Here is a 56,914-nt window from a genome sequence, read left to right as displayed (position 1 = left end):
GTCATCGGGCCCGCCGCACATACCGGTCACCCGCACCTCGTCGCGCGTGGCATCGCGCAGTTGCGTCCGCAGTGCCCCGGCGGCATGGGAAGGCAGCCGGAGCCGCAGCTCCACCCCGTCGGCGGCGAAGTCCTCGGCGAGCTTGTCGGCGCCGTGCTGGGCCAGCGCGGAGTGCACCGCCCCGGTGTGCGCGAACGGGTAGGCCAGCTGCAGCTCCAGGTACTCGACCAGCTCGCGCCGTGGCGCGGTGCGCAGGCATTCGGCTGCGCAACCGCCATAGGCCCGGACCAGCCCGCCGGCGCCGAGCTTGATCCCGCCGTACCAGCGGGTGACGACCACCACGGCCTGGTCCAGCCCCTGGCCGTCAATGGCGGCCAGGATCGGGCGGCCGGCGGTTCCGGCCGGCTCGCCGTCGTCGCTGGAGCGGTACAGCCCGCCGATCCGCCAGGCCCAGCAGTTGTGGGTGGCCTCGGGCGTGCCGGCCGCGGCGATGAACGCCATGGCTTCTTCGCTGGTCCCGGCGGGGGCGGCAAGGGCCAGGAAGCGGCTGTGCTTGACGACCAGTTCATGGCGGGCGGGGGCCTGCAGCGTCTGGTGGCTCATGTGGATGCCGGGCGGATCATCTGTGCCATCCCCGGAAGGGTAGGGCCTGGCGCCCGCGTGGCAAGCCGCGTGGCAACACGGGCGGCGGAATCGTGCCCACTCCGGTTATGCTGCGTGCCGGTGGAGGGTTCGGTCCGGATGAGGGGAATGGAGGGGAGACCCGGCAGGCGCATGCCGCTCGGCGAGGCCGTGGCCTCGCTCGTGGACGTGCTGCAACAGGCGTTGCCGCCCGGCTCGGACGTCGCGGTGGCCTGGCTGGAGGGCGGTGGCCGTGAGGCCGCGGGCACTCCGGGGGGCCGCGCGGCGGTGGCCGGACAGGCCGCGGGCCTGCTCGAAGGCGTGCTGGACGTCGACGGCGTGGAAGCCGCCGATGACCGCCGCGTGGCACTGCGATGGGACGACGGAGCCGGACAGTCCGTGGCCATCGTCGCCCAGGCGCCGGCCCCGCTGGAGCCGGTCGCCCGGACTGCCTGGCGCGTGCTGGCCGCCGGGCTGCTGTCCAGCGGCGTGGACCTGGGCCGGACGCGCCAGCGTGCCGAGGCCCTGGAAAAATCCGAACGGTTGCAACAGGCCTTGTACGAGATCGCCGACCTGGCCGGTTCCGCGCTGGAGCTGGGGGAAATGCTCGAGCGGATCCATCGGGTTGTGGCCGGGCTGATGTATGCCGAGAACTTCTACATCGTGCTGTACGACGATCTCGACGACAGCTACCGCTTCCTGTACTTCGCCGACCGCATCGACCCGTTCATCGCCGATCCGGACTACATCATCCGCGGGGCCGACAACCCCAACAGCCTGACCCTGGCCCTGCTGCGCAAGGGCGAACCGGCGCAGGGCCCTTCCGGCGCGGTGCGCGACCAGCTGGATGTGCCGCTCGACGCCGGCCATGGACCCGACAGCCAGGACTGGCTGGGCGTGCCGATGCGCCGCGAGGAGCGTGTCTGCGGCGCGGTCGTGGTCCAGAGCTACGACCGCCCGGACAGTTACGGCACCGAAGAGCGTGCGTTGCTGGCCTTCGTGGCCCAGCACATCCTCACCGCGCTGGACCGGCACCAGGCCCGCGAGGAGCTGGAGCGTCGGGTCGAGGAGCGTACCCAGGCGCTGCAGCAGAGCAACCGCGACCTGCAGGCCGAAATCGTCGAGCGCCAGCGTGGCGAGCGCCTGCAGCGTGCGCTGTTCCGCATCGCCGAGCTGTCGATCACCTCCGAGACCCTGGAGCGCTTCTATGCCCAGGTCCATGACGTGGTCGGCGAACTGCTGTACGCGCGCAACTTCTACATCGCGCTGCGTTCCAGGGACGGGCGGCACCTGGAATTCCCCTATTCGATCGACGAGCGCGACCCGCGGCGCGCCTCGCGGCGGCTGGGCGCGGGCATCACCGAATACGTGCTGGCCACCGGTGCGCCGATCCTCGCCGACCGGGCCCGGATCGGCGAGCTGGAGGCCGCCGGGCTGGTCCGCAGCCATGGCACCCTGGCCCATTGCTGGCTGGGCGTGCCGCTGTACCGCGACGATGCGGTGGTCGGGGTGATCGCGGTACAGAGCTATTCGCCGGCGATCGGGTTCACCCGGCGTGACCAGGAGCTCTTGACCTTCGTCGCCCACCACATCGGGATCGGGCTGACCCGCAAGCAGGCGCAGGACCGCCTGGTCACCGCCCATGCGGAACTGGAGCAGAGGGTGGAGGAGCGTACCGGCGAACTGGCCCGCGCCAACGCCGAGCTGCTCGAGCAGATCGGCGAGCGCCTGCGCGCCGAGCAGCGCCTGACCCACCAGGCCCGGCACGATGCGTTGACCGGGCTGCCCAACCGCCAGCAGCTGCTCGACCGCCTCACCGAGACGATCACGGTCGCGCGCGGGGCGCGGCTTGCCTCCGGAGGAACGCCGGCGCCGGGCTTCGCGGTGCTGTTCCTGGACCTGGACCGCTTCAAGCTGGTCAACGACAGCGTGGGCCATTCCGCCGGCGACGAGCTGCTGGTCGAGGCCGGCCGGCGCATCGTCGCCGCGGTCCGCGACAGCGACACCGTCGCCCGCTTGGGCGGGGACGAGTTCGCGATCCTGGTCGAGGGCGTGGACAGCCTGGCCATGGCCGAGGAACTGTCCCAGCGGATCCTGCTGGGGCTCGGCCGGCCGTGCTGGATCGGCGGGCGCGAGGTGTTTCCCTCGGCCAGCCTGGGCATCGCCATGTGGCAGCCGCGCTACCGCACCGGCGCCGAGCTGCTGCGCGATGCCGACGCGGCGATGTACCGCGCCAAGGCCGCCGGCCGCGACCGCTGCGCGGTGTTCGACGAGGACATGCGCGAGGAGGCGTTGCGCATCCTCGACCTGGAGGCCGACCTGCGCCGGGCGATCAATGGCGACAGCTTCGTCGCCCACTACCAGCCCATCGTGCGCCTGGCCGATGGCGTGGTGATCGGCCACGAGGCGCTGCTGCGCTGGCGCCATCCGACCCGCGGGCTGCTGAGTCCGGGCGAGTTCATCGGCCTGGGCGAGGACAGCGGCCTGATCGAGGAGGTCGACTGGCTGATGTACGCCCAGGTGATCGCGAAACTGGCCTCCGGAGGGGAGGGCTACCTGTCGGTCAACGTCTCGCCGCGGCACTTCCGTTCGCCGGACTTCGCCGACCGGCTGCTGCGGCTGCTGGACACCGCGGGCGCGGATCCGGCGCGGCTGCGCATCGAGATCACCGAGGTCGCGCTGCTCGACGACGTGCCGCGCGCCCTGCACACCCTGTCGGTGCTCCGCGAGCGCGGGGTGCTGGCGCAGCTGGATGATTTCGGGACCGGTTACTCGGCCCTGTCTTACCTGCACCGGTTCCCGGTGGAGTGCCTGAAGATCGACCAGAGCTTCGTCGCCGGGCTGATCGGCCCCAACCGGCACGAGAGCATTGCGGTGGTACGGGCGATCCAGGCGCTGGCCGGAACGCTCGGCATCCACACCGTCGGCGAAGGCGTGGAAACCGACGCGCAACGTGACGCACTGCTGGAGCTGGGCTGCGGCTACGGGCAGGGCTACCTGCTTGGCCGGCCGGCCGAGCAGACCGTCGACGGCCAGGTCCCGGTCAGCGCCTGATCACCAGCAGGCGCGGCTCGGTCATGTCCGCGATCGCGCTGCGCACGCCCTCACGGCCCAGGCCCGAGCACTTCACGCCCCCGTAGGGCATGTTGTCGACGCGGAAGCTGGGGACGTCGCCGACCACCACGCCACCGGCCTCCAGCGTGTCCCAGGCCCGCATGGCGTGCTCCAGGCTGCCGGTGAACACGCCGGCCTGCAGGCCGAAGCGGCTGTCGTTGGCGATCTCCAGCGCCTGGTCGAAGTCCTCGAACCGCTCCATCAGCGCGACCGGACCGAACACCTCGTCGCGATAGAGCCGGGCATCACGCGGCACGTTTTCGAGCAGGCCCGGCGTAAGCATGTTGCCGTTGCGCCGTGGCCGGACGATCGCGGTGGCGCCGCCCTGGACCGCCTCGTCCACCCAGTCCTCCACCCGGCAGGCCGCGTCCTCGTCGATCATCGGCCCGATGAAAGTGTCGTCATCGCGCGGGTCACCGGCCACCAGTGTCTCGAATGCCACCTGCAGGCGCTCGCGCAATGCGTCGTAGACCGACTCGTGGGCGATGATCCGCTGCACGCTGATGCAGCTCTGCCCCGACTGGTAGCAGGCGCCGCTGACCAGGCGCTCGACCACGGCATCGAGGTCACGGCCGGGGTCGGCATCGACGATGCAGGCCGCATTGCCACCGAGCTCCAGCACCACCTTCTTGCGCCCGGCCCGGGACTTGAGCTCCCAGCCGACCTCGCCCCCGGTGAAGCTGAACAGTGCGATCCGCTCGTCCTCGACCAGCGCCGCGGCGTCGTCATTGGAGCAGGGCAGGATCGAGAACGCGCCTTCCGGCAGATCCGTCTCGGCCAGCACCTCGCCGATGATCAGGGCGCCAATGGGCGTCTTGGCCGCCGGCTTGAGCACGAACGGGCAACCGGCGGCAATCGCCGGTGCCACCTTGTGCGCGACCAGATTGAGCGGGAAATTGAACGGGGTGATGAAGCTGCAAACCCCGACCGGCACCCGCCGGGTCATGCCCTGGTAGCCCCGGGTACGCGCGGACAGCTGCAGCTCCAGCACCTCCCCGCCGATGCGGGTCGCCTCGCCGGCGGCGATGCGGAAGGTGTCGATCAGCCGGTCGACCTCGCCACGGGCATCGCCGATCGGCTTGCCGGCCTCGATGCACAGCGCCTGCGCGAGCTCCTCGTGGCGCTCGGTGAAGCGGCGGACGCAATGCTCGAGCACGTCGCGGCGGGCGTCGGGGGGGAAAGCGGCCATGGCGGCCCGGGCGTTCCAGGCGGCGGCGATGGCGTGTTCGACGGCGGCGGCATCGGCCAACGGAGCTGTGGCAGCCACCTCGCCGCTGTACTTGTCTGCGACTTCCAGCGACTGGTTCGGTGACTGCGGGTGCCCTCCCACGTAGCAGGGCCAACGGTTCTTCAGCGAAGACATGCTGAGGCTCCTGTGGCGGGTGGCGACGTCGATGAATGCGATCCGGCGCATGATCACGTCGCCTTGTTCAGGTCAACTAAGGTTTGGATACTGTTCAACTTGCGTTGAGCTTCTGTTAACTTTCGATCGTGGCTGCGCACGACAGCTCAGTCAACGGAATCCTTTTTTAACAGAAGCTCTCCAGGAAGACTTACGGGATGAAGAAACCACTTGTCCGCCACCTGCTACAGGCGTGTGGCCTCATGGTGCTTGCGGGCGCGGCGAGTGCAGCCGAGCCGATCGCGATCGAAGCCTTCTCCAAGGTGCCGGAGATCCAGTCTCCTTCGATGAGCACCGACGGTAAGAACCTCGTTGCCATCATCGCGCTGCCGGGCAGCGACAACCAGGAGACCGCGCTGGCAACCTGGGACGTCGAGAACATTGCTGGAGGCCCAACGATCACCCCGTCGGGTGACCGCATGAAGTTCATCTACGCGAGCGCTCTCAAGGCCGACAAGCTGCTTGTGCTCGGCCGCCAAGAGTGGACCGGACAGCTGGGCGGCTGCGGCGAGGGAAGCATGTCGGGGGCGACGAAGACCTTCGTGACCAAGACGTACCTGACCGGCTCCGACCATGCAAAGTTCAGCGAGGCATTCGCGGACAACACGCGCAAGCTGGGCATCAGCAAGCAGACGCAGCGTTGCCTGGAGCTGACCGGTACTTCCCAGCTGGTGCATGGCCTGCCACTTGATCCCGAGCAGGTCATCGTCGCGCAACTCAATGAACTGAGCCTCTCGTCCAACTACTACCTGTACAACCTGCGCACGGGCGACACCAAGCTGCTGTTCCGTGGTGGTGGACGTTCCAGCCCCGGGCTTTTCGATCCGCGCACCGGCGAACTGGTCACCCGCAGCCAGATCGAGCCGGCGGGTACGAACGAATACGAACTACAGGTGCATGTCCGCAACCCGGATACCGGCGAGTTCCAGAAGCACGATGCACTTTCGACCCGGTTGAGCCAGCGCTACACGGTGGGTATCAGCGGCCTCGACGAAGACACCGGCAAGCTGTACGTCCTGACCGACCTGTTCTCGGACCGGGTCCAAGCATGGATGTACGACCCGCGCACTCGCAAGTTCGACGACGAACCCCTCGTGGCCCATCCGGAGTTCGACATCGCCGGTCTGATCCTCGGCATCCAGGCGAGCAATTTCAATCGGGTGCTCGGTTTCAGGGTTGCTGGCCCGGAAACGGAGGAGGTCTACGTAGACCCGGATATGAAGGCCGTCCACGACGGGCTGAAGTCCGCGTTTCCCGGCATGAACGTCAGCATTGCCGACTATACGGACGGTCTTGCGCGCGTGCTGTTCAGCGTGTCCGACCATCGCCACGCGCCTTCGTACCACGTGCTGTTTGACCGCAGCCAGTTAGTGCCGCTGGGTGCTTCACGGCCGTGGATCGATGCCGATGCAATCGGCGAGCAGAAGTGGGTGACCTACACCGCGCGCGACGGGCGCTCCATTCCCGCGCTGCTGGACCTGCCCGCTGGCTGGAAGGCCGGTGATGCGGCGTTGCCGACGATCATCCATCCCCACGGCGGTCCCTGGGCACGGGACGAGGGCGGCTGGGACGGGTCCGGATGGGTGCCGTTCCTTACCTCGCGCGGATACGCCGTGTTGCGCCCGCAGTACCGCGGTTCGGCAGGCGTCGGGCGCGAGCTGTGGATCGCGGGCGACGAACAGTGGGGCTTGGCCATGCAGGACGACAAGGACGACGGCGCGGCATGGCTAGTGGAGCAGGGCGTCGCCGATCCGGACCGGCTCGCCATTTTCGGCTATTCCTACGGCGGCTTCGCCGCGGCGGCTGCCGTGGTCCGGCCCGATTCGCCTTACCAGTGTGCGATCTCCGGTGCGCCGGTGACTGACCTGGGCCGCCTTGGGACCACCTGGAGCAGCAACCGTCTGCAACGGATCATGCAGGGCCGCACCGTCAAGGGGATGGACCCCATGCGCGAGACCGCCAAAGCCAACATCCCGGTCCTGCTGTACGTGGGCGATCGCGATGTGCGTACCCCGTCCTTCCACGCGAAGGGCTTCTACGACGCCGTGCGCAGCACGGTGCCGGCCAAGTTCGAACTGATCCCGGACATGCCGCACAGCATGCCGTGGTACCCGAGGCACCAGGAAACGACCCTCAAGTTGATCGAGGACTTCCTGGCCAACGACTGCGGCCCAGGTGGTCTCTAGGACTGGGTCATGGATTGCAACCGCTGAACGGGAAACCTATAGTTCCTTAACAGCACCATAACGAAAGAACAGGGGAGAGACGATGTCGAGGAATCACAACAACCAATTCAGGCGCGTGCCGCTGACCGCCGCCGTGATCGCGTGCCTGTACGCCGGTAGCGCATTCGCCCAGGACACCACCACGCCGGCTCCGGCGGAGGAGCCCCAGGCGCAGCAGCAACAAAGCGATGGCGACGCGGTCCAGCTGGACAAGATCACGGTGACCGGGTCACTGCTGCGCCGGACCGAATACGAGACGACCTCGCCGATCCAGGTCATCACGGCCGACACCAACATCTCGATGGGCCAGGTGAACGCGGCCGAGTTCCTGCAGAAGTCCAGCGTTGCTGCCGGTTCAACCCAGATCAACCATCAGTTCGGCGGCTTCGTCGTCGAGGGTGGCACGGGCGTGCAGACTCTGTCGCTGCGCGGCATGGGTGCAAACCGCACCCTGGTCTTGCTGGACGGCCAGCGGCCTGGTCCGGCCGGCACCCGGGGCCAGGTCGGCGCGTTCGACCTGAACGTCCTGCCGACGTCGATCATCCAGCGCGCCGAGATCGTCAAGGACGGCTCGTCCTCGATCTACGGTTCCGACGCGGTCGCCGGCGTGGTCAACATCATCACCCGCAAGAGCGTCGACCGTCCGGAGCTGACCTTCAACATGCGCGCCCCGCTCGACGGTGGCGGCGAGGTGTACAGCGTCTCCGGCGTCAACGGCTGGGACTTCGACAACGGCAGCGTCGTGCTCGCCGGTGAGTGGTACGTGCACGAGGCCCTGAAGTTGGGTGACCGCGACTTCCTGCGTTGCGGGCAGGACATGGCATGGGACGAGAACGGTAACCGCCTCGACCGGGAGGATCGCTCGATCATTGGCGGCACCAGCCTGGGAGGCTGCTCCACCGGCAACCTGTACGCGAACACGGTGATGGATGCGGTCACCGGTGACCGTTACGTTCCCTCGCCCGATGGCGTAACCGTGGGGATGATCCCGGGCTATCGACCGCGCTACAGCGGCCGGTACGACACCGACGGTGCTGCCTGGTACGAGGACCAGCTCAACTTCCCGTTCTCCGGCCAGGAGAACATCATCGATCGCCAGGAGATCATGAGCGTCTACGCCGCGACCGATTTTGGCTTTGATGCCTTCAACTGGAAAACCCAGTGGCTGGTCAACCGCCGGGAAACGGAGAGCCGCGGCTTCCGTCAGTTCTTCCCGCTGATCGGTGGTGCAACGGCGGTGATTCCGGCCTACCAGTACGCGAACTCTCCGGAGTTCTCGGCGCCGGTGGAGTCGGGTATCGCGCAGCCGGTGATGCCATTCCGCTCTGATACTGACGTAGCGGTTGACTACTTCTATGGCGCAACCAAGTTCGACGGGCTGTTCAGCGCCACCGACACTTGGGCGTGGGAGGTCAATGCCAACTACTCACGCTCCAAGGGTGAGTACAGCAACCTGGGCATCGTCGCCAGCCGCACCGGTGACTGGGAGTACTCCGACACTGCTCCGACCGTGGACTACTTCGATCCGGGCTTCCTGAGCGGTGAGCGCATGGACGAGCTGGTCGATGCCATCGGCGAGTGGCACACCGGTGAAACCGTGTACGACCAAGCGGTCCTCAACGCCTTCGTCACCGGTGAGCTATTCCAAGTGCCGGCCGGTGCCGTTGCTGCCGCGCTCGGAGTCGAGTACCGGCGCTACAGCATCGACGACCAGCCGTCCAGCCTTTCGACAGGGGGCGACCTGTGGGGCTCATCCTCGGCGCAGCAGACCAAGGGTGACGATAGCGTCCGCGAGATCGTCGGCGAGATCGAGATCCCGCTGCTGTCGGGCATGACCGGTTTTGAATCGCTGACCTTGAACGGCTCTGCCCGCGTGTTCGAGTACGACTCCATCGACGGCTCGGACAACGTCTGGAAGCTGGGCATGAACTGGCAGATCAACCCGACCCTGCGCCTGCGTGCCACGAAAGGCACCTCGTTCCGTGCTCCGGGCCTGTATGAGCTGTACCTGGGTGACCAGACCGGCTTCCAGTCCCAGCTGGCAGTAGACCCTTGCATCTTGTGGGGCGAGAGCAATAACGACTTCATCCGTGCGAACTGCGCCGCGACAGGTATTCCCGAGGACTACCCCGGGGCGGCCTCCTCGGCAACGGTGGTCTCCGGCGGCGGCGCGGGCGTGCTGGAGCCTGAAACCTCCACGGCTTTCACTGCGGGCATCGTGTTCACACCTTCGTTCGCTCCGGTGAGCGTCGCGGTCGACTACTTCGATTACGAGATCCGCGAGCAGATCGCCAACCTCACTGCTGGTTCAATCATCAGTGGTTGCTATGGCTCGGCCGTTTACCCGAACAACTTCTGCGACCTGTTCGATCGCAATGCGGCCGACCATCCGACCGAGCCGTTCAAGATTGAGCAGATCCGCAGTCAGTACATCAACGTCAACCGCCAGAAGGTCCGCGGCTATGACCTGACGGTCAACTACGACGAGGACTTCTCGTTCGGTCGCCTGTCGGTTGAAGGCCAGATTACCTACACTTTGGAGGACATCGAGGAGCTGTTCGACTCCGCCGAGGCCAGTGGCTACACGTCCTCCGACTTGGTCGGCCGGATCGGCCGCCCCGAACTGGTGGGTGCCCTGACCACGTCGCTGAAGCGTAACGACCTGACTTACATGTGGGGAGTGGATTACGTCGGCGGCACCGAGAACTTGGACCTGGATCCGACGTATACCTACTTCGGCTATGAGAACGCCTACCGCGACATCTGGGCCGAGAGCCGGCTTTACCACAGCGCCTCGGTGCGGTACGACCGGGGTGACTGGTCGCTGCTGGTGGGCATGCGCAACATCTTCGACAAGTCGCCGGCGGAAGTGTCCGATGGTGTTGCCAACCGCTACGGCAACATTCCGGCGTTCGCCACCCAGTACGACCTGTACGGCCGTACCGCATTCGCGCGGGTGACCTACAAGTTCTGATCAAGCGGTAACGGGAATCAGGAAAGGGCGGCGCATCAGCGCCGCCCTTTTTTGTTCTATCGACCCGAAGTGGGCGCAGCCCGCTGGAATGCGTCTGCGGCGCGGACTACAGCAGAGCGGCTGAAATGGAAGGTGCCACCCGCGGGCGCGCAGCAAGCCGGGCGGCGAGGCTGCGTGCCGCTTGGCGGTACGCCCGCGCCACGGATGATTCAGGTTGTGCCATGACTATCGGCATGCCGGCATCGCCCTGCTCCCGGATCGCGACGTCCAGCGACAGGCTACCGAGCATCGGTACGCCATAGGTCCCGGCCATCTTCTGCGCGCCACCGCTGCCGAACACGTGCTCGGCGTGACCGCAGTTGCTGCACACGTGGACCGCCATGTTCTCCACCAATCCCAGCACCGGAACCTCTACCTTCTCGAACATCTTCAGTGCCTTGCGGGCATCCAGCGTGGCGATCTCCTGTGGCGTGGTGACGATGACGGCGCCGGCCACCGGGATCTTCTGCGCCATCGTCAGCTGGATGTCGCCGGTGCCCGGCGGCAGGTCGACGATCAGGTAGTCCAGGTCGCCCCAGCGGGTGTCGTTGAGCAGTTGCGTCAGTGCGCCCGTCGCCATGGGGCCACGCCAGATCATCGGGGTGTCCTGGTCGACCAGCAAGCCGATCGACATCGCCTCCACGCCGTGCGCGCGCATCGGTTCGATCGATTTGCCGTCCGGACTCTCCGGGCGGCCCTCGATGCCGAGCATCATCGGCACGCTTGGACCGTATATGTCGGCGTCCAGCACGCCCACGGTTGCGCCCTCGGCCGCAAGGGCCAAGGCCAGGTTCACCGCGGTGGTCGACTTGCCGACGCCGCCCTTGCCCGAGCCCACGGCGATGACATTGCGCACGCTCGACAAAGGTTGCAGCTTCGGCTGGACCGCGTGCGGATGAATGCGTTGCATCAGCTCCAACCGCGACAGCGACAGGCCCGCGCTAGCGACCTCTTCGCGGACGAGTATCTCCAAGGCTTCGCGGACCCCTGCGAGGGGGATTCCGACCTGCATTGACACAGCCGCGCTGTCTTCCACGACTGCGACACGGATGCGTGCCTGGGACTGGCCGAGGGTGGTGTCGGTACCCGGGATCGTGAGGCCCCCGATGCGCTCCTGCAGGTCATTCATCGCTGTCGGACTCTTGGTGTGGGCCGGCTATTGTCGCAAGGACCCGACATGGCTGCCCTGATCCATATCAGGGGCGGCCAGGACGCTCATCCGACCTGTCCTGCCGCCGCCGGAGCGGCACGATGGCCCGCGGATCAGTTATAACTGCCCCACCCGCCACGGTCCGGGGTGACCGGTCCGGCGGCATCACCATTGGAGGCGAAGAATGCGCAAGATCCTGTTTGCCCTGGTGCTGGCACTGCCGATGGCCGCGTTCGCGCAGCAGTCGCCGGTGGGTACCTGGACCACCGTCGATGACGAGACCGGCAAGCCCAAGTCCATCGTCGAGATCAGCCAGGCCGCCGACGGCGGCCTGGTGGGTACCGTCGCCGAGGTGCTGCAGTCGGACCAGGGGCCCGATCCGGTGTGCGGCAAGTGCACCGGCGAGCGCAAGGACCAGCCGATCGAAGGCATGCAGATCATCTGGGACGTCACGCAGAAGGGGGATTCGTGGACCGGCGGCAAGATCCTCGACCCGGCCAGTGGCAAGACCTATTCGGTGAAGATGCAGACCACCGACAACGGCAACAAGCTGGAGGTCCGCGGCTTCATGGGCTTCTCGCTGCTCGGCCGCACCCAGGTGTGGGAGCGCCGCTGAGCCATCGCGCCACCGCGGTATCCGGCGGCCCGCCCTGCGCGGGCCGTCTTTTTTGGGGCGGGGGTGCATGGCCTACAATTCACGGCCCACCCGCGCGCGCATCTGGCGCCACAACGGAAAGCACGATGACCATCAAGTCCGACCGCTGGATCCGCCGCATGTCCGAACGGCCGCAGGGCATGATCGAGCCGTTCGAGTCGGGGCAGGTCAAGCAGGCCGATGGCCAGCGGATCGTCAGCTACGGCACCTCCAGCTACGGCTACGACGTGCGCTGCTCGCGCGAGTTCAAGGTCTTCACCAACATCAACTCGACCATCGTCGACCCCAAGCACTTCGACCCCAAGAGCTTCGTCGACGTGACCGCCGACGAGTGCATCATCCCGCCGAACTCGTTCGCGCTGGCGCGCACGGTGGAGTACTTCCGGATCCCGCGCGACACCCTGGTGGTGTGCCTGGGCAAGAGCACCTACGCGCGCTGCGGGATCATCGTCAACGTGACGCCGCTGGAGCCGGAGTGGGAGGGGCACGTGACCCTGGAGTTCAGCAACACCACGCCGCTGCCGGCGCGCATCTACGCCAACGAAGGCGTGGCGCAGATGCTGTTCTTCCAGGCGGCCGCCGACGACATCTGCGAGACTTCCTACCGCGACCGGGGTGGCAAGTACCAGGGCCAGACCGGCGTCACCCTGCCGCGGACCTGAGTCCCGCAAATCCGTGGGAGCGGCTGGACCCGCACCTACGACAGCGGGCGGATGGTGATGCCGTCTTCCTGCAGGGCCCGGCGGAGCGCCGCGGCGATCGCGGGCGCATCCCCGCGGTCGCCGTGCAGGCACAGGGTGTCGGCGCGGAGGTCGAGCCATCCGCCGCCCACGGTGCGGACCCCGCCATGGCGGGCGAGCCCGAGTGCCTGGGCGGTGACCGCATCCAGCGACCCGAGCACCGCGCCCGGCGCGCCGCGCGGCAGCAGGCGGCAGTCGGCACCGTAGCCGCGTTCTGCGAACACTTCGTGTGCCACGCGCAAACCCGCGGCTTCGCCGGCTGCCGGGAGCTCCGAGCCGGACAGGCCGACCAGCATCAGCCCGCGATCGAACCCGGCGACCGCGGTCGCGATCGCTTCGGCGATGGGCCTGGAGCGCGCCGCCTGGTTGTACAGCGCGCCGTGCGGCTTGAGGTGGACCAATGGGATGCCTTCCTCGTCGGCCAGCCGGGCCAGGCGCGCGAGCTGTCGGGTGACAAGGGCGGCGATCGCCGTGGGTGGCAGGTCCAGTTCGCGCCGGCCGAAGTGCGTCGGGTCCTCGTAGCCCGGGTGGGCGCCGGCCGCTACGCCGTGCTCGCGGCACAGCCGCAGGGTGGCGCGCATGGTGTTCCCGTCGCCGGCATGGCCGCCGCAGGCGATGTTGGCGGAGCTGAGCAACGGAATGATCGCCGCATCGTTGCCGCAGCCTTCGCCCAGGTCGCAGTTGAAGTCGATTGCCGGTCTCATCGGCGCGCCTCGAGTGCCAGCCCGATGCGGGCCCACCGGGCGCGAGAGGCGGCCAGCCGTCGCGCGGCTTCCGCCGCATCGCATGGCTGCAGCCACAGTGCGTCGCCCGGGCGGACCTGGGCCAGCCGCGGCAGGTCGGCGGCGATGACGTAGCCGAGCCGGCGGTATCCACCCACGGTCTGGGCGTCGGCAAGCAGGACGATGGGCAGGCCGTCGGGCGGCAACTGGAGGGTGCCGGGTGCGACCGGAGCCGATGGCTGTTGCGGTCCCGCCTCCGGCAACGGCTTGCCCGCCAGCCGGATGCCCTGCCGGTTGCTGTGCGGGCTGGCTGTCCAGCGCGTGCGCGCGAGTTGCCGCGGATCGGTGCCCGCGGCGGGTACGAAACGCAGCGGGGCGCCGGGTTCCTCCCCGGCGGCAGGGTCGATCCACCAGCCGGGCGCCACCGGCTGCAGTGCCTGCAACTCCGGCGGGTGGACGAGGTCGAGGCGGTCGCCTTCGCGCAGGGCGCGTCCGTCCACACCGCCAAACCCGCCGCGCAGGTCGGTGCTCCGGCTACCCAGCACCTCGGGCACGTCCAGCCCGCCGGCCACTGCCAGCCAGCCGCGTGCGCCCGACAGCAGGGCGCGGACATGGAGTTCGCCCGGTGGCAGCAGGACCGGACGGCCGGCGTGGAGGGCGTGTCGCCTACCGTCGCGGCCACGGAACCGGACGTCCGCCGGGCCGCCGGTGAGCGCCACGCGCACCGGTCGCCCGAACGCCAGCCGCGGACCCGCGAGGGTGAACTCGAGCAGAGCGGCCGCGTCCGGGTTGCCCGCCAGCCGGTTGGCCAGCGCTGCCGCCCGCGGATCCAGCGCTCCGGCCAGCGGCACGCCCAGGTGGCGCCAGCCACTGCGACCCAGATCCTGCACCGTGGTCAGCGGGCCGGCGTCGAGGACCCGGAGCGTCACGAAGCCTGCTCCGGGCGACCGGATTCCAGGCGTTCGAAAGCAGCCGCATCGATGGCGCGGAAGCGGACCTGATCCCCCGGCAGCAGGCGCGAGGGCGGGCTGGCGCAGGGATCGAACAGCCGCACGGGTGTCCGCCCGATCAGCCGCCAGCCCCCGGGGCCCTCGCGCGGATAGATGCCGGTCTGGGCGCCGCCAATGCCCACGCTGCCCGCCGGAACCCTGGTGCGCGGGGTGGACAGCCGCGGCAGGGCGAGCGGCGCATCCAGTCCCGACAGATAGGGGAAACCGGGCGCGAACCCGATCATGGCGACCGTGTAGTCGCCGCCGGCATGGCGCCTGGCCAGCGCGGCCGGCGCCAGACCGAGCTCGGCGGCGGCATCCTCCAGATCCGGTCCGAAGTGGCCGCCGTATGCCACCGGAATCTCGACGGTGCGCGCAGCCGCCGGGACAGCGGTGGCTTCTTCGTCGATGGCCGCCAGCCAGGCCCGTATTTCGTTGCCGGGGCAGCATTCCGGATCGAAGAACACCGCGAGCGAGGCGTAGGCCGGCACCAGGTCGCGCAACCAGGCAGGCGCGGCGCGCCGGATGCGGTCGGCCAATGCATGCGCCCGGGCGTTGTCCCCGGGATCGATGCGCCCGGGGTCGACATCACTGCCGAAGGACAGCAGCCAGGCGTCGTCGGCGAGCAGTTCCAGCCGAGGCGCCGGGCGGCTCATGCCTGCAGCGCATCGTGCAGCTGCTGCACGCGTTCCACCAGCTGCTCGGGGGTGTAGGGCAGGGCGGTCGCGCTGCCCCAGACCGGCCGCGGCCAGGCGATGTCGCCACGGAAGCGGGCGATCACGTGGACATGCAACTGCGGGACCTGGTTGCCCAGGGCGGCGACGTTGAGCTTGTCGGGCTTGAACAGCGCCCGCAGTGCGTGGCTGGCACGGCTGATGTCGGCCGACAGCATGACCTGGGCCCCCTCGTCGAGGTCGATCCATTCCACCGCGCCGGCGCAGCGCGGCACCAGGATCAGCCAGGGGTGGTTGGCGTCGTCCATCAGCCGGGCCTCGCACAGGCCGAGCTGGGCCACCGGGTGGGTGTCATTGGCCAGCACCCGGTCGAGCTGCCAGCCGGCTTCGGGTGAAGGGGTCATCGCAGGCTCTCCGAAAGGAACGCGACGGTACGTTCCCAGGCCAGTGCCGCGCTTCCCGGCTCGTAGTCCTCGCGCGGTTCGCAGTTGAAGCCGTGGCCGGCATCCGGGTAGACGTGGAGGACCGCGCCCGGATGCCGTTGCCGGTGCAGCTCGACGTGCTCGGGCGGGATGCTCCGGTCCCTGGCACCGAAGTGGAACATCATTGGTGCGCGCAGCGGTTCATCGAGGAAGGGCACGCTCTGCCCGCCGTACCAGCTCACTGCGGGCAGTCCGAGCCGGGTATTGGCCAGCAGTGCCAGGGTGCCGCCCCAGCAGAAGCCGGTGGCGCCCACCCGCAGGCCCTCGGCCTGGAGTTGCCGCATCGCCGCGGCCAGCACGTCCACCGCCCGGTCGTAGCCCAATGCGGCGCGCAGTTTCAGTCCGCGGGCCACGCCGGCCTGGTCGTAGCCGAGCTCCACCCCCGACTCGACCGGGTCGAACATCGCCGGTGCGACCGCGATGAAGCCCTCCGCGGCCATCCGCTCGGCGACCTGGCGGATATGCGCGTTCAGCCCGAAGATCTCCTGTACCACCAGCACCGCCCCGCGCGAGGGGCCGGAGGGCTCGCACCGCCAGCCGCGAACGGGACCGTGCGGGCTCTCGATATCGATCCAGCGGTTCATCACGACCTCCTGCCCGGCGATGCGGCTGTTGGGTTCCGATTCTAGCGCCGGCCGTATAATCGGCCGCCCTTCCTTCCAGCGGTTCGGCGACAGCGCCCGGACCGGCCATGCGTGCCGGCGCACGCCCAGGTTGCCCATGAGCCAACAGACCACTCCCGACCGGCGCGCCAGCGTCCGCAGCGGCGCCGCCCCCAGGGTCGGCTTCGTCAGCCTGGGCTGCCCCAAGGCACTGGTCGATTCCGAGCGCATCCTCACCCAGCTCAGGGTCGAGGGCTATGAACTGGTGCAGACCTACGATGACGCCGATGCGGTGGTGGTCAACACCTGCGGCTTCATCGATTCGGCCGTTGCCGAGTCGCTGGACGCGATCGGCGAGGCCATGGCCGAGAACGGCAAGGTGATCGTCACCGGCTGCCTGGGCAAGCGCGCCGACGTCATCCGCCAGGCGCACCCGGATGTGCTGTCGATCAGCGGCCCGCAGGACTACGCCAGCGTGATGGAGGCAGTGCACGCCGCAGTGCCGCCGCGCCACGACCCGTTCGTGGACCTGCTGCCGGATTACGGGCTGAAGCTGACTCCGAAGCACTACGCCTACCTGAAGATTTCCGAGGGCTGCAACCACGCCTGCAGCTTCTGCATCATCCCCTCGATGCGCGGCAAGCTGGCCAGCCGCCCGGTCGACGAGGTGCTGCGCGAGGCCGAGCGGCTGGTGCGCGGCGGGGTGCGCGAGCTGCTGGTGGTGTCCCAGGACACCTCGGCCTACGGCGTCGACCTGCGTTATGCCGAGCGCGAGTGGCGCGGCAAGGCGTACCAGACCCGGATGAAAGCGCTGTGCGAAGGCCTGGGTGAGCTGGGCGTGTGGTCGCGCCTGCATTACGTCTACCCGTACCCGCACGTGGACGAGGTCATCCCGCTGATGGCCGAACACAAGGTGCTGCCCTACCTGGACATTCCGTTCCAGCACGCCAGTCCGCGCGTGCTGCGGCTGATGAAGCGCCCCGGCGCGGTGGAGCGGACCCTGGAGCGGATCCAGGCCTGGCGCTCGGTGTGTCCGGAGCTGACGGTGCGTTCGACCTTCATCGTCGGCTTCCCCGGGGAGACCGACGACGAGTTCGAGGAGCTGCTCGACTTCCTCGACGAGGCGCAGCTCGACCGGGTGGGTGCCTTCGCCTATTCGCCGGTCGAGGGTGCGCGGGCCAACGAGCTGCCCGGCCCGGTGCCGGAAGAGGTGAAGCAGGAGCGGCTGGCGCGGTTCATGGCGCGCCAGGCGGAGATCTCCGCGGCGCGGCTGGAAGCGAAGGTCGGGACCGTCCAGCGCTGCATCGTCGATGCGATCGACGGCGAGCTGGCGATCGCCCGCTCGATGGCCGATGCGCCGGAGATCGACGGCACCGTGCAGATCCAGAACGGCTGGTTCGCCGGCCTCAAGCCCGGCGACTTCGTCGACGTGGAAATCATGGGCAGCGACGAGCACGACCTGTTCGGCGAGGTGGCCTTCGACGACGAAGGCGACCGGCCGCTGCGCCCGGGCGAGTTGCCCGCGGTCCTGGTCTGATCGCACCTATGTAGGGCGCGATACGGCGTTCCGCCTATCGCACCCTTCGGGGTCCCTACGGGGCCAGGTATTCGACGGCGACGATGGCGTAGGACCGGGGGCCGCCGGGGAGTTCGGCGGTGAACTCATCGTCGATGCGCTTCTTGAGCATGGCCCGCGCCAGCGGGGAGTCGATGCTGATCCAGCCCAGCCTGGCGTCGGTCTCGTCGGGGCCGACGATGCGGTAGCGGTGGCTCTCGCCGGTTTCCACGTCCTCCAGCTCCACCGTCGCGCCGAAGAACACCGCCTCCGGATCGGCGGGGACCGCCTCCACGACCTTCAGTGCCGGCACCCGCTTGCCCAGGTAGCGCACCCGCCGGTCGATCTCGCCCAGCTGCTTCTTGCGGTAGGTGTACTCCGCGTTCTCCGAGCGGTCGCCCTCGGCGGCGGCGGCGGCGAGCGCCTTCACCACCTCCGGCCGCTTCACCCGCCACAGCTCGTCCAGCTCGGCCTTCAGCCGGTCGTGGCCGGCCCGGGAGATCAGCGGGGTGCTCTTCTCCGGGGGCGGTCGCCAGCGGCTCATCCAGTGGTCCGTGGACGTGCGGGTGATCGTCCGTCGATGCTCATGGCGAGCGGCGCTCGAGGCTGTAATCGAGTCCGCTGGCGGCGGGTTCGCCATCCGCCCCGAGCATGACGATGCGCGAAGCGGACTCGATCGCGAACAGCCGGTCCACGTCGTCCTTGTTGCCTGGATCCAGGCGGATGCGGCGGTTGTCCGCCTCCACGCTCCAGGTGCCCTCGGTGGTGTTGCTGGCGTCGCGTTCCTGGTACGCGTCGGTCAGCTGGAAGGTCCCGTCCGGGGCCAGCACCAGGGTGGTGTCGATGCCCGGGCAGTCTGCGCATGGCAGGGTGCCCTCGAAGGTGCCGGCCATGGCCGGCATGTCGAGCGCCGGTGCATCTGCATCCGCCCGCGGGGACGGGGTGTCGACCGGCATCACATCGGCCGGTGCGGCATCGCTGGCCGCGGTTGTGCTCCCACCGGGGGCGTCGGCGGTGCCGGACGGCTGGCAACCGGCCGTAGCGAGCGCGGCAAGGCAGGCGGCAATGAGGATTTTGCGGGACATCGGTCACTCCTGTCGCTTGGGGCGTGCTTTCGACCATACCCCGGTGCCTCGCCGCTGCCGAGTGCGTCGTGGCCGACGGGGCGATCCGGCATGGCCGGGCCGCGGTCGCCGGATCGTGACAGGCCGGCCGCTGCGCGCGATTGCGGCCCCGTGCCACGGCGGCTTACCCTGCCGGCTGCCTGGTCTCTCCGCAGTCGACATGACCCATCGTTCCCCCCTCCCGGCGCTGGCGCGCGGCCTGGCGCCGGCGCTTGCGCTCGTCCTGCTGCTGCCGGTTTCCGACGCCCATGCCCAGTCCCGCCGCGACCGCGAGGCGGCGCAGGAACTGGCCGCCCGCATGGAAGCGGCCGAAGCCGGCTACCGCGAGGCGATGGTGCACATCGCCAACGCCGACCCGCGGGGCACCGCGGAAGCCGATGCCGCGCTGGAGGACATGGAGGACATCATCAGCGCCTGCGGCGCGCTGCGTGGCTGCTCGGTGCCCACGCTGGCCACCAGCTACAAGCGCCTGCTCAAGGTGCATGCCGATATCGAGGCGGGCGTCGAGACACTGCAGGCCGACGAGCTCGACCACCACGTGCACCCGGTGCTGGAGGACGTGCCCGAGGCGGCGCGTGCGGCGGCGCTGATCGGCGGCGACAACCGCCACGACTTCGACCGCCTGGTGGAGTTCAACCCGGCGGTGCAGGAGGGCATCCGGCGCTGGCTGACCGACATGCGCGGCGCCTTCGTCGCCAGCTACGAGAACTACCAGTACCTGCGCCACCGCATGTGGCCGCATTACGAACGGGCCGGGCTGCCGGAGGCGCTGCTGTTCGGGATCATGGCCAAGGAATCCGGCGGCCGGGTGCATTCGACCTCGCGCGCCGGGGCCGCCGGGCCGATGCAGTTCATGTACACGACCGGGCATCGTTTCGGACTGGGCGAGGACGGTTCGGGCTTCGACACCCGCTACGACCCGTACGCCGCGTCCGGGGCCAGCGTGGCCTACCTCAACGAGCGCCTGGGCGAGCTCAACCGCAGCATTGAAATGGCGCTGGCGGCCTACAACGGCGGCGAGGGCCGGGCACGCCGGATCCACCGCGAGAACCCCGGCAGGAGCTTCTGGCACGAGGAGGTCTACCGCCAGTTCCCGGCCGAGACCCGCGACTACGTGCCGATGGTGATTGCCGCGGCCTGGCTGTTCCTGCATCCGAAGGAGTACGGCCTGGACCTGCCGAAGGTCAACGTGCGCCCGGCGGCGCTGGTGCTCGAGCAGCCGGCGTCGATCTACCAGCTCACCATCTGCCTGGGCAACAACGGCGTGCACGAGGGCTACATGCGCGCCCTGCGCAACCTCAATCCCCGCTACCGCGCCGACGACGTGATCGCCGCCGGCACCACGCTGATGTCGACCGCCCGCATCAACGGCCTGTACAGGCGCCACTGCCTGGAGGGACGGCGCGCGGAGCTGGCACGCACCCTGGTGTCGAGCAATCCGGAAGCGGCGGTAATCCGGGGCGGGGCGCCAGCGGTCGCCCCGGTCGCGCCCGAGCTGGCGCCGGACGAGGGCTAGCCGGAGGGGCGGTCAGCCGCGCAGGGTCGCCAGGCGCTGTCCCAGCCGCACCGGCGACTCGGCCTCCAGCCCTGGCGCGAGCTCGGCCACGCCCGGCGGCAGCAGCACGATGACGGTCGAGCCGTAGTTGAAGCGCGCCATTTCGGCGAAACGCTCCAGGGTGATGCCGCGGCCGCGGTAATCGGTGCGGCGGACGCTGTGGCCATACCCCGGGATCTCGATCCCGCTCCACACCGTTTCCACGCCCGAGACCAGCATCGCGCCGACCATCACCATCGCCATCGGCCCGAAGCCGGTGTCGAAGTGGCACACCAGGCGCTCGTTGCGGGCGAACAGCCGCGGGATATGGGCGACCGCCGCCGGACCGACACTGAACAGCCGGCCGGGGACGTGCACGGTCTCCAGCAGTGTCCCGGTCCACGGCATGTGCACCCGGTGGTAGTCGCGCGGGGACAGGTACACGGTGGCGAACAGGCCGCCATGGAAGACCCGGGCGTACCCGGGGTCGGCCAGCAGTTCGGCCGCGGTGAACGACTGGCCCTTGGCCTGGAAGATGCGGCCCGCCCCGTCGCCGCTGCCGATCGGCCCGGCCTGGCTGATCCGGCCGTCGGCCGGCATCAGCAGGGCCCGCGGGTCCGCCTCGGCGACCCGGGCGCCCTCGCGAAGCGCCCGGGTGAAGAAGGCATTGAAACTGGAGTAGCCGCGCGGGTCGGACTGCTCGGCCTCGGACAGGTCGACGCCGAAGCGCCGGGTCACGGTGTCGATCAGCCACGCACTGGTGCGGGCATCCTCCGAGTACGCCAGGCGCCGGGCCAGCGAGGACAGCAGCCGGTGCGGCAGCACATGGGTCAGGCGGGTGGTCAGGCTCATGCGGTCAGGGTGCGCTGGCTTCGGTGAGGGCTTGCAGGTCGGCGGCGATCGTCGGGATGTCCAGCGGTGGCTGGACCACGCCGGTCATCCGGCCCTGCGGGTCGAGCAGCGCGATCGAGGCACTGTGGTCGACGGTGTACTGGTCGGCGGGCGCGCCCTCGGCGGCCGGCACCTTGGCGAACACCAGGCTCAGCGAGCGGGTGAACTTCTCCAGCGCCGGAATGTCCGCGGTCGCCGCCAGGGTGTCGCGGTGGAAGTGGTGGGCGTACTCGCCGATGCGGTCGGGGGTGTCGCGCTCCGGGTCGACCGAAACGAACAGCACCCGCGGGCGGGTGGCCTCGGGCAGCGCCTCCCATTGCCTCTGTGCCTGCGACAGCTGGGCCAGGGTCATCGGGCAGATGTCGGGACAATGGGTGAAGCCGATGAACACCAGGGTCCAGTGGCCGTGCAGCTCACCGGGAACCAGGTCGGTGCCGTCGGACTGGCGCAGGCTGAAATCCGGGAGTTCGCGCGCCGGCTCGAACAGCCGCACCGCGCTGGTCTGCGGCCACTGCGAGGGGACCTCGGCCTGGTTGAAGAAACGCTGCGCGGCGACCAGCCCGAGGCCGGCGGCCACGGCGATCAGCACGACGGCGAGGGCAGTGCGGTTGAACATGGCGGGACCTTCGGGAACGGTTGCGCCGGCCATGATAGCCGGGGGCGGCCGCTATAATCGGCGGCCTTCACAGCAACCTTCAGCCGGCCTCCCACACATGACCGCCGACCGCGTCGACCTTTCCGCCGCCCGCTTCGAGCCGCTCTCGATCATCGACCTGATCCGTTTCGGCGCCAGCCGCTTCGCCGAGGCCGGGCTGACCTTCGGCCACAGCTACGACAACGGCCTGGACGAGGCGACCCAGCTGGTGCTGCACGCAGTGTCGATGCCCCACGACCTCAGCCCGGTCTACGGCGCCTCGAAGGTCACCAGCGACGAGAAGGCCCGGGTGCTGGAGCTGTTCGAGCGCCGCATCAACGACCGCGTCCCGGTTGCCTACCTGACCGGCGAGGCCTGGTTCGCCGGCCTGAGCTTCAGCTCCGACCCGCGCGCGCTGGTGCCGCGTTCGCCGATCGCCGAGTTGATCGAGGCCGGCTTCGAGCCCTGGCTTGGCGGGCGCGAGGTGCGGCGGGCGCTGGACCTGTGCACCGGCTCGGGCTGCATCGCCATCGCGATGGGCCACTACAACCCCGACTGGGAGGTCACCGGCGCCGACATCGACGCGGATGCGCTGTCGCTGGCCGCCGAGAACCGGGAGCGGCTGGAGGCAGGCAACGTGCAGCTGCGCCGCTCGGACCTGTTCCAGGGCCTGGAAGGCGAGGTCTACGACCTGATCGTCACCAACCCGCCCTACGTCACCCACGAGGAGACCGACGCCCTGCCGCCGGAGTACGCGCACGAGCCCGAACTGGGCTTGCGTGCCGGCGACGACGGCCTGGACCTGGCACTGAGGATCATGCGCGACGCACCGCGGCACCTGTCCGAAGACGGCCTGCTGGTCTGCGAAGTGGGCGAGGCCGAGCACGCCCTGGTCCGGCTGCTGCCGGAACTGCCGCTGGCCTGGGTCGAGTTCAAGGTCGGCCAGATGGGCATCTTCGTGGCCGAGCGCGCCGACCTGCTCGAGCACCACGAGCGCATCCGCGCGCTGGCCGACGCCCGCGCCTGAGGTCCACAGGCGCCGCGGGAGCGGCGGCAGGGAGTACGCATGGGCAGCAACACCTTCGGGACACTGTTCGCGGTCACCACCTTCGGCGAGAGCCACGGGCCGGCGATCGGCTGCGTGGTGGACGGCTGCCCACCCGGGCTCGAACTGGCGGCGGAGGACTTCCGCCACGACCTGGAGCGGCGCGCGACCGGGCGGAGCCGGCACACCTCGGCGCGGCGCGAGGCCGACGAGGTGGAGATCCTGTCGGGGGTGTACGGAGGACTGACCACCGGCACGCCGATCGCGCTGCTGGTGCGCAACACCGATGCGCGCAGCCGCGACTACACCAGGATCGCCGACCGCTTCCGGCCCGGCCACGCCGATTACACCTACTGGCAGAAGTACGGGATCCGCGACCCGCGTGGTGGCGGGCGGTCCTCGGCGCGCGAGACCACCATGCGGGTGGCCGCCGGGGTGATCGCGAAGAAGTGGCTGGCCCGGCGCCACGGGGTGCGCATCCAGGGCTGGTTGTCGCAGCTTGGCGAACTGCTGCCCGACGGCTTCGACCCGGCTGCGATCGAAGGCAACCCGTTCTTCTGGCCGCACGCGCCGCAGGTACCGGAACTGGAGGCGTACATGGACGCGCTGCGCAAGTCCGGCGACTCGGTCGGCGCGCGGGTGGACGTGGTCGCCGAGGGCGTGCCGCCGGGCTGGGGCGAGCCGGTCTACGGCAAGCTCGACGCCGCCCTGGCCGCGGCGCTGATGGGCATCAACGCGGCCAAGGGCGTGGAGGTCGGCGACGGCTTTGCTTCGGTCGCCCAGCGCGGCAGTGGGCACCGGGATGTGATCGGCGCCGGGGGGTTCGGCTCCAACCACGCCGGCGGCGTGCTCGGCGGCATCAGCAGCGGCCAGCCGCTGCGCTGCTCGGTGGCCTTCAAGCCCACCTCCAGCCTGCGCCTGCCGGTCGCCAGCCTGGACGTGGAGGGCAACCCGGTCGAGGTCGTCACCACCGGGCGCCACGATCCCTGCGTCGGCATCCGTGCCACCCCCATCTGCGAGGCCATGGTCGCGCTGGTGCTGATGGACCAGGCGTTGCGCCACCGCGCCCAGTGCGCCGATGTCGGCCCGGTCACGCCCCGGGTCCCGGGGCAGGACCGCCCGACTGCGTGATGCCGGTACAACCCTTTAAGCTGCTGTCTTTGACCCGCGAGCCCCCAGATGCATGATCCCGTGAACGTCGCTGTCGTTGGTGCCACCGGTGTGGTCGGCGAGGCATTGCTGAGGACCCTGGAGGAGCGCTCGTTCCCGGTGGCGCAGTTGCGGCTGCTGGCCAGCGCGCGCTCGGCCGGCGAGCGGCTGGAGTTCGCCGGGCGCCAGGTGCTGGTCGAGGACCTGGCGACGTTCGATCCGGAGGGCATCGACATCGCCCTGTTCTCCGCCGGCAGCGAGGCTGCCCGCGCGCACGCGCCGCGCTTCGCGGCGGCCGGGGCGACGGTGATCGACAACTCCTCTGCGTTCCGCGACGACCCCGCGGTCCCGCTGGTGGTGGCCGAGGTGAACCCTGAGGCGCTGGCCGACAGGCCGAAGGGCATCATCGCCAACCCCAACTGCTCGACCATCCAGATGCTGGTGGCGCTCGCGCCGCTGCACCGGGCGGCGGGCATCGAGCGGATCAACGTGGCCACCTACCAGTCGGTGTCCGGCACCGGGCGCGACGCGCTGGAGGAGCTGGGGCGGCAGACCGCCGCGATGCTCAGCTTCCGCGAGGCCTCGCCGGAGGTCTACCCGGTGCAGATCGCATTCAACGTGTTCCCGCAGGGCGGCGGGTTCTGCGACAACGGCTACACCACGGAGGAGATGAAGCTGGTCCACGAGACCCGGCGTATCCTCGGCGACGACTTGATCGGGGTGAACGCGACCGTGGTCCGGGTGCCGGTGTTCTATGGCCATTCCGAGGCGTTGCACATCGAGACCCGCGACAAGCTCACCGCCGAGGCGGTGCGCGCGCTGCTGCGCGAGGCACCCGGTGTCGAGGTGGTCGATGAGCGCCGCGATGGCGGCTATCCCACGCCGGTGACCCACGCCTCGGGGCATGACCCGGTCTACGTCGGGCGGATCCGCGAGGACCCCTCGCACCCGCGCGGGCTGGCGCTGTGGGTGGTGGCCGACAACATCCGCAAGGGCGCCGCGCTCAATGCGGTGCAACTGGCCGAACGGGTCCACGCGGCGCGGAACGGGGGCGCCGGTTGACGGCCGTGCCGCCGTCGCCGCGTTGCCGGTGCCGGCCGTCGCCGCTAGAGTCGCCGCCAGGGGAGGGCCGCGCGTGACAGTGAACAAGGTGTTCCGCATTGCGATCGCAGTGCTGCTGCTGCTTGCCAGCCAGGCGGCCGCGGCGCTCGGCCTGGGCCAGATCCGCCTGAAGTCCGGGCTGGGCGAGCCGTTGCTTGCCGAGATTCCGGTCGTCTCCAGTGTCCCGGGCGAACTCGAGCGGCTGAGGGTCGGCCTGGCCTCGCCGGAGACCTTCGCCCGCATCGGCCTGGATCCGCCGCGTGGCGTGGTCGCCGACCTGCAGTTCAACCTCGCGCTGGGCGACGACGGGCAGCCGGTGATCCGGGTCACCAGCCCGCAACCGATCGACGAGCCGATGCTGAGCTTCCTGGTCGAGGTCGACTGGGGGCAGGGCCGGCTGGTGCGCGAGTACTCGGCACTGGTCGATGCGCCGCGTACCGTTTCGGCGCCGCTGGCACCGCCGGTACAGGCCCCGGTGGCCGCGCCATCCAACACCATCGTCCGTGCGCCGGCCAGCGCCACGCAGGACGAGCCGGATCCCGTGGACGGAAGCCCGGCCGACGCCGCATCGGACGCACCGGCGGAGCCGCCGACGGAATCGCCGGCGCCGGCGCAGGCGGTCGCGACAGCCTCGGTGCCCGTGCCGCCCACGCCGGCGACAGCCGCGCAGCGGCCCGGCGAAGTGCGGGTCCAGTCCGGCGACACGCTCTCGCAGCTCGCCCGTAGCCTGGAACTGGAGGGCAGCCTGGAGCAGGCGATGATCGCCCTGCTGCGCTCCAACCCCGGCGCGTTCATCGACGGCAACATCCACCTGTTGCGCGCCGGGGCGGTCCTGCGGGTGCCCGGCGGAAGCACGGTGGCCGAGGTCGATGCGGCCCAGGCGCTGGCCCAGGTGCGTGAACAGACCCGCGCCTGGCGCCAGGCGAACCAGGCGGTGGCGCAGCCCGCCGCCGGGGCGGGCACGGCGACACAGCTGGCTGGCGATGCGCCCGACACGGCCGGTGCGGAGGGCGGGCCGGAGGCAGCGGCCGCCGATGCGCGGCTGGAGATCGTGCCGCCCGGCGCCAGCGACGCGACCGCGGCGGGTACCCGCTCCGGCATCTCCGAAGGGGGCGAAGGCGACACCATGCGACAGGAACTGCAGCAGGCCAACGAGGTCCTGGCCGCCCGCGAGGCGGAACTGGACGAGATGAGGAGCCGCCTGGCGGAGCTGGAGAAGATCCAGGCCGACCAGCGAGAGTTGATCTCGCTGAAGGACAACGAGCTGGCATCGGTCCAGGCCGAGCTGGCGCAGGCGCGCGAACATGACGCGCCGGCAAGCGGGACCGGCTGGTGGATCGGCGGCGGGGCACTCCTGCTGCTGGTTCTGCTGGGTGGCTGGCTGATGCGCCGCAAGGCCGACCAGGCGCCGCGGTTCCGCGCCCCGGTCGAGCCGGCGGAGGCGCCCGTCGCGTCGGATCCGCGCGCCTCGGCCTTCCCGGCCAGTGCGCCGGCCGCGGCGGCCACCGCTCCGGCATGGCACGCCGGCGGGGCGGAGGACGAGCGCCCCGCAGCCGCACCCCAGGCGACCGAAACCACTGCACCCGCGGTGGCGAGCCCGCGGGTCGATCCGGCTGCGGAGGAACACCGCGCGGACCTGCCCCCGGACGGCCCCGGCGATGCCCCGGCTGGCCCGGCAGTCACAACCGATACCGGTTCGGTCGACGACCCGGCGGACTTCCAGGCGGAAGCCCCCGGTCACGAGCGCCTGGAACTTGCCCGTGCCTATCTCGACCTCGGTGACGGCGACAGCGCCCGCCAGTTGCTGACCGAGCTGGTGGTCAGCGGCGACCTGGCCTCGCGCCAGGAAGCCGCGCGCCTGCTGCGCGAACTGGACTGAGCGGCAATGGCGGGAGACGACAGCGCCACCGTTCCCGGGTCCGGCGCAGGCGTCCCGCCGCCGCTGCGGCGCTGGGCGCTGGGGATCGAATACGACGGCGGTGGATTCTCCGGCTGGCAGCGGCTCAGCCGCCCCGGGGAGCCCGACCGCCGTCCGGACGAGCCCACCGTGCAGTCGGCGGTGGAGGAGGCGTTGTCGTTCGTCGCCGGCCTGCCGGTCCAGGTCACCTGCGCCGGCCGCACCGACGCCGGCGTCCATGCCGCCTGCCAGGTCGTGCACTTCGACGGTCCGGCCGGCCGCGACCCGCGCGGCTGGGTGCTGGGTACGACCACCCGGCTGCCGCGCGCGGTCGCGGTGCGCTGGTGCCTGCCGGTCGACGACAGCTTCCACGCCCGCTTCAGCGCCCGGGCCCGGCGTTACCGCTACAGCCTGCTCAACCGCCCGGTGCGCCCGGCCCTGCACCGGCAGTACCTGTCCTGGGAGCGCCGCCCGCTGGACGCCGGCGCGATGCACCGCGCGGCCCAGGCGCTGGTCGGCGAGCATGACTTCTCCGCGTTCCGCACCGTGCACTGCCAGGCGCCGCACGCGCGCCGCGAGCTGCAGGACATCGCGGTCAGCCGCCAGGGCGATACCGTCATCGTCGAGGTGCAGGCCAACGCCTTCCTGCACCACATGGTCCGCAACATCGTCGGCAGCCTGCTCGAGGTCGGTGCCGGCGGGCGGCAGCCGGGCTGGATCGCCGAGGTGCTGGACGGCCGCAGGCGCGATCTCGCCGGGCCCACGGCGCCGGCGGCGGGACTGGTGTTCCTCGGGCCACGCTATCCTTCACAATGGGGTCTTCCGGGCGAGGTAACGCTATGAAACGGGTCCGCAACCCAGTAGATGCCCGGCGATGCCAACCATGAACCAGAAGATCCTGTTCCGCACCCGCATCAAGTTCTGCGGTTTCACCCGCTCCGGTGACGTGCGCCTGGCGTGCGAGCTGGGGGCCGACGCGATCGGTTTCGTTTTCGCCCACGGCAGCCCGCGCCGGGTGGCGGCGGAAGAGGCGAGGGCGATGCGCCAGGCGCTGGCCCCGCTGGTCGATGCGGTCGCGCTGTTCCGCGACAACTCGGTCGACGAGGTGCGCGACGTGGTGCGCAAGGTGCGGCCCAGCCTGCTGCAGTTCCATGGCGAGGAGGACGATGCGTTCTGCCGCGGGTTCGGCGTGCCCTACCTGAAGGCGATCGCGATGGGCAGCGACCTGGTCCGCGGGCACCCGGCGGCGCTGCAGGAGCGCTACCCGGGCGCCGCCGGCTTCCTGTTCGACAGCCACGCCCCGGGGGAGGGCGGCGGGACCGGCCGGACCTTCGACTGGGGGCGCATTCCCACCGGCGTGCAGAAACCCTACCTGCTGGCCGGAGGCCTGACGCCGGACAACGTCTTCGATGCGGTGATGGCCACGCTGCCGTGGGGCGTGGACGTCTCCAGCGGCATCGAAAGCGAGCCGGGGGTCAAGGACGGCGAGCTGATGCGCCGTTTCGTCGAGGAGGTCCGGCGGATCGACTGCCACGTTCTCGACTGAGCCTGCGACAATGGGCCATGTCCGATTCCATCGATTACCACGCCTGGCCCGACGCCACGGGCCACTTCGGCCGCTACGGCGGCCGTTTCGTCGCCGAGACCCTGGCCGGCCCGCTGCAGGAACTCGCGCAGGCCTATGACCAGGCTCGCGGCGACCCGGGGTTCATCCACGCCTTCGAGCAGGACCTGGCGCACTACGTCGGCCGGCCCAGCCCGATCTACCATGCCCGGCGCCTGAGCGCGGACGTGGGCGGTGCCCGGATCCTGCTCAAGCGCGAGGACCTGAACCACACCGGTGCGCACAAGATCAACAACACCATCGGCCAGGCCCTGCTGGCCAGCCGCATGGGCAAGACCCGGATCATCGCCGAGACCGGCGCCGGGCAGCACGGCGTGGCCAGTGCCACCGTGGCCGCGCGGCTGGGCCTGGAATGCGTGGTCTACATGGGTGCGACCGACATCGCGCGGCAGAAGATCAACGTCTACCGCATGCAGTTGCTGGGGGCGAAGGTGGTGCCGGTGTCCAGCGGCTCGGCGACCCTCAAGGACGCGCTCAACGAGGCGATGCGCGACTGGGTGACCCACGTCGCCGACACCTTCTACATCATCGGCACCGTGGCCGGCCCGGATCCGTACCCGCGGATGGTGCGCGACTTCAACGCCGTGGTCGGCCGCGAGGCGCGGGCGCAGATGCTGGCCGAATACGGCCGCCTGCCCGATGCGGTGACCGCCTGCGTCGGCGGCGGCAGCAACGCGATCGGCATTTTCCACGCCTTCCTCAATGACCGCGACGTGCGCATCGTCGGCGCCGAGGCGGCGGGCGAGGGCATGGACGGCGGGCGGCACGCGGCATCGCTGGCGGCCGGGCGGCCGGGCGTGCTGCACGGCAACCGCACCTACGTGCTGTGCGACGACGACGGGCAGATCAGCCAGACCCACTCGATCTCCGCCGGGCTGGACTACCCCGGGGTCGGGCCGGAGCACGCCTTCCTCAAGGACACCGGGCGCGCCGACTACCTCGGGATAACCGACGCGGAGGCGCTGGACGCCTTCCACCGGCTGATCCGCACCGAGGGCATCCTGCCGGCGCTGGAGTCCAGCCATGCGGTCGCCCAGGCGATCAAGTTGGCCCGGGAGCTACCCACCGACGCGATCGTGCTGTGCAACCTGTCCGGCCGTGGCGACAAGGACGTGCACACCATCGCCGCGCGCGAAGGAATCGAGGTCTGACATGGGCCGCACAGCACGCCGTTTCGCCCGGTTGCGCGCCGCAGGGCGCAAGGCACTGGTGCCCTTCATCACCGCCGGCGACCCTTCGCTGGAGGCGACCGTCCCGGTCATGCACGCGCTGGTCGCCGCGGGCGCGGACGTGATCGAGCTGGGGGTGCCGTTTTCCGACCCGATGGCCGATGGTCCGGTGATCCAGCACAGCTCCGAACGCGCACTGGCGCGCGGCGCCGGGCTGGACCGGGTACTGGAGATGGTCCGGGAGTTCCGCCGGAGCGACGACGAGACCCCGGTGGTGTTCATGGGCTACCTCAATCCGGTCGAGGTGCGCGGGCCACAGCGCTATGCCGCCGCGCTCGCCGCGGCGGGCGTGGACGGCACCCTGCTGGTGGACCTGCCGCCGGAAGAGGCGGCCGGGTACCGCAGCGCCTTCGATGCCGCGGGGATCGACCTGATCCTGCTGGCGGCCCCGACCAGTTCCGCCGCCCGGATGGACCTGCTGCGGCGACACGCCGCCGGTTACCTGTACTACGTCAGCTATGCCGGGGTGACCGGCGCCGACCGCCTCGACAGCACCCGGGCCGGAGAGCGCCTGCGTGAACTGCGCGAGGGCAGCAACGTGCCGGTGGTGGTCGGCTTCGGCATCCGCGATGCGGACAGTGCGGTGCGCATGTCGGCCCAGGCCGATGGCGTGGTGGTCGGCAGCGCGCTGGTGCAGACCATGGCCGCGGCGGGTTCGCCGGGCGAGGCGGCGGAGCTGGCCGCGGCGTTCCTGCGCCCGCTGCGCCAGGCCCTGGACGCGCAGGTGCCGGGCTGACCGGCGGGTGCTGCGCTAGACTTCGCTCCCTTGCATCTGGCCTCCGGGCCGCACCACGACACGGAAACCACGCATGTCCTGGCTCAAGAAACTCATGCCCTCGGGCATCCGCACCGATGCGGCCACCACCGCCAAGCGCCGCAGCGTCCCGGAAGGGCTGTGGGAGAAGTGCGACAGCTGCGGCGCGGTGCTCTACCGTCCGGAGCTGGAGGAAAACCTCGAGGTCTGCCCGCGCTGCGGGCGCCATCGCGCGATCCGCGCCCGCGCCCGGCTGCTGGCCTTCCTGGACCCGGGCAGCACCCGCGAGATCGGCACCGCGCTGTGCCCGACCGACGTGCTGCGCTTCCGTGACCAGAAGCGCTACTCGGACCGCATCAAGGCGGCGCAGAAGGCCACCGGCGAACGCGATGCGCTGATCGCCATGTCCGGCACCCTGAAGGCGCAGCCGATCGTCGCCTGCGCCTTCGACTTCGCCTTCATGGGCGGCTCGATGGGCTCGGTGGTCGGCGAGCGTTTCGCCCTGGCCGCCGAGGCGGCGCTGGAGGCCGGCTGCCCGCTGGTGTGCTTCACCGCGACCGGCGGGGCGCGCATGCAGGAGAGCCTGTTCTCGCTGATGCAGATGGCCAAGACCTCGGCCGCGCTCGGGCGCCTGCGCGAAGCCGGACTCCCCTATATCGCCGTGCTCACCCATCCGACCACCGGTGGCGTGTCGGCCTCGCTGGCGATGCTGGGCGACATCAACATCGCCGAGCCGGAGGCGCTGATCGGCTTCGCCGGCCCGCGGGTGATCGAGCAGACCGTGCGCGAGACCCTGCCGGAGGGCTTCCAGCGCAGCGAGTTCCTGCTCGAGCACGGTGCCATCGACCAGATCTGCGACCGCCGCGAGCTGCGCGACCGCATCGCCACGCTGATGGCGATGATGATGAAGCAGCCGCGCCCGTCCGGCGACGCCGCGGCCGCCTGATCCACTGGCCGGCCAGGCCGGCCCTGCAACGGAATACTCCATGACCCGCAAGTACTTCGGCACCGATGGCATCCGCGGCCACGTCGGCGAGGGCCCGATCTCGGCCGACTTCGTCCTGCGCCTGGGCAACGCCTACGGCTTCGCCCTGGTCCGCGAGGGCCGCGGCAGCCGCCGCCGCTGGCGCAAGCCGGTGGTGATCATCGGCAAGGACACCCGCATCTCCAACTACATGTTCGAGGCCGCGCTGGAGGCCGGGCTGGTCGCCGCCGGCGTGGACGTGCAGCTGATGGGGCCGATGCCGACCCCGGCGGTCGCCCACCTGACCCGCTCGATGCGCGCCGACGGCGGCATCGTCATCTCCGCCTCGCACAACCCGCACTACGACAACGGCATCAAGTTCTTCTCCGCCGACGGCGAGAAGCTCGACGACGCCACCGAGCTGGACATCGAGGCCGCGCTGGAACAGCCGTTCCGCACCGTGGAATCCGCGGAACTGGGCAAGGCCGAGCGCACCCGCGATGCGATCGGCCGCTACGTGGAGGCCTGCAAGAACTCGGTGCCGCGCGGCTTCGACCTGGAAGGCATGAAGGTGGTGGTGGACTGCGCCAACGGCGCAACCTACCGCCTGGGCCCGATGGTGCTGCGCGAGCTCGGGGCGCAGGTCGATGCGATCGGCATCGATCCCGACGGGCTGAACATCAACGCCGGCGTCGGCTCCACCCATCCTGAGCAGCTTGCCGCGCGCGTGCTCGAGACCGGCGCCGACCTGGGCATCGCCTTCGATGGCGACGGCGACCGGGTGCTGTTCGTCGACGCCGCCGGCCAGGCGCGCGACGGCGACGACCTCATGTACGTGCTGGCCAACGACTGGCGCGCCAGTGGCCGCCTGCGCGGCCCGGTGGTCGGCACGGTGATGACCAACTACGGCCTGGAGCAGGCGCTGGACCGGGCCGGGATCGGCTTCGTGCGCGCCAAGGTCGGCGACCGCCACGTGCACCAGCAGCTGGTGGCGCACGACGGGGTGCTCGGCGGGGAAACCTCCGGCCACCTGCTGTGCCTGGACCGCTCCGGCACCGGCGACGGCATCGTCAGCGCGCTGCAGGTATTGGAGGTGCTGCAGCGCCGGGGCGTGACCCTGGCCCAGGCCTGCGAGGGCCTGGTCAAGCTGCCCCAGCGCACGGTCAACGTCCGTTACGCGAACGGTGCCCGCCCGGCCGAGGCCGCCGACGTCAAGGCCGCGCTGGCGCGGGCGCAGGTCGCCGTGGAGGGCAGGGGGCGTGCGTTCCTGCGCCCCTCGGGCACCGAACCGGTGGTCCGGGTAACGGTGGAGGCCGACGACGAGGCCCTGATGCAACACACGGTCGAGACCCTGGCCGCCGCCGTGCGCGAAGCCGCCGGTGCCGCCTGACACGCAAGACGAGGACGACATGACCCAGACCCGTATCCCCACCCTGGACCTGCGCCGGTTCACTGATCCATCCAGCCCGGACGACCGCCAGGCCTTCGTATCCGAACTCGGCAACGCGTACCGCGAATGGGGCTTTGCCGGCATCCGCGGCCACGGCATCGGCCAGGCGCAGATCGCGGCGTGCTACGACGTCTTCCAGCGCCTGTTCGCGCTGCCCGAAGAGGTCAAGCTCAAGTACCACGTGCCTGGCGGCGGCGGTGCCCGCGGCTACACCCCGTTCGGGGTGGAGACCGCCAAGGGCGCCACCCACCATGACCTCAAGGAGTTCTGGCACGTCGGGCGGGAGATCCCGCGCGACTCGAAGTACGCCGGGGTGATGCCGCCCAACCCGTGGCCGGAGGAGGTCCCGGACTTCCGCGAAAAGGCCTACGGCCTGTACCAGGCGCTCGATGCGGTGGGTTCACGGGTGCTGGCGGCGCTGGCCCTGCACATCGACCTGCCGGAAGACTGGTTCGCCGACAAGACCGACAGCGGCAACTCGATCCTGCGGCCGATCCATTACCCGCCGATCACCGCCCCCGACATTCCCAACGTGCGCGCCGGTGCCCACGAGGACATCAACCTCATCACCCTGCTGGTCGGCGCCAGTGCCGAGGGCCTGGAGGTGCTGTCGCACGCCGGCGAGTGGGTGCCGTTCACCGCCGACGAGGACACCATCGTGGTCAACATCGGCGACATGCTGCAGCGGCTGACCAACCACGTGTATCCGTCCACCACCCACCGGGTGGTCAACCCCCGGGGCGAGCGCGCCCGCCAGCCGCGGTATTCCACGCCGTTCTTCCTGCATCCCAACCCGGACTTCGTGATCGACGTGCTGCCGGCGTGCGATACCCCGGACAACCCCAGCCGGTACCCCGAGCCGATCACCGCCCAGGGCTACCTGGAAGAGCGCCTGCGCGAAATCAAGCTGAAGTAGGGCGTGGTCGCACCCGTTCAGCTACAATGCGCGGTCCCATTTTCCCGCGGGGTAAGTGCATGACTCGTCCCAGGATCGTCGCCGGCAACTGGAAGCTCCATGGCGACCGGCAGTTCGCGAACCCGCTGCTCGACGCGGTGGCCGCCGCTGCCGCGCCCGCGGGCGTCGAGCGGGTCATCCTGCCCCCGCTGCCGTTCCTCGGCGAGCTGGCCTCCCGTTACGGCGGCAGGGGCCTGGCCTTCGGTGCACAGGACGTCAGCGCCCATGACAAGGGCGCCTACACCGGCGAGGTGTCGGCGGCGATGCTGGCCGACGTGGGCGCGCGCTACGTCCTGGTCGGCCACTCCGAGCGCCGCCAGTACCACGGCGAGAGCAGCGACCTGGTCGCCGCCAAGTTCAGGGCGGCGCGCGCCGCCGGCCTGGTGCCGGTGCTGTGCGTGGGCGAGACCTGGGGCGAGCGCCGCGAAGGCAAGGCCGAGTGGCGCCTGCAGGAGCAGCTGCGTCCGGTGCTGGAGCTGGGCCTGGAAGCGCTCGACGGCGCGGTGCTGGCCTACGAGCCGGTCTGGGCGATCGGCACCGGCAAGACCGCCAGCCCGGAGCAGGCCCAGGAGATCCATGCCTTCCTGCGTGGTGAAATCGCCGGCCACGATGCTAGAATCGCCGGCTCGCTGCCGATCCTGTACGGTGGCAGCGTGAAGGCCGCAAACGCCGCCGAGCTGTTCACCCGGCCCGACGTCGATGGCGCCCTGGTCGGTGGTGCATCGCTGGTGGCGGACGAGTTCAACGCCATCGCCGCCGCGGCCGCGCACTGACCCCACGCCCCTTTTTCCGAGAGTCCCGCCCCGATGCTGTTGTTCCTCAACGTCATCTACGTCCTGCTCGCGATCGCGATGATCGTGCTGATCCTCATGCAGCGCGGCGCCGGCGCCCAGGCAGGCAGCGGCTTCGGCGGCGGCGCGTCGGCGACGGTGTTCGGCTCCCGCGGTGCCTCCAGCTTCCTGAGCAAGAGCACCAAGTGGATGGCGATCACGTTCTTCGCCATCAGCCTGTTCATGGCCTGGCACGCGACCCGCACCGCTCCCGCCACGGTCGGCGATGACCTGGGCATCATGTCCCAGGTGCCGGTGGTGCCGGCTGCCCCGGCGCCGGACACCTCGGTTCCGGCGGCCCCGCAGCAGGCGCCGGCGGGCGACGTGCCGGCGGTCCCGCAGGCCGCGGAACCGCCTGAATCGGCACCGCCGGGTACTGCGGAAAACTGATCCGTGACGGTACAATAGGTAGTCGATGCCCGGCATGGATGAACGGGCAACCGGTCGCAAGGACCGGGGGCCGTGGCAGCAGTGCCGCGGTCGACCAGGAGGATGGCTGGACAATGTGCCCAGGTGGCGGAATTGGTAGACGCACTACCTTGAGGTGGTAGCGGCTTCGGTCGTGGGGGTTCGAGTCCCCCCTTGGGCACCACTCCAGCATCATCAATCAGCGGCAAGACTGCCTGTCACGGCGGGGCTGCCGGAGCCAAGGCCGCAAAGTGCGGCGTAGCCTGAGAGAGCAAACGTGCTGGGCGAATATCTGCCGATCCTTCTGTTCCTCGTCGTGAGCACCGGCATCGGTGTGGTGCTGCTGGCGGTCGGTTACATCGCCGGGCCGCGCAGCGCCAGCAGCGCGGCGAAGCTCTCCGCCTACGAGTGCGGCTTCGAGGCCTTCGACGATGCGCGGATGCAGTTCGACATCCGGTATTACCTGATCGCCATCCAGTTCATCATCTTCGACCTGGAAATCATCTTCATCGTGCCCTGGGCCACGGTCTTCCGTGACCTGGGCCTGCTCGGCCTGATCGAGATGGGCATCTTCGCCGGCATGCTCCTGATCGGCTTCATCTACGTCTGGAAGAAGGGAGCCCTGGAATGGGAGTGACCAAGACCATCTCGGGCCTGATGAACAACCCGGTGCCCGAAGGGCGCCTGGACGACATCCTGCTGCCCGAGGCCGACAACCCGGTCATGCAGCAGGGCTACGTGACCACCAGCATGGACGCGCTGTGGAACTGGGCGCGCACCGGCTCCATGTGGCCGGTCACCTTCGGCTTGGCCTGCTGCGCGGTCGAGATGATGCACGCCGGCGCAGCGCGCATGGACCTGGACCGCTACGGCGTGGTCTTCCGCCCGACGCCGCGGCAGTCCGACGTGATGATCGTGGCCGGCACCCTGGTCAACAAGATGGCCCCGGCGCTGCGCAAGATCTACGACCAGATGCCCGACCCCAAGTGGGTGATCTCGATGGGCAGCTGCGCCAATGGCGGCGGCTATTACCACTACTCGTACTCGGTGGTGCGCGGCTGCGACCGCATCGTCCCGGTCGACATCTACGTGCCGGGCTGCCCGCCGACCGCGGAGGCGCTGGTCTACGGCATCCTGCAGCTGCAGAAGAAGATCCGCCGCGGCACCAACTTCGGCGAAAATCGCCAGGGTGTGCACGGATGAGCCAGGACAGCCAGAGCCTTGCCGCGCGCCTGCGCGAGCGCTTTCCCGATGCCGCCGTCACCATCACCGGGGCGCGCGACGAGGTCACCCTCGAGCTGGCCGCCGACCAGTGGCTGGACTCCGCCCGCGCGCTGCGCGACGACTTCGGTTTCGAGCAGCTGACCGACCTGGCGGGCATCGACTACCTGGGCTGGGGCGTCGACGAGTGGGACACCAACGCCTCCTCCGAAGGCTTCTCCCGTGGCGTCGAGGGCAATGGCCCGGGCCGCTTCAAGTGGGGCCAGGCACCCAGCGGCGCGGCCGCCGCGCCGGAGCGCCGCTTCGCCGCGGTGGTCCACCTGATCAGCTACCAGCACAACCAGCGGCTGCGCCTGCGTGCGTTCGCCGCGGACGACAGCCTGCCGGTGCTGGATTCGCTGACCGGCATCTGGGCGGGTGCCAACTGGTTCGAGCGCGAGGCGTTCGACCTGTACGGCATCGTCTTCCGCGGCCACCCGGACCTGCGCCGGCTGCTGACCGACTACGGCTTCATCGGCCATCCGTTCCGCAAGGACTTCCCGCTGATCGGCAACGTCGAGGTCCGCTACGACGCCCAGAAGCAGAGGGTGGTGTACGAGCCGGTGTCGATCGAGCCACGCGTGCTGGTGCCGCGGGTGATCCGCGACGACTCCCGATATGAGACCGCCGCCGATGAAGCGGCCGCGCGCCAGCCGGCCGCCGGCGAGGTGAAGCAATGAGTACCGCGATGCACGACATGCGCCCCGGCATGGACCTGCGCCCGGCCGCCGAGCCGGCGCCGGAGATCCGCAACTACACGATGAACTTCGGCCCGCAGCACCCGTCCGCGCACGGCGTGCTCCGGCTGATCCTGGAGATGGACGGCGAGGTCGTGCAGCGCGCCGATCCGCACGTGGGCCTGCTCCACCGCGGCACCGAGAAGCTGGCCGAGTCCAAGCCGTTCAACCAGTCGATCGGCTACATGGACCGGCTCGACTACGTGTCGATGATGTGCAACGAGCACGCCTACGTGCTGGCCATCGAGAACCTGCTGGGCATCCAGGCACCCGAGCGCGCGCAGTGGATCCGGACCCTGTTCGACGAGGTCACCCGGATACTGAACCACCTGATGTGGCTGGGCTCCAACGGCCTGGACCTGGGCGCGATGGCGGTGATGCTCTACGCGTTCCGCGAGCGCGAGGAGCTGATGGACGTCTACGAGGCGGTGTCGGGCGCGCGCATGCACGCGACCTACTACCGTCCCGGTGGCGTGTACCGCGACCTGCCCGACCGCATGCCGCGCTACAAGGAGTCCCCGTGGCGCAAGGGCGGCAAGCTCAAGAAGTTCAACGAGTGGCGCGAAGGTTCGCTGCTGGACTTCCTCGATGCGTTCGCCGACGACTTCCCCGGCCGGGTCGACGAGTACGAAACCCTGCTCACCGACAACCGCATCTGGAAGCAGCGCACCGTCGGCGTCGGCGTGGTCAGCCCGGAGCTGGCCCGCCAGTGGGGCATGACCGGGGTGATGCTGCGCGGCTCGGGCATCGAGTGGGACCTGCGCAAGAAGCAGCCCTACGCGAAGTACGCCGAGGTGGATTTCGACGTGCCGGTGTCCAGTGGCGGCGACTGCTATGACCGCTACCTGGTGCGCATGGCCGAGATGCGCCAGTCGGCACGCATCATCAAGCAGTGCGTGGCCTGGCTGCGCGCCAATCCCGGCCCGGTGATGGTGGACAACTACAAGGTCCGCCCGCCCAGCCGCGAGGAAATGAAGGAGTCCATGGAGGGCCTGATCCACCATTTCAAGCACTTCACCGAGAGCTACTGCGTGCCGGCCGGCGAGACCTATGCCGCGATCGAGGCACCCAAGGGCGAGTTCGGCTGCTACCTGGTCTCCGACGGCGCGAACAAGCCGTTCCGGGTCAAGTTGCGGGCCCCCGGCTTCGCCCACCTGTCCTCGATGGACGCGGTGATCCGCGGCTACATGCTGGCCGATGCCGTGGCCATGATCGGCACCTACGACCTCGTCTTCGGCGAGGTGGACCGCTGAGGCGGTCGCGAGGAACTGACTGAATGAAACCCACCGGAAGCTACGAAGCCACCCAGGACGTCGACCCGATCGCGCTGCTGTCGGACGAGACGCGCGCCTACATCGACCACTGGGTTTCCAAGTTCCCGCCCGAGCGCAAGCGCTCGGCGGTGATCCAGGCCCTGTTCAAGGCCCAGGAGCAGAACGGCGGCTGGCTCAGCGACGAGCTCACCGTTGCCGTGGCGAAGTACCTGGAGATCCCGAAGGTCTGGGCCTTCGAGGTCGCCAGCTTCTATTCGATGTTCCAGACCAGCCCGGTGGGCCGGCACAACGTGGCCTTCTGCACCAACATCAGCTGCTGGCTCAACGGCGCCGACGAACTGGTCGCCCATGCCGAGAAGAAGCTGGGCTGCAGGCGCGGCGAGTCCACCGCGGACGGCCGCGTCTACCTGAAGCTGGAAGAAGAGTGCGTGGCCGCCTGCACCGGCGGCCCGGTGGCCATCATCAACGGTCATTACCACGAGCGGCTCGACCTGGCGAAGGTCGACGAGCTGCTCGACGGGCTGGAGTGAATCAGTTCATGGCGCATCGCGACTACTCCCAGGCGACCGGCCCGGTGGGCCCGGCCCCGCAGGAGCACAACGTCGTCTACACGACCCTGCATTTCGACATGCCGTGGTCGTACGACAACTACCTCAAGACCGGCGGCTACAGCGCCTGGCGCAGGATCCTCGCCGAGAAGATCGCGCCGGCCGACGTCATCGAGATGGTCAAGCAGTCCGGCCTGCGCGGCCGTGGCGGCGCAGGCTTCCCGACCGGCCTGAAGTGGAGCTTCATGCCCAAGGGCGGGGACGTGCAGAAGTACATCCTGTGCAACTCCGACGAGTCCGAGCCGGGCACCTGCAAGGACCGCGACATCCTGCGCTACAACCCGCACGCGGTGATCGAGGGCATGGCGATCGCCTGCTATGCCACCGGTTCCACCGTGGCCTACAACTACCTGCGCGGCGAGTTCCACCACGAGCCCTTCGAGCGCATCGAGCAGGCGCTGAAGGAGGCCTACGACAACGGCTGGCTGGGCAAGGACATCCTCGGCAGCGGGATCGACGTCGACATCCACAACGCGCTGGGCGCCGGTGCCTACATCTGCGGCGAGGAAACCGCGCTGATGGAGTCGCTGGAGGGCAAGAAGGGCCAGCCGCGCTTCAAGCCGCCGTTCCCGGCCAACTTCGGCCTCTACGGCAAGCCGACCACCATCAACAACACCGAGACCTACGCCTCGGTGCCGGCGATCATCCGCAACGGCCCGGAGTGGTTCCTCAACCTGGGCAAGCCCAACAACGGCGGCGCCAAGGTGTTCGCGGTGTCCGGCCACGTGAACCGGCCGGGCAACTACGAGATCCGCCTGGGTACCCCGTTCGCCGAGCTGCTGGAACTGGCCGGCGGCGTGCGCAACGGCAACCGCCTCAAGGCGGTGATCCCGGGTGGCTCGTCGATGCCGGTGCTCCCGGCCGACACCATGATGGGCCTGACCATGGACTACGACGCGCTGCAGAAGGCCGGCTCCGGCCTGGGCTCGGGCGCGGTGATCGTCATGGACGAGCACGCCTGCATGGTCCGCGCCTGCCAGCGCATCGCCCGCTTCTACCACGCCGAGAGCTGCGGCCAGTGCACTCCGTGCCGCGAAGGCACCGGCTGGATGCACCGCATGGTCAACCGCGTGGTCGAGATGAAGGCCACCGTGGCCGACCTGGAGATGCTGCGTACCGCGGCCGGGCAGATCGAGGGCCACACCATCTGCGCCTTCGGCGAGGCGGCCGCCTGGCCGATCCAGGGCTTCCTGCGCCACTACTGGGATGAATTCGAGTACGCGATCGTGAACAAGCGCTTCCTGGTCGATGACCAGCGTGCCGGGACCGTGGCCGCGAAGGTGGTCGCATGAGCGCGCAGCCGACCAACCCCAACGTGCCCCCGGACCACGTCACCATCGAGATCGACGGCGTCGAGATGTTCGCGCCCAAGGGCTCGATGATCATCCACGCCGCCGACAAGGCCGGAATCCCGGTCCCGCGCTTCTGCTACCACGACAAGCTGAGCATCGCGGCCAACTGCCGCATGTGCCTGGTCGACGTGGACAAGATGGGCAAGCCGGCGCCGGCCTGCGCGACCCCGGTCATGGACGGCATGAAGGTGCGCACCCGCAGCGAGAAGGCGCTGGGCGCGCAGCGCAACGTGATGGAGTTCCTGCTCATCAACCACCCGCTCGATTGCCCGGTCTGCGACCAGGGCGGCGAGTGCGAGCTGCAGGACCTGTCGCTGGGCTACGGCCGCTCGGTGAGCCGCTTCGTCGAGCGCAAGCGCGTGGTGCCCGACGAGGACATCGGGCCGCTGGTCGCCACCGAGATGACCCGCTGCATCCACTGCACGCGCTGCATCCGGGTCGCCGGCGAGATCGCCGGCACCTACGAGCTGGGCGGCATGTACCGTGGCGACCGCATGGCGATCGGCACCTGGGACGGCAAGCCGCTGATGACCGAGCTGTCGGGCAACGTCATCGACGTCTGCCCGGTCGGCGCGCTGACCAACAAGCCGTTCCAGTTCCGTGCCCGCGCCTGGGAGATGCTGGCGCGGCCGTCGCTGGGCTACCACGATGCGCTGGGCAGCAACCTGTTCCTGCACGTGCGCCGGGGCGAGGTGATGCGCACCGTCCCGCGCGACAACGACGACGTCAACGAATGCTGGCTGTCCGACCGTGACCGCTACTCGCACCTGGGCCTGTATGCCGCCGACCGTGCCGGGGTGCCGGAGGTGCGCGAGAACGGCCAATGGCGCGAGGCCAGCTGGGAAGAGGCCCTCGGCCGTGCGGCGGACATCCTGCGCGCCAACGGCGCCGACCAGCTCGGCGTGCTGGTGCACCCGGCGACCTCCAACGAGGAAGGCGAGCTGCTGGCACGCCTGGCCCGCGCCCTGGGCACCGGCAACCTCGACCACCGCATCGGCCAGCTCGACCTGACCGATTCGGCGGTTGCCGAGCCGTCCGGCATGGCGGTGGCCGACATCGAGAAGGCCGACGCCATCGTGCTGGTGGGGACCAACCTGCGCCACGAACTGCCGCTGGTGAATGCCCGCGTGCGCAAGGCCTGGCGCGACGGTGCCAAGGTGCACGTGGTCAACCCGGTCGACTTCGACCAGACCTTCGACCTGGCCGGCAAGCACATCGTCGCCCCGTCGCGGATCGCCGCCACGCTGGCCGGCAACGAACTGCGCGAGGCGCTGCAGGGCAGGTCCCGTGCAGTGGTGATCGTCGGCGCGCTGGCCGAGAACGGGGCGCATGCCTCCGCGATCCGCGCGGCCGCGCGCGACTTCGCCGCCGCCACCGGCGCGGCCCTGTGCCGCATCCCGCAGGGTGCCAACGCCGTTGGCCTGGCCAACCTGGGCGTGCTGCCGAGCGGCCGCGATGCCCGCGGCATGCTCGCCGAGCAGCGCGGCGCCTACATCCTTTACGGCATCGAGCCGGGCCTGGATTTCGTCGATACCGCCATCGCCATGAAGGCACTGGACGGCGCCCAGGTCGTGGCCTTCAGCCATTTCGCCTGCGAGTCGACCCGCGCGGTCGCCGACGTGATCCTGCCGATCGGGCTGCTGCCGGAGATCGACGCCACGCTGACCAACCTGGACGGCCGCGAGCAGTCCACCGCAGCCGGCGGCAAGCTGCCGCGCCAGGCGCGCGAGGGCTGGAAGGTGCTGCGTGCACTGGGCGGCCTGCTGCAGGCCGAAGGCTTCGGCTTCACCGACCTGGCTGGCCTGCGTGGCGGTATCGCTCCGCGGCAGGTCACCCCGGTGGCCGGCGCGCCGGCCCCGGCGGGCGAGGGCATGGAGGTGGCGGCGAGCGGGGCGATCTACCGCGTCGACGCGGTGGTGCGCCGCGCGCCCGCGCTGCAGGCGCATCCGCTGAACCAGGCACCGCGTGCGGTGATCAACCCGGCCGACGCGGACGCGCTGGGCCTGCAGCACGGTGCGACCGGGCGCTTCGGTACCGCGGCGGGCACCGCCACGCTGCCGGTCGAGCTCAACGCGCGCGTCGCTCCGGGCACCGTTTGGATTGAAACCGGACATGCCGCCACCGCGCCGCTGCGCGCCGGTCGGCTGCAGGTCGGGAGGGCTTGATGATGCTTGACCCGTTCCGCGACTGGCTGCTGGACTTCGGTGCGGCCGGCGCCGCCCTGTGGATCGTGCTGAAGATCCTGGCGATCGCCACGCCGGTCATCCTGGCGGTCGCCTTCTACGTGCTGTGGGAGCGCAAGCTGATCGGCTGGATGCACGTGCGCCACGGGCCCGTGCACGTGGGCATGGGCATCCTCCAGACCTTCGCCGACGTCTTCAAGCTCCTGTTCAAGGAGCTGTTCCAGCCGGCGGCCTCGTCGAAGTTCCTGTACAGGCTCGCCCCGCTGCTGGCCATGGTGCCGGCGTTCGCGGCCTGGGCGGTGATCCCGTTCGATGCACAGGTGGTGCTGTCGAACGCCAACGCGGGCCTGCTGTACCTGCTGGCGATGACCTCGCTGGGCGTGTACGGGGTGATCCTCGCCGGCTGGGCCACCAACTCCAAGTACGCGCTGCTGGGTGCGATGCGTGGCGCGGCGCAGATGGTGTCGTACGAGATCTCGATGGGCTTCGCGCTGGTCGGGGTGATGGTCGCCGCCGGCAGCCTGAACCTGAGCGAGATCGTCATGGCCCAGGCCGGCAACGCCGGGCTGTTCGAGTGGTTCTGGCTGCCGCTGTTGCCGCTGGCGGTGATCTACTTCGTCTCCGGCGTGGCCGAGACCAACCGCGCGCCCTTCGACATGGTCGAGGGCGAGTCGGAGATCACCGGTGGCCACCTGGTGGAGTACTCCGGCGCCGGTTTCGCGCTGTTCTTCCTGGCCGAGTACGCCAACATGATCCTGATCAGCTTCCTGGTCTCGGTCTTCTTCTTCGGCGGCTGGCTGAGCCCGTTCCATGGCTGGGGGATCCCGCTGCTGTCGGTCGACGGCTGGTGGTGGCTGCTGCTCAAGGCATTCTTCTTCGCCAGCTGCTTCGTGTGGTTCCGCGCCACCTTCCCGCGCTACCGCTACGACCAGATCATGCGCCTGGGCTGGAAGGTCTTCGTGCCGCTGGCCATCGCGTGGATGGTGGTCACCGCGCTGATGGTGTACTTCGGCGTGTTCGAGGCGGGGCGATAGGACAGGGACATGAACCGGATTTTTTCCTACTTCAAAAGCCTGCTGCTGATCGAGATGCTGCAGGGCATGTGGCTCACCCTGAAGTACCTGGGCAAGCCCAAGTACACGCTGATGTATCCGATGGAGAAGGTGCCGCAGTCGCCGCGTTTCCGCGGCATCCACGCACTGCGCCGCTATCCCAACGGCGAGGAGCGCTGCATCGCCTGCAAGCTGTGCGAGGCAGTGTGCCCGGCGCTGGCGATCACCATCGACTCGGAGCGTCGCGAGGACGGCACCCGCCGCACCACGCGCTACGACATCGACCTGTTCAAGTGCATCTTCTGCGGGTTCTGCGAGGAGTCCTGCCCGGTCGACTCGATCGTGGAGACCCACGTCCACGAATACCACTTCGACCAGCGCGGGCAGAACGTGGTCACCAAGCCGCAGCTGCTGGCCATCGGCGACCGCCTGGAGGCGGAGATCGCCGAGCGCCGCGCCGCCGACGCGCCCTACCGCTGAGTACCCGACATGGATCTGGCTTCGATTGCATTCCTCGTGTTCGCCCTGGTCGCGGTCGCCGCGGCCGTCGGGGTGATCAGCTTCAAGAACCCGGTGCACGCCGCGCTGTCGCTGGTGCTGACGTTCTTCTCGGTGGCCTGCGTGTGGATCATCGCGGGGGCCGAGTTCCTCGGGGTCGCGCTGGTGGTCATCTACGTCGGCGCGGTCATGGTGCTGCTGCTGTTCGTGGTGATGATGCTGGAGGTCGACCTGGCGCCGATCCGCGAGGGTTACGTGCGCTACCTGCCGGTGGGCATCGTGGTCGCGGTGGTGATGCTGGTCGAGATCCTGGTGCTGATCGGCGCCTTCGCGCTGATGGACAGCCCGCTGCCCGCGCATCCGGCGGCCGTCGGTGCGATCAGCAACACCGAGTGGCTGGCCATGGCGCTGTTCACCGAGTTCCTGCTGCCGTTCGAGACCGCGGCGGTGATCCTGACCGTGGCGGTGATCGCGGCGGTGATGCTGACCCTGCGCAAGCGTCCGAACACCCGCAGGCAGAACCCGTCCGAGCAGGTGCGCGTGCGCCCCGGCGACCGGCTGCGCATGGTGAGCATGCGGTCCGAGCCGCAGGCCCCGGCGCCGGCTCCGCGCTCGCTGCGTGACCACAACCCCGACGGCACGGCTGCCGGCAACCAGGGAGGCGACCGATGAACCTGTTCTCCACCGGGCTCGCCCTGGGCCACCTGCTGACGCTGGGCGCGGTGCTGTTCTGCATCGCGGTCGCGGGCATCTTCATCAACCGCAAGAACGTGATCGTGCTGCTGATGTGCATCGAGATGATGCTGCTGTCGGTGAACATCAACTTCGTCGCGTTCTCGCGCCAGTTCGGCGATCCCTCCGGCCAGGTGTTCGTGTTCTTCATCCTGACCGTCGCCGCCGCCGAGGCCGCCATCGGCCTGGCGATCCTGGTCACGCTTTTCCGCAACCGGCGCACGATCAACGTCGCCGAAATCGACATGATGAAGGGTTGATCCGATGCCGGGCATGGAGTTCACGCTTTCCAAGTCGGTGCTGCTGGCGATCGTGCTGGCACCGCTGGCCGGTTCACTGCTGGCCGGCTTCGCCGGCCGCTGGATCGGCCGCGCCGGTGCGCACACCGCCACCATCCTCGGCGTGGCGGCCAGCTGCGCGCTGTCGTGCTGGGTGCTGTGGCAGCTGGTCGGGCAGGGCGCCGCGCCGTTCAACGAGAACGTCTACACCTGGTTCCAGGTGGGCGGGCTCGAGGCGCACGTCGGCTTCATGGTCGACCGGCTGACGGCGATGATGATGGTCGTGGTGACCTTCGTCGCGCTGCTGGTGCACGTCTACACCATCGGCTACATGCGCGAGGACGACGGCTACCAGCGCTTCTTCAGCTACATCTCGCTGTTCACGTTCTCGATGCTCATGCTGGTGATGAGCAACAACTTCGTGCAGCTGTTCTTCGGCTGGGAAGCGGTGGGCCTGGTGTCCTACCTGCTGATCGGCTTCTGGTTCAAGAAGCCCTCGGCGGCGTTCGCCAACCTCAAGGCCTTCCTGGTCAACCGGGTCGGCGACTTCGGCTTCCTGCTCGGCATCGCCGGCATCGTGCTGGTGTTCGGCTCGCTGGACTACGCCACCGTGTTCGCCAATGCGCCGATGCTGGCGGAGCTGTCGATCGCGGTGATCCCCGGCCATGAATGGTCGGTGGCGACGCTGATCTGCATCCTGTTGTTCATCGGTGCCATGGGCAAGTCGGCGCAGGTTCCGCTGCACGTGTGGCTGCCCGACTCGATGGAGGGCCCGACCCCGATCTCGGCGCTGATCCACGCCGCGACCATGGTCACCGCCGGCATCTTCATGGTCGCGCGCATGTCGCCGCTGTTCGAGCTGAGCCCGACCGCGCTGTCCTTCGTGCTGTTCATCGGTGCCACCACGGCGTTCTTCACCGGCCTGATCGGCATCGTGCAGAACGACATCAAGCGCGTGGTCGCGTACTCCACGCTGTCGCAGCTGGGCTACATGACGGTGGCGCTGGGCGTGTCGGCGTACTCGGCCGCCGTGTACCACCTGATGACCCACGCCTTCTTCAAGGCGCTGCTGTTCCTGGGCGCGGGCTCGGTGATCATCGCCATGCACCACGAGCAGGACATGCGCAAGATGGGCGGCCTGCGACGCTACATGCCGGTGACCTACATCACCATGGTGATCGGCACCCTGGCGCTGGTGGGCACGCCGTTCTTCAGCGGCTTCTATTCCAAGGACACCATCGTCGAGGCCGCGGCTCACGCGGCGGAGCAGGGCGGCTGGATCGCGCAGTACGCGCACTGGGCGGTGCTGCTGGGTGCCTTCGTCACCGCGTTCTACAGCTTCCGCCTGCTGTACCTGACCTTCCATGGTGGCGAGCGCTTCCGTGACGCCGCGCCGTCGCATGCGGTCGCGGCCGTCGACGAGCACGGCCAGCACACGAAGCACGAGCCGGCCCACGACGATGCCCACGGCCACGACGGCCACCACGACCACGAGCCGAAGGAGTCGCCGTGGGTGGTGACCCTGCCGCTGGTGCTGCTGGCGATCCCGTCGGTGGTGATCGGTTTCCTGACCGCCGGCCCGATGCTGTTCGGCACCAACTGGAGCGGCTCGGAGCAGCAGCTGCCGTTCTTCCTCGGTGCGATTGACCTGGCCGCCACCCGCGACACCGTCGCCCAGGTCGGCGCGCAGGTCTGGCACGGTCCGGTGGCCTATGCGCTGCACGGCTTCCAGGCGCCGGTGTTCTGGCTGACCCTCGCCGGCTTCGCCCTGGCCACCTTCCTGTACCTGTTCCGTCCCGACCTGCCGGGCAAGGCGCGCCATGCGCTCGCCCTGCCGGTGCGGATCCTGGAGGACAAGTACGGCTTCGACCGCCTGTGGATCGACGGCCTGGCCGGTGGCAGCTACGCGCTGGGCAAGGTGTTCCGCTGGTTCGATACCTGGATCATCGACGGGCTGTTCGTGAACGGTTCGGCCCGGGTGGTCGACTTGGTCGCCAGCGTCAGCCGCCGTGCCCAGTCCGGCTATCTCTACCACTACGCCTTCGCGATGATCCTCGGCCTGATCCTGCTGCTGGCCGTGCTCATCCGTACCTTGAACTGACAGGACCGCGACGTGACCCCTGAGCCTCTCCACAGCGCGATGCCCTTGCTGAGCCTGCTTGTCTGGCTGCCGATCCTCGGTGGCCTGCTGACCCTCGCCATCGGTCCGCGCGACAACGCCGCCCGCTGGTTCGCCACCCTCGTCGCGGCGGCCACGCTGCTGCTGACCATCCCGCTGCTCACCGGCTTCGAGTACGGCACCGCGGCGATGCAGTTCGTCGAGGACCGGGCCTGGATCCCGGCCTTCGACATCCGCTACCACATGGGCGTGGACGGCTTCTCGGTGCCGCTGATCGCCCTGACCACGCTGACCTCGCTGCTGGTGCTGATCGGCGCCTGGGGCGTGGACAAGCGGGTGAGCCAGTACTACGCCTGCTTCCTGATCCTGGAAGGGCTGATGATCGGCGTGTTCGCGGCCCTGGACGCGATGCTGTTCTACGTGTTCTTCGAGTTCATGCTGGTGCCGATGTTCATCATCATCGGCGTGTGGGGCGGACCGCGCCGGGTGTACGCCTCGATCAAGTTCTTCCTGTACACGTTCCTGGGCTCGCTGTTCATGCTGCTGGGCCTGATCTACCTGTACATGCAGGGCGGCAGCTGGCAGATCGCCGACATGGTGCAGCTGCAGCTGTCGGCCACCGAGCAGATGTGGCTGCTGTTCGCGTTCGTGATCGCCTTCGCGGTGAAGGTGCCGATGTTCCCGGTGCACACCTGGCTCCCGGACGCGCACGTGGAGGCGCCGACCGGCGGCTCGGTGATCCTGGCGGCGATCATGCTGAAGATCGGCGGCTACGGCTTCCTGCGCTTCGCGCTGCCGATCGCCCCGGACGCCGGCGCCGAGTGGGCCTGGCTGCTGATCCTGCTCAGCCTGGTGGCGGTGGTCTACGTCGGCCTGGTCGCGCTGGCGCAGGACGACATGAAGAAGCTGGTGGCGTACTCCTCGGTCTCGCACATGGGCTTCGTGACCCTGGGCATCTTCATCGCCTTCGGCCTGGTGCGCGAGTACGGCAACGTCGACGGCGCGCAGCTGGGCCTGCAGGGCGCGATGGTGCAGATGATCAGCCACGGCTTCATCTCCGGCGCCATGTTCACCTGCATCGGCGTGCTGTATGACCGCATGCACACCCGGCGCATCTCCGATTACGGCGGCGTCGGCGGGCCGATGCGCTGGTTCGCGCTGTTCTACGTGCTGTTCGCGATGGCCAACTCGGGCCTGCCGGGCACCTCGGGCTTCGTCGGCGAGTTCATGGTGGTGGTCGCCAGCTTCCAGCTGCACCCGCTGGTCGCGCTGTTCGCCGCGATGACCCTGATCATCGGCGCGGGCTACTCGCTGTACCTGGTCAAGCGCGTGCTGTGGGGGCCGGTGGCCAACGAGAACGTCGCCCGGCTCAGGGACATCAACGGGCGCGAATGGGCGGTGCTGGGCTTGTTCGCCATCGGCACCCTGCTGGTCGGCGTGTACCCGAAGCCGCTGACCGACCTGATGGAGCCCACCGTCGCCAACCTGGTGATGCAGATCGCCACCTCCAAGCTCTAAGACCGGCGACCGCCCCCGGGCGTGCCGACCAATGCGAGATTCCAGATGATCGCCGTACCTGTCCGTTCCGCTGCCGACCTGCTGCCCCTGCTGCCCGAGCTGGTACTGGTCGGCGGTGCCTTTGCGCTGTTGATCCTGGACCTGTTCCTGTCCGAGCGGCACAAGGTGGTGACCCACGTGCTGGCCACCGCGCTGCTGGTGCTGGCCGGCGTGCTGCTGGCCGCCGGCGTGGGCGGGCACGGCGAGGTCTTCCACGGCATGTTCGTGCGCGACACGGTGGCCGACGTGCTGAAGATCGCGCTGTGCGTGGTCGGCGTGCTGTCGATGACCTTCATCTGGCCGTACCTGCGCGACCGCGGCCTGTACCAGGGCGAGGTCGCGGTGCTGGTGCTGTTCGCCACCGTCGGCATGATGCTGCTGGTCTCGGCCGGCACCCTGGTGATGGTCTACGTCGGGCTGGAGATGCTGGCGCTGTGCTCCTATGCGCTGGTGGTGGCCGACCGCGACAGCCCGGTGGCTTCCGAGGCCGGCATCAAGTATTTCGTGCTCGGTTCGCTGGCCTCCGGCCTGTTGCTGTACGGCCTGTCGCTGGTCTACGGCGCGACCGGGAGCCTGTACCTGGACGAGATCGCGGCCTCGATGGCGGCCGGTGGCGCCTCGACCATGCTGATGACCGGCATCGTGTTCGTGATCGCCGGCATCGCCTTCAAGTTCGGTGCCGCGCCGTTCCACATGTGGCTGCCGGACGTCTACCACGGCGCGCCGACCGCGATCTCGCTGTTCATCGGCTCCGCGCCCAAGCTGGCGACCTTCGGCATGACCTACCGCCTGCTGGAGGTCGGCGCCGGGCCGGCGGCCGGCAGCTGGCAGCTGGCGCTGGCGTGGCTGGCGGTGATCTCGCTGGTGCTGGGCAACCTGGGCGCGTTGATGCAGTCGAACTTCAAGCGGCTGCTGGCGTACTCGACGATCTCCCACGTGGGTTTCGTGTTCATCGGCTTCGCCGGTGGCGGGGCGGGCGGCTTCGCGGCCTCGATGTTCTACGCGATCAGCTATGCGCTGATGGCCACCGCCGGCTTCGGCGCGATCGTGATGATGTCCAGCCGCGGCTTCGAGGCCGACGCGCTCGACGACTACCGCGGCCTCAACCAGCGCAACCCCTGGATGGCCGGGATGATCCTGTGCGTGATGGTCTCGCTGGCCGGCGTGCCGCCGTTCCTGGGCTTCTGGGCCAAGCTGGCGGTGCTGCAGGCGGCGATCCAGGGCGGCATGCTGTGGCTGGCGATCGTCGGCATCGTGTTCGCGGTCGTGGGCGCGTTCTACTACCTCAAGGTGGTCAAGAACATGTACTTCGACGAGCCGGTCGGCGAGCTGCCGGCGCCGGTCGACCACCGTCCGATGCGCGTCGTGTTCGGCGTCAACGCCCTGGGCCTGCTGGTGCTGGGCATGGCGTGGAGCCCGATCATGGAGTGGTGCCAGCGGGCATTTTCAGGCATCGCATAAAAAGTGTTGCAATAGTTTCAGCCGTCGATATAATGGGCGGCCTGATGCGGGGTGGAGCAGTCTGGCAGCTCGTCGGGCTCATAACCCGAAGGTCGTAGGTTCAAATCCTACCCCCGCTACCAGCTTCGGCTGAAAGGAAGCCTCCTTGCGAGGCTTTCTTTTTTCAGCCAGCCGGGCCCGGTGGTGCGTTCTGCTCACGCACTGCTCTACATCCGAGGTATGGACAAGGGCCCGGTCGGGCCCTTTGTCGTTTCCGGAGAGTGCATGACAGACAAGGCCACCGAGATCGCCAGCCTGCTCGCCCCGACCGTCGGGTCGCTCGGGCTCGAGCTGTTGGGCATCGAATACCTGCCGGCCACCGGCGGGGCGCTGGTGCGGCTGTATATCGACGTGCCCGCCGGTGAGGCGGGCGGCAACGGTGCCGCGCCACGTGCGGTAGGCATCGAGGACTGCGAGGCGGTCAGCCGCGAGGTCTCGGCCCAGCTCGACGTCGAAGACCCGATCAGCGGCAACTACACCCTGGAAGTCTCGTCCCCGGGGCTGGACCGTCCGCTGTTCACCCCCGACCATTACCGCCGCTTCACCGGCGAGACCGCCAAGGTCGTGCTGCGCCTGCCGCAGGACGGACGCAGGCGGCTCACCGGGCGGATCGGCGCGGTCGAAGGCGGGGACATCACCTTCCAGGTCGACGGCAGCCCGTTCACGGTGGCCTTCGACAACATAGAAAAGGCGCGCCTGGTGCCCGACTGGGCCGCGCTTGGACTTGCCGCAGGCAAGCCCGGCAAGGGCTCCGGGCGAACGAACAACAAATCCACCAACAAGCCGGCGGCCGACGGGCCGGATTCGGCGGAGTAACGAGATGAGCAAGGAACTGTTGCTGGTCGTTGACGCGGTCGCAAACGAGAAGGGCGTGCCGGAATCGGTGATCTTCGAGGCCATCGAGGCCGCGCTGGCATCCGCCGCCAAGAAGCGCTACACCGACGAGGATGTGCTGGTGCGCGTCTCCATCGACCGCAAGGACGGCAGCTACGAGACCTTCCGGCGCATGGAGGTGATCGCCGACGACGGGGAGATGGAATCCCCGGACCGGCAGCTGCGCCTGATGGACGCGCTCGACGAAGTCGAGGGCGCCGAAATCGGCGACTACATCGAAGAGCAGATCGAAAACCCGGAGTTCGGGCGCATCGCCGCCCAGGCCGCCAAGCAGGTGATCGTCCAGCGCGTGCGCGAGGCCGAGCGCCAGCAGGTCGTGGACGCCTGGAAGGACCGGGTCGGCGAGCTGGTCACCGGGATCGTCAAGCGCGTGGAGCGCGGCAACATCTATGTCGACCTGGGTGGCAACGCCGAGGCGATCATCACCAAGGACAAGGGCATCCCGCGCGACGTGCTGCGCACCGGCGACCGCGTGCGCGGCTACCTGTACGACGTGCGCCCCGAGCCGCGCGGCCCGCAGCTGTTCATCAGCCGCGCGGCGCCGGAATTCATGATGGAGCTGTTCAAGCTCGAGGTGCCCGAGGTCGGCCAGGGGCTGGTGTCGATCATGGCCTGCGCCCGTGACCCGGGCGACCGCGCCAAGATCGCCGTGCTGGCCCACGACAACCGCACCGACCCGATCGGCGCCTGCATCGGCATGCGCGGCTCGCGGGTGCAGGCGGTGACCAACGAACTCAATGGCGAACGCGTGGACATCGTGCTGTGGTCGGACAACCCGGCCCAGTTCGTGATCAACGCCATGGCGCCGGCCGAGGTCCAGTCGATCATCGTCGACGAGGACAAGCACTCCATGGACCTGGCGGTCGCCGAGGACCGGCTGGCGCAGGCGATCGGCAAGGGCGGGCAGAACGTGCGCCTGGCCAGCCGCATGACCGGCTGGCAGCTCAACGTGATGACCGCCGAGCAGGTGCAGGCCAAGAGCGAGGCCGAGCAGACCCAGGCCCGCGAGCTGTTCCAGGAGAAGCTTGAGGTCGACGAGGAAATCGCCGGCATCCTGGTCTCCGAGGGCTTCGGCACCGTCGAGGAGATCGCCTACGTGCCGGTCGGCGAGCTGCTGGCGGTGGAAGGCTTCGACGAGGACATCGTCGAGGAACTCCGCGCCCGCGCCCGCGATGCGCTGCTCAACGAGGCGCTGGCCGCCGAAGAGGAGCTGGCCTCGCAGGAGCCGTCCGCCGAGCTGCTGTCGATGGAAGGCATGGACGAGGTGCTGGCCTACGCGCTGGCGGCCAACGGCGTGGTCACCCGCGACGACCTGGCCGACCTGGCCACCGACGAGCTGACCGTCTACGAAGGCGTGGACAAGGCCCGCGCGGCGGCATTGATCATGGAGGCCCGCAAGCACTGGTTCGAGTAACCGGAGCATGTGGGGCCCACCGCTCATGAACACGGGACTGCGCCCATGAAACCGCAGGGATAGAATTAGCGCTCACCGCGCCGGCCGTGCCGGCGCCTCAGGAAACGGGAACCGAATGTCGCAGCAAACCACCATTCGCAAGCTGGCCGCACTGGTGAACACACCGGTCGAGAAGTTGCTGGAACAGCTGGCCGAGGCCGGCATGAAGTTCAGCGACCCCGACCAGGTGGTCTCCAGCACCGAGAAGGTCAAGCTGCTCGGCTTCCTGCGGCGCACCCACGGCAAGGGCGCGGAGGCCGACGAGAAGATCGCCGCGCCGCGCAAGATCACCCTCAGCCGCAACCGCAAGCAGGAGCTGACGGTCGGCGGCGGTAAGAACCGCTCCACGGTCGACGTGGTGGTGCGCAAGAAGGTCACCCTGGTTCCGCCGGGCCCGGATGCGCCGGCCGGTGCCGGTGGCAACGACGAACGCGCCGAGATCCTGCGCAAGCTCGAGGAGTCGCGCCAGCGCAACCTCGCCGAGCAGAAGGCGCTGGAAGAGGCCGACCGCCTGCGCGCCGAGGCGGCCGAGCGGGCGAAGAAGGAAGCCGAGGAGGCCGAGCGCCGCAAGGCCGAGGAGGCGCTGGCTGCCCAGGCCTCCGCCGCCCGCCCGGTGCCGGCGGCCAGCGCACCCGAGGCCGTCGCGGCGGCCCCGGCCCCGGCGCGTGCGCGCGAGGACCAGCGTGGCCGCAACCAGCGCGACCGCCCCGGTGGCGAGGGCGACGCGCGCGGCAAGCGCTTCGCCGGCAAGATGCACCTGAGCGAGTCCGACCGCGCCCGCCGCTCCAGCGGCGCCGGTGCCCGTGGCCGCGGCAAGTCGCGCCGCCATCCGGACCAGAGCCGCACCGGTACCGGGTTCACCCGGCCGACCGCACCGATCGTGCGCGAGGTGGCGATCGGCGAGACCATCACCGTGGCCGACCTGGCGCAGCAGATGGCGCTCAAGGGCGGCGAGGTGGTCAAGGCGCTGTTCAAGATGGGCGTGATGGCCACCATCACCCAGTCCATCGACCACGACACCGCGGTGCTGGTGACCGAGGAGCTCGGCCACACGCCGGTCGCCGCGACCGGCAACGACGCCGAGGACGCGCTGCTGGCGCACGTGGAGGACGTGCAGGGCGAGGCCGTGCCGCGCCCGCCGGTGGTCACCATCATGGGCCACGTCGACCACGGCAAGACCTCGACGCTGGACTACATCCGCCGCACCCGCGTGGCTTCGGGCGAGGCCGGTGGCATCACCCAGCACATCGGCGCCTACCACGTGGAAACCGACAAGGGGATCATCAGCTTCCTGGACACCCCGGGCCACGCGGCGTTCTCTTCGATGCGTTCGCGCGGTGCCCAGCTGACCGACATCGTGGTCCTGGTGGTCGCCGCCGATGACGGCGTCAAGCCGCAGACCGTCGAGGCGATCCAGCATGCGCGCGCCGCGAAGGTGCCGCTGATCGTGGCGATCAACAAGATCGACAAGTCCGACGCCGATCCGCTGCGGGTCAAGAACGAACTGCTCGAGCACGACGTCGTGGCCGAGGACTTCGGTGGCGACACCCAGATGGTCGAGATCTCGGCCAAGACCGGTGCGAACTTCGACGCGCTGCTGGATGCGATCTCGCTGCAGGCCGAGGTGCTCGAGCTCACCGCCGTCGCCGAGGGCCGCGCCAGCGGTACCGTCATCGAGTCTGCGCTGGACAAGGGCCGCGGCCCGGTCGCCACGGTGCTGGTGCAGCAGGGCGAGCTCAAGCGGGGCGACTACCTGGTGTGCGGCGTGCAGTACGGCCGCGTGCGTGCGCTGTTCGACGAGACCGGCGCCCAGGTGGAATCGGCCGGCCCGTCGATCCCGGTGCAGGTGCTCGGCCTGTCGGGCGTGCCCGATGCCGGCGACGACTTCGTCGCGGTCGAGGACGAGCGCCTGGCCAAGGACGTCGCCGAGCAGCGCGACGCCCGGCGCCGCGAGTCCCGGCTGGTTGCCCAGGGTGGCAACCGGATGGAGGACATCATGGCGCAGATGGCCGAAGGCGCCGGCCAGCAGGCCCTCAACCTGGTGGTCAAGGGCGATGTCCACGGCTCGGTGCAGGCCCTGCGCGAGGCGCTGACCGCGCTGTCGACCAGCGACATCCGCATCAACGTGATCCGCGCCGGCGTGGGCGGCATCACCGAGTCGGACGCCAACCTGGCCTCGACCTCGAAGGCGACCCTCATCGGCTTCAACGTCCGTGCCGACGCGACCGCCCGCAAGGTCATCGAGACCAACGGCCTGGACCTGCGCTACTTCTCGATCATCTATGACGTGATCGACCAGGTGAAGCAGGTCGCCTCGGGCATCCTGGGCATGGAGATCCGCGAGGAGATCATCGGCACCGCCGAGGTGCTGCAGGTGTTCCGCCACTCCAAGTTCGGCTCGATCGCCGGTTCGCGCGTGGTCGAGGGCGTGTTCCGCGCCGGCAAGCCGGTCCGGGTGCTGCGCGACAACACCGTCATCTTCGAGGGCGAACTGGACTCGCTGCGGCGCTTCCAGGACAACGTCAACGAGGTCAAGGAAGGCAGCGAGTGCGGCATCGGCGTCAAGGGCTACGACCAGGTCAAGGTCGGTGACCACATCGAGTGCTTCGAGCGTATCGAGGTGCAGAGGACCCTGTGACCAAGTCCTTCACCCGCAGCGACCGCGTCTCGGCCCAGCTCCGCAGGGAGCTGGGTACGCTGGTGCATGCCGCCGTGCGCGAGCACGGGTTGCCGTCGGTCAGCGTCTCGGACGTGGAGATCAGCCGCGACCTGGCGCACGCCAAGGTGTTCTTCACCGCGCTGCAGCCGGAGCGGGCGAAGGAAGCCCGCAAGGGGCTGGCCGGGCTTGCCGGGCAGCTGCGCTTCGAGCTGGGGCGGGCGGTGAGGATGCGCCACGTGCCCGAGCTGCACTTCCACTACGACGACTCCTACGACCGCGGCGAGCGCATCGACACCCTGCTGCGGGAGAACCCGCCGGTGGCCGAAGAGGACGCGGACGACAGCGGGGACCGGGACTAGGCCGGGCGGTCCGGCGGCCGTGCCGCGCGGGGACCGGTCGCACGCATCCGGTCGCCGGCACGCCATCTACAATGCCGTGATGAACCAACCACGCAGGCAGGCCCGCAACGTCGACGGCATCGTGCTGCTCGACAAGCCGGCCGGGCTCAGTTCCAACCAGGCACTGCAGCGCGTCAAGCGCCTGTACCGTGCCGCCAAGGCCGGGCATACCGGGAGCCTGGATCCGCTCGCCACCGGCCTGCTGCCGGTCTGCCTGGGCGAGGCGACCAAGATCGCCGGCCACCTGCTCGGCGCGCGCAAGGCGTACCGCACGATCGCCGTGCTGGGGGCGACCACCGATACCGACGATGCCGACGGCCAGGTGCTGCTCGAACGGCCGGTACCCGCGCTTGCGGATGCCGCCATCGAGGCCGCCCTGGCGCCGCTGCGCGGGCGCATCGCGCAGCGTGCCCCGGTGTACTCGGCACTCAAGCGCGGCGGCGAGCCGCTGTACGCACTGGCGCGGCGCGGCGAGGTGATCGAGGCGCCGGTCCGCGAGGTCGAGGTGCACCGGCTGGAGCTCGCCGGGCGGGACGGTGCGCGGCTGGAGCTGGAAGTCGAGTGCGGCTCCGGCACCTACGTCCGCAGCCTGGTCCGCGACCTTGGCGAAACCTTGGGTTGCGGTGCGCATGTCGCCGGGTTGCGGCGGCTGTGGGTGGAACCGTTCAGCCGGCCGCGCATGTTCACCCTGGAAGAACTTGAGCGCACGGCGGGCGCGGGCGAGCCCGCGCTGGACGCCCTGGTGCTGCCGCTGGAGGCCGGCCTGGTGGGTTTCCCCGAGGTCAGGATCGATGCCGCCCAGGCAGGCAGGCTGCTGCAGGGCCAGC

General features: G+C 69.5%; 50 protein-coding genes, 2 tRNA genes and 1 pseudogene (2 of these 53 running past the window's edge). 41 read left to right on the top strand and 12 right to left on the bottom strand.

What is annotated here, in order from left to right; genetic code table 11:
• Window positions 1–603 carry the 5' portion of a YigZ family protein gene (locus tag LY625_RS03185; protein ID WP_233737530.1) on the bottom strand. It extends 9 nt beyond the left edge of the window, so only the first 603 of its 612 coding nucleotides appear in the window; its start codon is at window positions 601–603; its stop codon lies beyond the left edge, outside the window.
• A 147-nt stretch (window positions 604–750) separates the two neighbouring features.
• On the opposite strand from LY625_RS03185, the gene LY625_RS03180 reads away from it, so the two are divergent.
• Entirely contained in the window at window positions 751–3,675 is a 2,925-nt protein-coding gene (locus LY625_RS03180; protein ID WP_233737529.1) for an EAL domain-containing protein, read from the top strand.
• On the opposite strand, the gene LY625_RS03175 is transcribed toward LY625_RS03180, so the two are convergent.
• Complete coding sequence (locus LY625_RS03175) at window positions 3,665–5,098, bottom strand: aldehyde dehydrogenase family protein (RefSeq protein ID WP_233737580.1); 1,434 nt, start codon at window positions 5,096–5,098, stop codon at window positions 3,665–3,667. The two genes, LY625_RS03180 and LY625_RS03175, sit on opposite strands and share 11 nt — an antisense overlap.
• A gap of 197 nt (window positions 5,099–5,295) precedes the next feature.
• Here LY625_RS03175 and LY625_RS03170 point away from each other — a divergent pair, with 197 nt between their 5' ends.
• Window positions 5,296–7,323 carry a prolyl oligopeptidase family serine peptidase gene (locus LY625_RS03170; RefSeq protein ID WP_233737528.1) on the top strand — a complete coding sequence of 676 codons (2,028 nt, stop codon included), beginning with the start codon at window positions 5,296–5,298 and terminating at the stop codon, window positions 7,321–7,323.
• A gap of 115 nt (window positions 7,324–7,438) precedes the next feature.
• Window positions 7,439–10,336 (top strand): TonB-dependent receptor, encoded by a 2,898-nt coding sequence (locus LY625_RS03165; protein WP_343223450.1) that lies wholly within the window; start codon window positions 7,439–7,441, stop codon window positions 10,334–10,336.
• Window positions 10,337–10,442: 106 nt separating this feature from the next.
• On the opposite strand, the gene apbC is transcribed toward LY625_RS03165, so the two are convergent.
• Window positions 10,443–11,294, bottom strand: a complete 852-nt coding sequence (gene apbC, locus LY625_RS03160) for an iron-sulfur cluster carrier protein ApbC (protein WP_233737579.1) — start codon at window positions 11,292–11,294, stop codon at window positions 10,443–10,445.
• Window positions 11,295–11,709: 415 nt separating this feature from the next.
• Between apbC and LY625_RS03155 the strand changes: the two genes are divergently transcribed.
• Entirely contained in the window at window positions 11,710–12,141 is a 432-nt protein-coding gene (locus LY625_RS03155; protein WP_233737526.1) for a DUF2147 domain-containing protein, read from the top strand.
• Window positions 12,142–12,266: 125 nt separating this feature from the next.
• On the top strand, window positions 12,267–12,842 hold the full coding sequence (dcd, locus tag LY625_RS03150) for a dCTP deaminase (protein ID WP_233737525.1): 576 nt from the start codon (window positions 12,267–12,269) through the stop codon (window positions 12,840–12,842).
• A gap of 35 nt (window positions 12,843–12,877) precedes the next feature.
• Here dcd and LY625_RS03145 read toward each other — a convergent pair whose 3' ends face one another.
• Genes LY625_RS03145 through LY625_RS03125 form a run of 5 tightly spaced genes read right to left on the bottom strand, consistent with a single transcriptional unit; the run spans window position 12,878 to window position 16,371 of the window.
• On the bottom strand, window positions 12,878–13,624 hold the full coding sequence (locus LY625_RS03145) for a 5-oxoprolinase subunit PxpA (RefSeq protein WP_233737524.1): 747 nt from the start codon (window positions 13,622–13,624) through the stop codon (window positions 12,878–12,880).
• On the bottom strand, window positions 13,621–14,571 hold the full coding sequence (locus tag LY625_RS03140) for a biotin-dependent carboxyltransferase family protein (RefSeq protein WP_233737523.1): 951 nt from the start codon (window positions 14,569–14,571) through the stop codon (window positions 13,621–13,623). The genes LY625_RS03145 and LY625_RS03140 overlap by 4 nt, the downstream gene beginning before the upstream one ends.
• Window positions 14,568–15,287: a 5-oxoprolinase subunit PxpB gene (pxpB, locus tag LY625_RS03135; protein WP_233737522.1), complete on the bottom strand. Its 720-nt coding sequence runs from the start codon at window positions 15,285–15,287 to the stop codon at window positions 14,568–14,570. The genes LY625_RS03140 and pxpB overlap by 4 nt, the downstream gene beginning before the upstream one ends.
• Complete coding sequence (locus tag LY625_RS03130; RefSeq protein ID WP_233737521.1) at window positions 15,284–15,709, bottom strand: HIT family protein; 426 nt, start codon at window positions 15,707–15,709, stop codon at window positions 15,284–15,286. Before LY625_RS03130 ends, pxpB begins: the two co-directional genes overlap by 4 nt.
• Window positions 15,706–16,371: a dienelactone hydrolase family protein gene (locus LY625_RS03125; protein WP_233737520.1), complete on the bottom strand. Its 666-nt coding sequence runs from the start codon at window positions 16,369–16,371 to the stop codon at window positions 15,706–15,708. Before LY625_RS03125 ends, LY625_RS03130 begins: the two co-directional genes overlap by 4 nt.
• Before the next feature lie 136 nt (window positions 16,372–16,507).
• Between LY625_RS03125 and rimO the strand changes: the two genes are divergently transcribed.
• Window positions 16,508–17,926 (top strand): 30S ribosomal protein S12 methylthiotransferase RimO, encoded by a 1,419-nt coding sequence (gene rimO / locus LY625_RS03120; RefSeq protein WP_233737519.1) that lies wholly within the window; start codon window positions 16,508–16,510, stop codon window positions 17,924–17,926.
• Window positions 17,927–17,981: 55 nt separating this feature from the next.
• On the opposite strand, the gene greB is transcribed toward rimO, so the two are convergent.
• Both greB and LY625_RS03110 read right to left on the bottom strand, forming a co-directional pair.
• Window positions 17,982–18,488 carry a transcription elongation factor GreB gene (gene greB / locus LY625_RS03115; RefSeq protein ID WP_233737518.1) on the bottom strand — a complete coding sequence of 169 codons (507 nt, stop codon included), beginning with the start codon at window positions 18,486–18,488 and terminating at the stop codon, window positions 17,982–17,984.
• A 40-nt stretch (window positions 18,489–18,528) separates the two neighbouring features.
• Window positions 18,529–19,029: a copper resistance protein NlpE gene (locus tag LY625_RS03110; RefSeq protein ID WP_233737517.1), complete on the bottom strand. Its 501-nt coding sequence runs from the start codon at window positions 19,027–19,029 to the stop codon at window positions 18,529–18,531.
• Between the two features lie 199 nt (window positions 19,030–19,228).
• Between LY625_RS03110 and LY625_RS03105 the strand changes: the two are divergent.
• Window positions 19,229–20,527, top strand: a pseudogene (locus tag LY625_RS03105) (transglycosylase SLT domain-containing protein); the annotation flags it as partial.
• A gap of 69 nt (window positions 20,528–20,596) precedes the next feature.
• On the opposite strand, the gene asd reads toward LY625_RS03105, so the two are convergent.
• Both asd and LY625_RS03095 read right to left on the bottom strand, forming a co-directional pair.
• On the bottom strand, window positions 20,597–21,454 hold the full coding sequence (gene asd, locus LY625_RS03100) for an archaetidylserine decarboxylase (protein ID WP_233737516.1): 858 nt from the start codon (window positions 21,452–21,454) through the stop codon (window positions 20,597–20,599).
• A 4-nt stretch (window positions 21,455–21,458) separates the two neighbouring features.
• Entirely contained in the window at window positions 21,459–22,109 is a 651-nt protein-coding gene (locus LY625_RS03095; protein WP_233737515.1) for an SCO family protein, read from the bottom strand.
• 97 nt (window positions 22,110–22,206) lie between these two features.
• Between LY625_RS03095 and prmB the strand changes: the two genes are divergently transcribed.
• The 34 genes from prmB to truB form a co-directional block, all read left to right on the top strand.
• Window positions 22,207–23,154, top strand: coding sequence for a 50S ribosomal protein L3 N(5)-glutamine methyltransferase (prmB, locus tag LY625_RS03090; RefSeq protein ID WP_233737514.1), 948 nt, complete (start codon window positions 22,207–22,209; stop codon window positions 23,152–23,154).
• A 39-nt stretch (window positions 23,155–23,193) separates the two neighbouring features.
• Window positions 23,194–24,303 carry a chorismate synthase gene (gene aroC / locus LY625_RS03085; protein WP_233737513.1) on the top strand — a complete coding sequence of 370 codons (1,110 nt, stop codon included), beginning with the start codon at window positions 23,194–23,196 and terminating at the stop codon, window positions 24,301–24,303.
• A 48-nt stretch (window positions 24,304–24,351) separates the two neighbouring features.
• Window positions 24,352–25,383 carry an aspartate-semialdehyde dehydrogenase gene (locus tag LY625_RS03080; protein WP_233737512.1) on the top strand — a complete coding sequence of 344 codons (1,032 nt, stop codon included), beginning with the start codon at window positions 24,352–24,354 and terminating at the stop codon, window positions 25,381–25,383.
• 73 nt (window positions 25,384–25,456) lie between these two features.
• Window positions 25,457–27,301, top strand: a complete 1,845-nt coding sequence (locus LY625_RS03075) for a FimV/HubP family polar landmark protein (protein WP_233737511.1) — start codon at window positions 25,457–25,459, stop codon at window positions 27,299–27,301.
• 63 nt (window positions 27,302–27,364) lie between these two features.
• Window positions 27,365–28,162: a tRNA pseudouridine(38-40) synthase TruA gene (truA, locus tag LY625_RS03070; RefSeq protein ID WP_233737578.1), complete on the top strand. Its 798-nt coding sequence runs from the start codon at window positions 27,365–27,367 to the stop codon at window positions 28,160–28,162.
• Between the two features lie 40 nt (window positions 28,163–28,202).
• On the top strand, window positions 28,203–28,865 hold the full coding sequence (locus LY625_RS03065; protein WP_233737510.1) for a phosphoribosylanthranilate isomerase: 663 nt from the start codon (window positions 28,203–28,205) through the stop codon (window positions 28,863–28,865).
• 17 nt (window positions 28,866–28,882) lie between these two features.
• Window positions 28,883–30,094: a tryptophan synthase subunit beta gene (gene trpB / locus LY625_RS03060; protein ID WP_233737509.1), complete on the top strand. Its 1,212-nt coding sequence runs from the start codon at window positions 28,883–28,885 to the stop codon at window positions 30,092–30,094.
• A gap of 1 nt (window position 30,095) precedes the next feature.
• Window positions 30,096–30,908 (top strand): tryptophan synthase subunit alpha, encoded by an 813-nt coding sequence (gene trpA, locus LY625_RS03055; protein WP_233737508.1) that lies wholly within the window; start codon window positions 30,096–30,098, stop codon window positions 30,906–30,908.
• A gap of 73 nt (window positions 30,909–30,981) precedes the next feature.
• Entirely contained in the window at window positions 30,982–31,872 is an 891-nt protein-coding gene (gene accD, locus LY625_RS03050; RefSeq protein WP_233737507.1) for an acetyl-CoA carboxylase, carboxyltransferase subunit beta, read from the top strand.
• A 40-nt stretch (window positions 31,873–31,912) separates the two neighbouring features.
• Window positions 31,913–33,280: a phosphoglucosamine mutase gene (glmM, locus tag LY625_RS03045; protein WP_233737506.1), complete on the top strand. Its 1,368-nt coding sequence runs from the start codon at window positions 31,913–31,915 to the stop codon at window positions 33,278–33,280.
• 19 nt (window positions 33,281–33,299) lie between these two features.
• Window positions 33,300–34,256 carry a 2-oxoglutarate and iron-dependent oxygenase domain-containing protein gene (locus LY625_RS03040; protein ID WP_233737505.1) on the top strand — a complete coding sequence of 319 codons (957 nt, stop codon included), beginning with the start codon at window positions 33,300–33,302 and terminating at the stop codon, window positions 34,254–34,256.
• A gap of 59 nt (window positions 34,257–34,315) precedes the next feature.
• Window positions 34,316–35,068 (top strand): triose-phosphate isomerase, encoded by a 753-nt coding sequence (gene tpiA, locus LY625_RS03035; RefSeq protein WP_233737504.1) that lies wholly within the window; start codon window positions 34,316–34,318, stop codon window positions 35,066–35,068.
• Between the two features lie 33 nt (window positions 35,069–35,101).
• On the top strand, window positions 35,102–35,515 hold the full coding sequence (gene secG, locus LY625_RS03030) for a preprotein translocase subunit SecG (RefSeq protein ID WP_233737503.1): 414 nt from the start codon (window positions 35,102–35,104) through the stop codon (window positions 35,513–35,515).
• A 117-nt stretch (window positions 35,516–35,632) separates the two neighbouring features.
• Window positions 35,633–35,717 (top strand) — tRNA-Leu (locus LY625_RS03025).
• A 93-nt stretch (window positions 35,718–35,810) separates the two neighbouring features.
• Entirely contained in the window at window positions 35,811–36,170 is a 360-nt protein-coding gene (ndhC, locus tag LY625_RS03020) for an NADH-quinone oxidoreductase subunit A (RefSeq protein WP_233737502.1), read from the top strand.
• A complete protein-coding gene (locus LY625_RS03015; RefSeq protein WP_233737501.1) occupies window positions 36,161–36,736 on the top strand; it encodes an NADH-quinone oxidoreductase subunit B in 576 nt (191 codons plus the stop codon). Before ndhC ends, LY625_RS03015 begins: the two co-directional genes overlap by 10 nt.
• Window positions 36,733–37,473: an NADH-quinone oxidoreductase subunit C gene (locus tag LY625_RS03010; protein WP_233737500.1), complete on the top strand. Its 741-nt coding sequence runs from the start codon at window positions 36,733–36,735 to the stop codon at window positions 37,471–37,473. Before LY625_RS03015 ends, LY625_RS03010 begins: the two co-directional genes overlap by 4 nt.
• Before the next feature lie 8 nt (window positions 37,474–37,481).
• Window positions 37,482–38,783 carry an NADH-quinone oxidoreductase subunit D gene (locus tag LY625_RS03005; protein ID WP_233737577.1) on the top strand — a complete coding sequence of 434 codons (1,302 nt, stop codon included), beginning with the start codon at window positions 37,482–37,484 and terminating at the stop codon, window positions 38,781–38,783.
• A 23-nt stretch (window positions 38,784–38,806) separates the two neighbouring features.
• Window positions 38,807–39,334 (top strand): NADH-quinone oxidoreductase subunit NuoE, encoded by a 528-nt coding sequence (gene nuoE / locus LY625_RS03000; RefSeq protein ID WP_233737499.1) that lies wholly within the window; start codon window positions 38,807–38,809, stop codon window positions 39,332–39,334.
• 8 nt (window positions 39,335–39,342) lie between these two features.
• Complete coding sequence (gene nuoF / locus LY625_RS02995; RefSeq protein WP_233737498.1) at window positions 39,343–40,704, top strand: NADH-quinone oxidoreductase subunit NuoF; 1,362 nt, start codon at window positions 39,343–39,345, stop codon at window positions 40,702–40,704.
• On the top strand, window positions 40,701–42,929 hold the full coding sequence (gene nuoG, locus LY625_RS02990) for an NADH-quinone oxidoreductase subunit NuoG (RefSeq protein ID WP_233737497.1): 2,229 nt from the start codon (window positions 40,701–40,703) through the stop codon (window positions 42,927–42,929). Before nuoF ends, nuoG begins: the two co-directional genes overlap by 4 nt.
• Window positions 42,929–43,981, top strand: coding sequence for an NADH-quinone oxidoreductase subunit NuoH (gene nuoH / locus LY625_RS02985; RefSeq protein ID WP_233737496.1), 1,053 nt, complete (start codon window positions 42,929–42,931; stop codon window positions 43,979–43,981). The genes nuoG and nuoH overlap by 1 nt, the downstream gene beginning before the upstream one ends.
• Window positions 43,982–43,990: 9 nt before the next feature.
• A complete protein-coding gene (nuoI, locus tag LY625_RS02980) occupies window positions 43,991–44,479 on the top strand; it encodes an NADH-quinone oxidoreductase subunit NuoI (RefSeq protein ID WP_233737495.1) in 489 nt (162 codons plus the stop codon).
• Between the two features lie 9 nt (window positions 44,480–44,488).
• Window positions 44,489–45,169: an NADH-quinone oxidoreductase subunit J gene (locus LY625_RS02975; protein ID WP_233737494.1), complete on the top strand. Its 681-nt coding sequence runs from the start codon at window positions 44,489–44,491 to the stop codon at window positions 45,167–45,169.
• Entirely contained in the window at window positions 45,166–45,489 is a 324-nt protein-coding gene (gene nuoK / locus LY625_RS02970) for an NADH-quinone oxidoreductase subunit NuoK (RefSeq protein ID WP_233737493.1), read from the top strand. The genes LY625_RS02975 and nuoK overlap by 4 nt, the downstream gene beginning before the upstream one ends.
• 13 nt (window positions 45,490–45,502) lie before the next feature.
• Window positions 45,503–47,608: an NADH-quinone oxidoreductase subunit L gene (gene nuoL, locus LY625_RS02965; RefSeq protein ID WP_233737492.1), complete on the top strand. Its 2,106-nt coding sequence runs from the start codon at window positions 45,503–45,505 to the stop codon at window positions 47,606–47,608.
• 39 nt (window positions 47,609–47,647) lie between these two features.
• Window positions 47,648–49,144 (top strand): NADH-quinone oxidoreductase subunit M, encoded by a 1,497-nt coding sequence (locus tag LY625_RS02960; protein ID WP_233737576.1) that lies wholly within the window; start codon window positions 47,648–47,650, stop codon window positions 49,142–49,144.
• 45 nt (window positions 49,145–49,189) lie between these two features.
• Window positions 49,190–50,644 (top strand): NADH-quinone oxidoreductase subunit NuoN, encoded by a 1,455-nt coding sequence (gene nuoN, locus LY625_RS02955; RefSeq protein WP_233737491.1) that lies wholly within the window; start codon window positions 49,190–49,192, stop codon window positions 50,642–50,644.
• 45 nt (window positions 50,645–50,689) lie between these two features.
• Window positions 50,690–50,766 (top strand) — tRNA-Met (locus tag LY625_RS02950).
• 142 nt (window positions 50,767–50,908) lie between these two features.
• Window positions 50,909–51,499 (top strand): ribosome maturation factor RimP, encoded by a 591-nt coding sequence (rimP, locus tag LY625_RS02945; RefSeq protein WP_233737490.1) that lies wholly within the window; start codon window positions 50,909–50,911, stop codon window positions 51,497–51,499.
• A gap of 4 nt (window positions 51,500–51,503) precedes the next feature.
• Entirely contained in the window at window positions 51,504–52,991 is a 1,488-nt protein-coding gene (gene nusA / locus LY625_RS02940) for a transcription termination factor NusA (RefSeq protein ID WP_233737489.1), read from the top strand.
• Window positions 52,992–53,106: 115 nt separating this feature from the next.
• Window positions 53,107–55,668, top strand: coding sequence for a translation initiation factor IF-2 (infB, locus tag LY625_RS02935; RefSeq protein WP_233737488.1), 2,562 nt, complete (start codon window positions 53,107–53,109; stop codon window positions 55,666–55,668).
• Window positions 55,665–56,048: a 30S ribosome-binding factor RbfA gene (gene rbfA, locus LY625_RS02930; protein WP_233737487.1), complete on the top strand. Its 384-nt coding sequence runs from the start codon at window positions 55,665–55,667 to the stop codon at window positions 56,046–56,048. Before infB ends, rbfA begins: the two co-directional genes overlap by 4 nt.
• A 79-nt stretch (window positions 56,049–56,127) precedes the next feature.
• Window positions 56,128–56,914: the 5' portion of a tRNA pseudouridine(55) synthase TruB gene (truB, locus tag LY625_RS02925; RefSeq protein ID WP_233737486.1), read on the top strand. The gene runs 146 nt beyond the window's last position; 787 of the gene's 933 nt are visible here — the first part of the coding sequence; it begins with the start codon at window positions 56,128–56,130; its stop codon lies off the right edge, out of view.

The sequence above is a fragment of the Lysobacter sp. GX 14042 genome, assembly GCF_021390425.1.
Taxonomy (GTDB): domain Bacteria; phylum Pseudomonadota; class Gammaproteobacteria; order Xanthomonadales; family Xanthomonadaceae; genus Novilysobacter.
Note: the sequence above shows the minus strand (reverse complement) of the source record. Positions and strands in the feature narration are given on the sequence as shown.

Excerpts from the sequence above, each read along its gene's own strand:
- LY625_RS03180 (WP_233737529.1), top strand. The coding sequence starts at position 751 with ATGGAGGGGAGACCCGGCAGGCGCATGCCGCTCGGCGAGGCCGTGGCC.
- LY625_RS03175 (WP_233737580.1), bottom strand. The coding sequence starts at position 5,098 with ATGTCTTCGCTGAAGAACCGTTGGCCCTGCTACGTGGGAGGGCACCCG.
- LY625_RS03170 (WP_233737528.1), top strand. The coding sequence starts at position 5,296 with ATGAAGAAACCACTTGTCCGCCACCTGCTACAGGCGTGTGGCCTCATG.
- LY625_RS03155 (WP_233737526.1), top strand. The coding sequence starts at position 11,710 with ATGCGCAAGATCCTGTTTGCCCTGGTGCTGGCACTGCCGATGGCCGCG.
- dcd (WP_233737525.1), top strand. The coding sequence starts at position 12,267 with ATGACCATCAAGTCCGACCGCTGGATCCGCCGCATGTCCGAACGGCCG.
- LY625_RS03145 (WP_233737524.1), bottom strand. The coding sequence starts at position 13,624 with ATGAGACCGGCAATCGACTTCAACTGCGACCTGGGCGAAGGCTGCGGC.
- pxpB (WP_233737522.1), bottom strand. The coding sequence starts at position 15,287 with ATGAGCCGCCCGGCGCCTCGGCTGGAACTGCTCGCCGACGACGCCTGG.
- LY625_RS03130 (WP_233737521.1), bottom strand. The coding sequence starts at position 15,709 with ATGACCCCTTCACCCGAAGCCGGCTGGCAGCTCGACCGGGTGCTGGCC.
- LY625_RS03125 (WP_233737520.1), bottom strand. The coding sequence starts at position 16,371 with ATGAACCGCTGGATCGATATCGAGAGCCCGCACGGTCCCGTTCGCGGC.
- rimO (WP_233737519.1), top strand. The coding sequence starts at position 16,508 with ATGAGCCAACAGACCACTCCCGACCGGCGCGCCAGCGTCCGCAGCGGC.
- greB (WP_233737518.1), bottom strand. The coding sequence starts at position 18,488 with ATGAGCCGCTGGCGACCGCCCCCGGAGAAGAGCACCCCGCTGATCTCC.
- LY625_RS03110 (WP_233737517.1), bottom strand. The coding sequence starts at position 19,029 with ATGTCCCGCAAAATCCTCATTGCCGCCTGCCTTGCCGCGCTCGCTACG.
- asd (WP_233737516.1), bottom strand. The coding sequence starts at position 21,454 with ATGAGCCTGACCACCCGCCTGACCCATGTGCTGCCGCACCGGCTGCTG.
- LY625_RS03095 (WP_233737515.1), bottom strand. The coding sequence starts at position 22,109 with ATGTTCAACCGCACTGCCCTCGCCGTCGTGCTGATCGCCGTGGCCGCC.
- prmB (WP_233737514.1), top strand. The coding sequence starts at position 22,207 with ATGACCGCCGACCGCGTCGACCTTTCCGCCGCCCGCTTCGAGCCGCTC.
- aroC (WP_233737513.1), top strand. The coding sequence starts at position 23,194 with ATGGGCAGCAACACCTTCGGGACACTGTTCGCGGTCACCACCTTCGGC.
- LY625_RS03080 (WP_233737512.1), top strand. The coding sequence starts at position 24,352 with ATGCATGATCCCGTGAACGTCGCTGTCGTTGGTGCCACCGGTGTGGTC.
- LY625_RS03065 (WP_233737510.1), top strand. The coding sequence starts at position 28,203 with ATGAACCAGAAGATCCTGTTCCGCACCCGCATCAAGTTCTGCGGTTTC.
- trpB (WP_233737509.1), top strand. The coding sequence starts at position 28,883 with ATGTCCGATTCCATCGATTACCACGCCTGGCCCGACGCCACGGGCCAC.
- trpA (WP_233737508.1), top strand. The coding sequence starts at position 30,096 with ATGGGCCGCACAGCACGCCGTTTCGCCCGGTTGCGCGCCGCAGGGCGC.
- accD (WP_233737507.1), top strand. The coding sequence starts at position 30,982 with ATGTCCTGGCTCAAGAAACTCATGCCCTCGGGCATCCGCACCGATGCG.
- glmM (WP_233737506.1), top strand. The coding sequence starts at position 31,913 with ATGACCCGCAAGTACTTCGGCACCGATGGCATCCGCGGCCACGTCGGC.
- LY625_RS03040 (WP_233737505.1), top strand. The coding sequence starts at position 33,300 with ATGACCCAGACCCGTATCCCCACCCTGGACCTGCGCCGGTTCACTGAT.
- tpiA (WP_233737504.1), top strand. The coding sequence starts at position 34,316 with ATGACTCGTCCCAGGATCGTCGCCGGCAACTGGAAGCTCCATGGCGAC.
- secG (WP_233737503.1), top strand. The coding sequence starts at position 35,102 with ATGCTGTTGTTCCTCAACGTCATCTACGTCCTGCTCGCGATCGCGATG.
- LY625_RS03015 (WP_233737501.1), top strand. The coding sequence starts at position 36,161 with ATGGGAGTGACCAAGACCATCTCGGGCCTGATGAACAACCCGGTGCCC.
- LY625_RS03010 (WP_233737500.1), top strand. The coding sequence starts at position 36,733 with ATGAGCCAGGACAGCCAGAGCCTTGCCGCGCGCCTGCGCGAGCGCTTT.
- LY625_RS03005 (WP_233737577.1), top strand. The coding sequence starts at position 37,482 with ATGCACGACATGCGCCCCGGCATGGACCTGCGCCCGGCCGCCGAGCCG.
- nuoE (WP_233737499.1), top strand. The coding sequence starts at position 38,807 with ATGAAACCCACCGGAAGCTACGAAGCCACCCAGGACGTCGACCCGATC.
- nuoF (WP_233737498.1), top strand. The coding sequence starts at position 39,343 with ATGGCGCATCGCGACTACTCCCAGGCGACCGGCCCGGTGGGCCCGGCC.
- nuoG (WP_233737497.1), top strand. The coding sequence starts at position 40,701 with ATGAGCGCGCAGCCGACCAACCCCAACGTGCCCCCGGACCACGTCACC.
- nuoH (WP_233737496.1), top strand. The coding sequence starts at position 42,929 with ATGATGCTTGACCCGTTCCGCGACTGGCTGCTGGACTTCGGTGCGGCC.
- nuoI (WP_233737495.1), top strand. The coding sequence starts at position 43,991 with ATGAACCGGATTTTTTCCTACTTCAAAAGCCTGCTGCTGATCGAGATG.
- LY625_RS02975 (WP_233737494.1), top strand. The coding sequence starts at position 44,489 with ATGGATCTGGCTTCGATTGCATTCCTCGTGTTCGCCCTGGTCGCGGTC.
- nuoK (WP_233737493.1), top strand. The coding sequence starts at position 45,166 with ATGAACCTGTTCTCCACCGGGCTCGCCCTGGGCCACCTGCTGACGCTG.
- nuoL (WP_233737492.1), top strand. The coding sequence starts at position 45,503 with ATGGAGTTCACGCTTTCCAAGTCGGTGCTGCTGGCGATCGTGCTGGCA.
- LY625_RS02960 (WP_233737576.1), top strand. The coding sequence starts at position 47,648 with ATGCCCTTGCTGAGCCTGCTTGTCTGGCTGCCGATCCTCGGTGGCCTG.
- nuoN (WP_233737491.1), top strand. The coding sequence starts at position 49,190 with ATGATCGCCGTACCTGTCCGTTCCGCTGCCGACCTGCTGCCCCTGCTG.
- rimP (WP_233737490.1), top strand. The coding sequence starts at position 50,909 with ATGACAGACAAGGCCACCGAGATCGCCAGCCTGCTCGCCCCGACCGTC.
- nusA (WP_233737489.1), top strand. The coding sequence starts at position 51,504 with ATGAGCAAGGAACTGTTGCTGGTCGTTGACGCGGTCGCAAACGAGAAG.
- infB (WP_233737488.1), top strand. The coding sequence starts at position 53,107 with ATGTCGCAGCAAACCACCATTCGCAAGCTGGCCGCACTGGTGAACACA.